This window comes from Pseudarthrobacter sp. LT1, assembly GCF_035621795.1.
In the GTDB taxonomy this organism is placed as follows: domain Bacteria; phylum Actinomycetota; class Actinomycetes; order Actinomycetales; family Micrococcaceae; genus Arthrobacter.
In genome coordinates, this window is the sequence record NZ_CP141830.1 from 841,439 (window position 1) to 898,482 (window position 57,044).

General features: G+C 64.5%; 52 protein-coding genes, 2 tRNA genes and 3 rRNA genes (2 of these 57 running past the window's edge). 28 read left to right on the forward strand and 29 right to left on the reverse strand.

What is annotated here, in order from left to right:
• Positions 1-279, forward strand: partial view of a hypothetical protein gene (locus VIK36_RS04105; protein WP_324644182.1) — the 3' portion only. Its footprint begins 99 nt before the window's first position; only the last 279 of its 378 coding nucleotides appear in the window; its start codon lies beyond the left edge, outside the window; the stop codon is at positions 277-279.
• Positions 280-355: 76 nt separating this feature from the next.
• Here the strand turns inward: VIK36_RS04105 and ssb are convergent, their stop codons facing one another.
• From ssb to VIK36_RS04175, 14 genes are all read right to left on the reverse strand, one after another.
• Positions 356-844 (reverse strand): single-stranded DNA-binding protein, encoded by a 489-nt coding sequence (gene ssb / locus VIK36_RS04110; protein WP_324644183.1) that lies wholly within the window; start codon positions 842-844, stop codon positions 356-358.
• Positions 841-2,076: an AAA family ATPase gene (locus tag VIK36_RS04115; protein WP_324644184.1), complete on the reverse strand. Its 1,236-nt coding sequence runs from the start codon at positions 2,074-2,076 to the stop codon at positions 841-843. Before VIK36_RS04115 ends, ssb begins: the two co-directional genes overlap by 4 nt.
• The gene (gene bet, locus VIK36_RS04120) at positions 2,073-2,909 is read right to left on the reverse strand and encodes a phage recombination protein Bet (protein ID WP_324644186.1); all 837 of its coding nucleotides are present in this window, start codon (positions 2,907-2,909) and stop codon (positions 2,073-2,075) included. The genes VIK36_RS04115 and bet overlap by 4 nt, the downstream gene beginning before the upstream one ends.
• The gene (locus tag VIK36_RS04125) at positions 2,902-3,711 is read right to left on the reverse strand and encodes a PD-(D/E)XK nuclease-like domain-containing protein (RefSeq protein WP_324644187.1); all 810 of its coding nucleotides are present in this window, start codon (positions 3,709-3,711) and stop codon (positions 2,902-2,904) included. The genes bet and VIK36_RS04125 overlap by 8 nt, the downstream gene beginning before the upstream one ends.
• 288 nt (positions 3,712-3,999) lie before the next feature.
• Positions 4,000-4,140 carry a hypothetical protein gene (locus VIK36_RS04130; RefSeq protein ID WP_324644188.1) on the reverse strand — a complete coding sequence of 47 codons (141 nt, stop codon included), beginning with the start codon at positions 4,138-4,140 and terminating at the stop codon, positions 4,000-4,002.
• A complete protein-coding gene (locus tag VIK36_RS04135; RefSeq protein ID WP_324644189.1) occupies positions 4,137-4,508 on the reverse strand; it encodes a hypothetical protein in 372 nt (123 codons plus the stop codon). Before VIK36_RS04135 ends, VIK36_RS04130 begins: the two co-directional genes overlap by 4 nt.
• Before the next feature lie 292 nt (positions 4,509-4,800).
• Complete coding sequence (locus VIK36_RS04140) at positions 4,801-5,007, reverse strand: hypothetical protein (protein ID WP_324644191.1); 207 nt, start codon at positions 5,005-5,007, stop codon at positions 4,801-4,803.
• Positions 5,004-5,144 carry a hypothetical protein gene (locus tag VIK36_RS04145; protein ID WP_324644192.1) on the reverse strand — a complete coding sequence of 47 codons (141 nt, stop codon included), beginning with the start codon at positions 5,142-5,144 and terminating at the stop codon, positions 5,004-5,006. The genes VIK36_RS04140 and VIK36_RS04145 overlap by 4 nt, the downstream gene beginning before the upstream one ends.
• Positions 5,145-5,253: 109 nt before the next feature.
• Entirely contained in the window at positions 5,254-5,415 is a 162-nt protein-coding gene (locus VIK36_RS04150) for a hypothetical protein (protein ID WP_324644193.1), read from the reverse strand.
• Positions 5,412-5,684, reverse strand: a complete 273-nt coding sequence (locus VIK36_RS04155; RefSeq protein ID WP_324644194.1) for a hypothetical protein — start codon at positions 5,682-5,684, stop codon at positions 5,412-5,414. Before VIK36_RS04155 ends, VIK36_RS04150 begins: the two co-directional genes overlap by 4 nt.
• The gene (locus VIK36_RS04160) at positions 5,681-5,866 is read right to left on the reverse strand and encodes a hypothetical protein (RefSeq protein ID WP_324644195.1); all 186 of its coding nucleotides are present in this window, start codon (positions 5,864-5,866) and stop codon (positions 5,681-5,683) included. The genes VIK36_RS04155 and VIK36_RS04160 overlap by 4 nt, the downstream gene beginning before the upstream one ends.
• Before the next feature lie 11 nt (positions 5,867-5,877).
• The gene (locus VIK36_RS04165; RefSeq protein ID WP_324644196.1) at positions 5,878-6,141 is read right to left on the reverse strand and encodes a hypothetical protein; all 264 of its coding nucleotides are present in this window, start codon (positions 6,139-6,141) and stop codon (positions 5,878-5,880) included.
• A gap of 128 nt (positions 6,142-6,269) precedes the next feature.
• Positions 6,270-6,458: a helix-turn-helix domain-containing protein gene (locus VIK36_RS04170; protein ID WP_324644198.1), complete on the reverse strand. Its 189-nt coding sequence runs from the start codon at positions 6,456-6,458 to the stop codon at positions 6,270-6,272.
• Positions 6,455-6,712: a helix-turn-helix transcriptional regulator gene (locus tag VIK36_RS04175; protein WP_324644199.1), complete on the reverse strand. Its 258-nt coding sequence runs from the start codon at positions 6,710-6,712 to the stop codon at positions 6,455-6,457. The genes VIK36_RS04170 and VIK36_RS04175 overlap by 4 nt, the downstream gene beginning before the upstream one ends.
• Positions 6,713-6,853: 141 nt before the next feature.
• Between VIK36_RS04175 and VIK36_RS04180 the strand changes: the two genes are divergently transcribed.
• Together VIK36_RS04180 and VIK36_RS04185 are read left to right on the forward strand one after the other, a co-directional pair.
• Positions 6,854-7,114, forward strand: a complete 261-nt coding sequence (locus tag VIK36_RS04180; RefSeq protein ID WP_324644200.1) for a helix-turn-helix transcriptional regulator — start codon at positions 6,854-6,856, stop codon at positions 7,112-7,114.
• Between the two features lie 318 nt (positions 7,115-7,432).
• Positions 7,433-7,717: a helix-turn-helix transcriptional regulator gene (locus VIK36_RS04185; RefSeq protein WP_324644202.1), complete on the forward strand. Its 285-nt coding sequence runs from the start codon at positions 7,433-7,435 to the stop codon at positions 7,715-7,717.
• Between the two features lie 185 nt (positions 7,718-7,902).
• Here the strand turns inward: VIK36_RS04185 and VIK36_RS04190 are convergent.
• The 4 genes from VIK36_RS04190 to tmk all read right to left on the reverse strand — a co-directional run bounded on the left by VIK36_RS04190 (position 7,903) and on the right by tmk (position 11,532).
• Positions 7,903-7,975, reverse strand: a tRNA-Thr gene (locus VIK36_RS04190).
• A gap of 106 nt (positions 7,976-8,081) precedes the next feature.
• Positions 8,082-9,650, reverse strand: coding sequence for an alpha/beta hydrolase (locus VIK36_RS04195; RefSeq protein ID WP_324644203.1), 1,569 nt, complete (start codon positions 9,648-9,650; stop codon positions 8,082-8,084).
• Entirely contained in the window at positions 9,647-10,810 is a 1,164-nt protein-coding gene (locus tag VIK36_RS04200) for a DNA polymerase III subunit delta' (protein ID WP_255174456.1), read from the reverse strand. The genes VIK36_RS04195 and VIK36_RS04200 overlap by 4 nt, the downstream gene beginning before the upstream one ends.
• Positions 10,807-11,532, reverse strand: a complete 726-nt coding sequence (gene tmk / locus VIK36_RS04205; protein WP_324644204.1) for a dTMP kinase — start codon at positions 11,530-11,532, stop codon at positions 10,807-10,809. Before tmk ends, VIK36_RS04200 begins: the two co-directional genes overlap by 4 nt.
• A gap of 133 nt (positions 11,533-11,665) precedes the next feature.
• On the opposite strand from tmk, the gene VIK36_RS04210 reads away from it, so the two are divergent.
• Positions 11,666-12,856 carry an aminotransferase class I/II-fold pyridoxal phosphate-dependent enzyme gene (locus VIK36_RS04210; RefSeq protein ID WP_324644205.1) on the forward strand — a complete coding sequence of 397 codons (1,191 nt, stop codon included), beginning with the start codon at positions 11,666-11,668 and terminating at the stop codon, positions 12,854-12,856.
• Between the two features lie 9 nt (positions 12,857-12,865).
• The gene (locus VIK36_RS04215; RefSeq protein ID WP_159632915.1) at positions 12,866-13,219 is read left to right on the forward strand and encodes a DUF2516 family protein; all 354 of its coding nucleotides are present in this window, start codon (positions 12,866-12,868) and stop codon (positions 13,217-13,219) included.
• Between the two features lie 16 nt (positions 13,220-13,235).
• Here the strand turns inward: VIK36_RS04215 and VIK36_RS04220 are convergent, their stop codons facing one another.
• Entirely contained in the window at positions 13,236-14,060 is an 825-nt protein-coding gene (locus VIK36_RS04220) for a class I SAM-dependent methyltransferase (protein ID WP_324644206.1), read from the reverse strand.
• Positions 14,061-14,217: 157 nt separating this feature from the next.
• Here VIK36_RS04220 and VIK36_RS04225 point away from each other — a divergent pair, with 157 nt between their 5' ends.
• Complete coding sequence (locus VIK36_RS04225; protein WP_324644207.1) at positions 14,218-14,964, forward strand: phosphoglyceromutase; 747 nt, start codon at positions 14,218-14,220, stop codon at positions 14,962-14,964.
• 73 nt (positions 14,965-15,037) lie between these two features.
• Here the strand turns inward: VIK36_RS04225 and phoU are convergent, their stop codons facing one another.
• The gene (gene phoU, locus VIK36_RS04230; protein ID WP_159632912.1) at positions 15,038-15,700 is read right to left on the reverse strand and encodes a phosphate signaling complex protein PhoU; all 663 of its coding nucleotides are present in this window, start codon (positions 15,698-15,700) and stop codon (positions 15,038-15,040) included.
• 206 nt (positions 15,701-15,906) lie between these two features.
• Here phoU and VIK36_RS04235 point away from each other — a divergent pair, with 206 nt between their 5' ends.
• On the forward strand, positions 15,907-17,160 hold the full coding sequence (locus tag VIK36_RS04235) for a sensor histidine kinase (protein WP_324645217.1): 1,254 nt from the start codon (positions 15,907-15,909) through the stop codon (positions 17,158-17,160).
• The gene (locus tag VIK36_RS04240) at positions 17,157-17,837 is read left to right on the forward strand and encodes a response regulator transcription factor (RefSeq protein ID WP_142119926.1); all 681 of its coding nucleotides are present in this window, start codon (positions 17,157-17,159) and stop codon (positions 17,835-17,837) included. The genes VIK36_RS04235 and VIK36_RS04240 overlap by 4 nt, the downstream gene beginning before the upstream one ends.
• 80 nt (positions 17,838-17,917) lie before the next feature.
• Here the strand turns inward: VIK36_RS04240 and VIK36_RS04245 are convergent, their stop codons facing one another.
• A complete protein-coding gene (locus VIK36_RS04245; RefSeq protein ID WP_255175530.1) occupies positions 17,918-18,505 on the reverse strand; it encodes a hypothetical protein in 588 nt (195 codons plus the stop codon).
• Between the two features lie 271 nt (positions 18,506-18,776).
• On the opposite strand from VIK36_RS04245, the gene VIK36_RS04250 reads away from it, so the two are divergent.
• The 8 genes from VIK36_RS04250 to VIK36_RS04285 all read left to right on the forward strand — a co-directional run bounded on the left by VIK36_RS04250 (position 18,777) and on the right by VIK36_RS04285 (position 26,311).
• On the forward strand, positions 18,777-19,259 hold the full coding sequence (locus tag VIK36_RS04250; RefSeq protein ID WP_011690592.1) for a CarD family transcriptional regulator: 483 nt from the start codon (positions 18,777-18,779) through the stop codon (positions 19,257-19,259).
• Positions 19,260-19,368: 109 nt separating this feature from the next.
• Complete coding sequence (gene ispD, locus VIK36_RS04255) at positions 19,369-20,151, forward strand: 2-C-methyl-D-erythritol 4-phosphate cytidylyltransferase (protein ID WP_324644208.1); 783 nt, start codon at positions 19,369-19,371, stop codon at positions 20,149-20,151.
• The gene (gene ispF, locus VIK36_RS04260) at positions 20,148-20,654 is read left to right on the forward strand and encodes a 2-C-methyl-D-erythritol 2,4-cyclodiphosphate synthase (RefSeq protein WP_255174462.1); all 507 of its coding nucleotides are present in this window, start codon (positions 20,148-20,150) and stop codon (positions 20,652-20,654) included. Before ispD ends, ispF begins: the two co-directional genes overlap by 4 nt.
• 31 nt (positions 20,655-20,685) lie before the next feature.
• On the forward strand, positions 20,686-22,152 hold the full coding sequence (cysS, locus tag VIK36_RS04265; protein WP_324644209.1) for a cysteine--tRNA ligase: 1,467 nt from the start codon (positions 20,686-20,688) through the stop codon (positions 22,150-22,152).
• A gap of 79 nt (positions 22,153-22,231) precedes the next feature.
• The gene (gene rlmB / locus VIK36_RS04270) at positions 22,232-23,221 is read left to right on the forward strand and encodes a 23S rRNA (guanosine(2251)-2'-O)-methyltransferase RlmB (RefSeq protein ID WP_255174464.1); all 990 of its coding nucleotides are present in this window, start codon (positions 22,232-22,234) and stop codon (positions 23,219-23,221) included.
• A gap of 89 nt (positions 23,222-23,310) precedes the next feature.
• Positions 23,311-25,410, forward strand: a complete 2,100-nt coding sequence (gene glgX / locus VIK36_RS04275; protein WP_324645219.1) for a glycogen debranching protein GlgX — start codon at positions 23,311-23,313, stop codon at positions 25,408-25,410.
• 48 nt (positions 25,411-25,458) lie between these two features.
• Complete coding sequence (locus tag VIK36_RS04280; protein WP_255174465.1) at positions 25,459-25,947, forward strand: ribonuclease domain-containing protein; 489 nt, start codon at positions 25,459-25,461, stop codon at positions 25,945-25,947.
• A 7-nt stretch (positions 25,948-25,954) separates the two neighbouring features.
• Entirely contained in the window at positions 25,955-26,311 is a 357-nt protein-coding gene (locus VIK36_RS04285) for a barstar family protein (RefSeq protein ID WP_255174466.1), read from the forward strand.
• A gap of 30 nt (positions 26,312-26,341) precedes the next feature.
• Here VIK36_RS04285 and VIK36_RS04290 read toward each other — a convergent pair whose 3' ends face one another.
• Positions 26,342-28,141 (reverse strand): thiamine pyrophosphate-requiring protein, encoded by a 1,800-nt coding sequence (locus VIK36_RS04290; protein WP_324644210.1) that lies wholly within the window; start codon positions 28,139-28,141, stop codon positions 26,342-26,344.
• Positions 28,142-28,200: 59 nt separating this feature from the next.
• Complete coding sequence (gene glgP / locus VIK36_RS04295) at positions 28,201-30,819, reverse strand: alpha-glucan family phosphorylase (protein WP_324644211.1); 2,619 nt, start codon at positions 30,817-30,819, stop codon at positions 28,201-28,203.
• A 191-nt stretch (positions 30,820-31,010) separates the two neighbouring features.
• Here glgP and VIK36_RS04300 point away from each other — a divergent pair, with 191 nt between their 5' ends.
• From VIK36_RS04300 to VIK36_RS04330, 7 genes are all read left to right on the forward strand, one after another.
• The gene (locus VIK36_RS04300) at positions 31,011-33,053 is read left to right on the forward strand and encodes an alpha-1,4-glucan--maltose-1-phosphate maltosyltransferase (protein ID WP_324645220.1); all 2,043 of its coding nucleotides are present in this window, start codon (positions 31,011-31,013) and stop codon (positions 33,051-33,053) included.
• Positions 33,050-34,843: a maltose alpha-D-glucosyltransferase gene (gene treS / locus VIK36_RS04305; RefSeq protein WP_324644212.1), complete on the forward strand. Its 1,794-nt coding sequence runs from the start codon at positions 33,050-33,052 to the stop codon at positions 34,841-34,843. Before VIK36_RS04300 ends, treS begins: the two co-directional genes overlap by 4 nt.
• A gap of 1 nt (position 34,844) precedes the next feature.
• Positions 34,845-38,543: a 1,4-alpha-glucan branching enzyme gene (locus VIK36_RS04310; protein ID WP_324644213.1), complete on the forward strand. Its 3,699-nt coding sequence runs from the start codon at positions 34,845-34,847 to the stop codon at positions 38,541-38,543.
• A gap of 459 nt (positions 38,544-39,002) precedes the next feature.
• A 16S ribosomal RNA gene (locus VIK36_RS04315) occupies positions 39,003-40,524 on the forward strand.
• 514 nt (positions 40,525-41,038) lie between these two features.
• A 23S ribosomal RNA gene (locus VIK36_RS04320) occupies positions 41,039-44,164 on the forward strand.
• A gap of 166 nt (positions 44,165-44,330) precedes the next feature.
• Positions 44,331-44,447: ribosomal RNA gene (gene rrf / locus VIK36_RS04325) — 5S ribosomal RNA — on the forward strand.
• The 16S, 23S and 5S rRNA genes sit together here, the layout of an rRNA operon.
• A 104-nt stretch (positions 44,448-44,551) precedes the next feature.
• On the forward strand, positions 44,552-45,079 hold the full coding sequence (locus VIK36_RS04330) for a hypothetical protein (protein WP_324644214.1): 528 nt from the start codon (positions 44,552-44,554) through the stop codon (positions 45,077-45,079).
• Here the strand turns inward: VIK36_RS04330 and VIK36_RS04335 are convergent.
• Both VIK36_RS04335 and VIK36_RS04340 read right to left on the reverse strand, forming a co-directional pair.
• On the reverse strand, positions 45,076-46,131 hold the full coding sequence (locus tag VIK36_RS04335; RefSeq protein ID WP_255174472.1) for a LacI family DNA-binding transcriptional regulator: 1,056 nt from the start codon (positions 46,129-46,131) through the stop codon (positions 45,076-45,078). The genes VIK36_RS04330 and VIK36_RS04335 overlap by 4 nt on opposite strands.
• A 2-nt stretch (positions 46,132-46,133) precedes the next feature.
• On the reverse strand, positions 46,134-47,867 hold the full coding sequence (locus VIK36_RS04340) for a glycoside hydrolase family 13 protein (protein WP_255174473.1): 1,734 nt from the start codon (positions 47,865-47,867) through the stop codon (positions 46,134-46,136).
• A gap of 188 nt (positions 47,868-48,055) precedes the next feature.
• Between VIK36_RS04340 and VIK36_RS04345 the strand changes: the two genes are divergently transcribed.
• Entirely contained in the window at positions 48,056-49,426 is a 1,371-nt protein-coding gene (locus VIK36_RS04345) for an FAD-binding oxidoreductase (RefSeq protein WP_324644215.1), read from the forward strand.
• A 3-nt stretch (positions 49,427-49,429) separates the two neighbouring features.
• Here VIK36_RS04345 and VIK36_RS04350 read toward each other — a convergent pair whose 3' ends face one another.
• The 4 genes from VIK36_RS04350 to VIK36_RS04365 all read right to left on the reverse strand — a co-directional run bounded on the left by VIK36_RS04350 (position 49,430) and on the right by VIK36_RS04365 (position 54,630).
• Positions 49,430-50,848 (reverse strand): DUF4032 domain-containing protein, encoded by a 1,419-nt coding sequence (locus VIK36_RS04350; RefSeq protein ID WP_141158077.1) that lies wholly within the window; start codon positions 50,846-50,848, stop codon positions 49,430-49,432.
• A 153-nt stretch (positions 50,849-51,001) separates the two neighbouring features.
• Positions 51,002-52,084, reverse strand: a complete 1,083-nt coding sequence (locus tag VIK36_RS04355; protein ID WP_159632896.1) for an ABC transporter ATP-binding protein — start codon at positions 52,082-52,084, stop codon at positions 51,002-51,004.
• 217 nt (positions 52,085-52,301) lie between these two features.
• Positions 52,302-53,138 (reverse strand): trehalose-phosphatase, encoded by an 837-nt coding sequence (otsB, locus tag VIK36_RS04360; protein WP_324644216.1) that lies wholly within the window; start codon positions 53,136-53,138, stop codon positions 52,302-52,304.
• Entirely contained in the window at positions 53,128-54,630 is a 1,503-nt protein-coding gene (locus VIK36_RS04365; RefSeq protein WP_324644217.1) for a trehalose-6-phosphate synthase, read from the reverse strand. Before VIK36_RS04365 ends, otsB begins: the two co-directional genes overlap by 11 nt.
• Before the next feature lie 178 nt (positions 54,631-54,808).
• Between VIK36_RS04365 and VIK36_RS04370 the strand changes: the two genes are divergently transcribed.
• The 4 genes from VIK36_RS04370 to VIK36_RS04385 all read left to right on the forward strand — a co-directional run.
• Entirely contained in the window at positions 54,809-55,696 is an 888-nt protein-coding gene (locus VIK36_RS04370; protein ID WP_255174475.1) for a DsbA family protein, read from the forward strand.
• 149 nt (positions 55,697-55,845) lie between these two features.
• Positions 55,846-55,922: transfer RNA gene (locus VIK36_RS04375), tRNA-Thr, on the forward strand.
• A gap of 68 nt (positions 55,923-55,990) precedes the next feature.
• Positions 55,991-56,416, forward strand: coding sequence for a ChaB family protein (locus tag VIK36_RS04380; RefSeq protein WP_324644218.1), 426 nt, complete (start codon positions 55,991-55,993; stop codon positions 56,414-56,416).
• A gap of 85 nt (positions 56,417-56,501) precedes the next feature.
• Positions 56,502-57,044, forward strand: the start of a protein-coding gene (locus VIK36_RS04385; RefSeq protein WP_255174477.1) for an elongation factor G-like protein EF-G2. Its footprint extends 1,629 nt past the window's final position; the window shows 543 of its 2,172 coding nt (coding positions 1-543); its start codon is at positions 56,502-56,504; its stop codon lies off the right edge, out of view.

The window sequence follows — 57,044 nt, forward strand, 5'->3', positions numbered from 1 at the left end:
GCGGCCGGGCGCACCGTATACGTGTCATTTTCCAACAGCAACTGCAATGGCGGCGGTTCGGTGACAGCGGTCCAGTTCGGCGCAGTACCGGGCATTAGCTCGGTGCCCAAAGCTAATGGCAGCGGCGCAAACATCAAGCTGCTGAGCGGCAGCCGCAATGTGCAATTTGCTGCCAACATTTACTGCACCAAAGGGTGGGGCTGGTTCAAGAGAACCACCCAGGCGTACGTCATTAAGAATGTGTGGGTTCCGGCTAACGCGACCCGCATTTCACTCTGACTGGATGAGCGAAGTCAGCGGCCTGACGATGTCTGTCAGGCCGCTGCCTTCTTGTCCGCCCTTGAATGCTCCTTGCTTAGTAGGTGGCGCTGGAGCCGTTGCCCCAGCCGCCTTGGTCGGTGGCGGCGGGTGGGTCGTCCCAGCCGCCGGCCTGTTGGCCGCCCCAGCCTTGGTCTGCTGCAGCTGATTGGGTTTCGTTGGCCGCGTACGCCTGGCCGTGGAAGGTGAGGTCTTTGCCGATGGACTCGATGCGGATCTCATCGGCCTTGTGTGTCTGGCCGTCCTTTTGGTATTCCCGGGTGGTCAGTTCGCCGTAGACGATGACGTTGTCAGACTTCTTCAGGAGGTTGGCGATGTTCTGGGCCCGAACGAGTTTGCCTTGGTCCCATGCGGCGCACCGCCAGAACTTAGTTGGCTGGTCTTTCCAATCATTGGTGGTCTTGTCGAACCGCCGGGAGCGGGTGGCGACTGTGAAGTTCGAGACCGCGGATCCGGATGTTCCGTACCGAAGCTCGGGGTCAGCTGTAAGCCGTCCCTTGATAGTGACGTATGTTTCGTCGCTCATTCTTTGATTCCTCCGTCTTCGATGACGATGCCGCGGCCGCCGGCGTCGCCTACCATTTCGATCCAGACTTGGTAGTCGTTCTCTCGGGCGATGGATTCGACCAGCGCCAGGTTGTCGGTGTCGAGCAGCGAGCCGTCCGCGATGCGGATGACGCGGAGTTTGGGGTTGAGCGCGATGGCCATGGCCAGCGAAACGCGCAGCTGCTCGGCGCTAGACGCCTGCTTGAACGGCACGCCGTTGTAGGTCACGCCGGACTCGTCGAAGCCCAGCCCTTCGATCGGGAACTTGGCCGCGGCCAGACCTTCGGCCTTCTGCTTGTCGATCTGTTCGATCCCGGCCGTAAGTTCTGCGGCCTCCTGCTGCGCGAGGGTCAGGGCGGCGCGCACCTTCTCGCCGGCCTTGTGGTGCCGGACCGCGGCGTTCACCTGCTCGGCGCTGTCGATCTGAACCTGGATGGCTTCAAGGTCCGGCGCTTCGTCATGGTCTTCTACGCGGACGGTCAGCCGGGCGACTGACGCTTCGGCTTCTTCGCGTCGCTTGATGAGCTCCGCGATTTGCTCGTTGATCGAGTCGACGACGGACTGCGCTCCGGCGAGGGCGTCCCGGTCAGTTGCCTGCTGGGCATGAATGTTCTGCGCGGCCCGGTATTCGCTCAGCAGCGCGGATACGCTGACCTCTTCGTCGGGGAGGTTGGCGGGCCGGGTGATGTACTCGGCAGCCCGGGTAGTGAGGTCTTTGACCTTTCGGTTCGCTTCTGTGCGCTGGTCGAAGACTTCCTTGCGCTCGGCGGCCAGTTGCGCCGGATCGAAGGGGAGTTCGACGAGATCGAGCAAAGTGGCCAACTGGTCACGATCCGAGAGCTGCGTGAATGCCAGCGGGTCGAGGGAAAGCTTGCCGAGTAAGTCATCGAGTTTGGCCTGGCCCTTGGGGTAGACCGCGCCGTCGGGGGACTTGACGGTAAGCGTGGAGCCGGAGGCTGTGAAGCGCCGGGTGACGACCAGGTCTTCTGTCTCGAGGACGATCTCGGCGCGCTCTTCGCCGTCGCGGATAGGTTTCGGGGTGGTCTTCCCGTTCACCCCGCCAAGGGCCGCCGTGATGCTGTCGAGGATGGACGACTTGCCCTGCCCGTTCTTGCCCGCCACGATGACGAGGCTGCCGTCAGGGTCGGGCAGGATCTCCACCGCTTTCAGGCGCTTGTAGTTGGTGGATTCGAGTCGGACGATCTTGCTCATGCGTTAGCTCCTGCTTTGCTCTTGATGTAGTCGAGGGTTGCCGCATCGGCGCCGGCAGCCTCGGCGGCAGCGTAGATGCGCTGAAGTTCGGGGACGTTACCCACGGCCTGATCTGCTTCGGCACGCAAGTCGCGGCGCTCGCCGAGGTCCTGCACCGTTTCCTCCTGCAGCAGCCGGAGCGTGCTGGAAGCGGGCGCCTCAGGTGCGGGATTGTCTGCTTGGTGCATCTCGGCGTCCACGTAGATGCCGGACAGGTCCTGCGGGAAGGCCTTGCGGAGGGCGGCAGCTTCGGCGCACTTGGAGAGCTGGTTGGCGGCCATCTTCTTCCACATGCTGTTAGGGCCCATCTCGCCTGTCGTGTAATCCTTGGCGAGCTGGACGTACTCGTTGTAGGTGGCGACGGCGGTGAACGTCTCACCGTTGCGGGAGACCGTTACCTTTGCGGCGGCCGGCGGCTGCTTGCCTAGCCAGACGTCGCGCCAGGCGCCGTCTTCGCCGCACCAGAGGGTTTCTTCGATGCCGTACTTGTGTCCGGTGCGGTCGGCGGCGCGGCGGGCGATGAGTCGATAGCCGTCGATGCCGGTCTGGATCGTGTACTTGGTGACGAACTGGCCGTTCTCCTTGGCCTTGCGGCCGATCATGTAGATCTGCTTGGCGAACGGGTCGAGGCCGGTCCTGGTGCATTGGTGGAAGAACAGGCCGAGGTCGGACTCGGTTGCTTCTTGCAGGCCGAGCGACTTCAGGACAGTGATTTGCTGCGGCGTCCAGAAGGTCTGTTCGCCGTGGACCGCGAGGGCGCTGTTGGCGCCGAGTAGGGCGACTTCGTTAGGCATTGAGTAGTTCCATTTCGTCTAGGTTGTTCTGGGCCCAGTGGGGCATGGATACGGTGGTGAATGCCGGGTAGCCGGGCCAGTTGCCGGAGGCCATGCATTCCCGGTAGATCCGCTTGGCGCGGTCGAGTTGGTAGCGGCCGCGGTTCATGTCCGACTCGGTCAGTTCCGTCACGCTGACGAGGTAGGGCGGGGACTTTTCGACGTTCACGAAGGCGAACTTCACTTCCTCGCCGGTCGCCTGCTTGATTCCGTCGATGTAGTGCGGGGCGCTCATGAAGTAGCCGAAGTTGTAGGCGACCTTGCCGAACTCGTTTGGGTCAGCGTCGGCGCTCGTCTTCAGGTCCACGACGAGGCCCTGCTTCCAGGCGTCCGGCCGACACTTGAACATTTGCCCGTCCTCTTCCCAGAAAACGGACTCTTCGGCGCGGTGGTTGGTGAATGCGTTCCGGGCGAGCGGGTGGGCCATTGCCGAGTCGCGCATCGCCTTGACCTGCGCGAGCTCCTTCGGGAGCAGCGCGAACTTCCCCTCGCTGCGGGCCTTGGCCTTCTCGGCTTGGGCGGCCTTGGTCTTCCAGTCGTTCGCTTCCACGAGGACCATTTGCGAGTCGTCGTCCTCGAGGATGAGGCTGTGCGCGGCGGTGCCGATGTCGTAGGCGTCCTTGTGGACGGGGTTCTCGCGCTCCCACTTCCAGTGAGCCGGGGTGCGCAGCGCGAGGGTCTTCAGGGAGGTACTGCCGAGGGCCGGATCCGCGTGGTAGTCCTTGTTGCTGATGTCTTCGTAGACGCCGGGGGAGTAGCTCATTCCTCGTCCTTCTCTGGAGATGAAAAAAGCCGCTCGGTGGCGGCTTTGGATTCTTCCTCGATCTCGTACAGGTCACGGCGCGGTGGTTGCGATGTCTGACTCATTGGGCTCTCCGTGTCTCGGGCATGCTGGGTTGGTGGGTTTGGGGTGGGCGGGGTGGTATCGCCAGGGCTCACACGTGCAGCCCGGGTACCGATTGATCGGCCTGTGCCAGAGCGATTCGTATCCGGTACCGACGTATGGGACTAGTCGGCCTTGGTCGTCTTGGAGCACCATTGCTCCTCTCGGTTAGGTTGTCGCTGCGTTGCGGTCGTGGATGGCTTGGACGAGTGCGCGGCCTTCGGGGTCGTTCACGGCGGCCAGTCGGGGCCGGGTGCACCATGTGTGGTGGGTGCCGCCGACGCTGGTGCAGTACTTGCAGACCTTCACGACACCTCCCCAAGCGCCTTGGCGAGTTCAGCGCGGACCAACCGAGCATTGTGGATGAAGTCTTGCCCCGAATCATCAAGAGATTCCTGCACATCCCAAGGCGCATCCTCCGCTGACTGCATCAGGTGCTTGCCGCGGGCCTCCCATGCGGCAGCCAACGCCTCCACGGCTTCGACGGCGGCCACGAGGCGGGACACGTCAGTGGGAGCGTGAGCGATCAACTCGGCGTCCTGCTTGAATGAGGCCTTCGCTACCTCCGTGTGCGGGTCAGACTGATCCCAGCCAGCACCGACGTAGTAGCGGACCGCGAACCATGGTCCGGGTGTGGCTGCTTGGAGGCGGGCGCGGATGTCGTCCAGGGCGCTCATGGTGTTTCCTTCTCGGGTGTTAGGTGTGCTGGGGTGCGGGTACGTGTTTGTCACCGGGCCCCGCAGTTGTTTTGTTGTGCCGGGGTCTCGGTGGCGTCTGGTGTTATGCAGTTAGCACCTGCGTCCGCCACTTGGCGGGGTTCCCATTCGCGGGGCCGGTAGTTGGGTGCGGGCGGGAGGGGCGCGTCGTATTGGAACGTGGTGCCGGTGTGGGTGTGCTGGTGGGTGAGTGCCCGGTACTCGGCCGCTTGCCTGGCTGCGTCGGTAGCTTCAGTCAGGAGCTCTTCGGCGGTCACTTTCCCGCTCCCGCAAAGTTCGGCGCGTGGCAGACGTTCAGCCGTTTGTCGGCGCGGTCCCGCTCGTCCAGTTCCCGCCATTGGGTGATGGTCAGGTTCCAGGCGAAGGCGTAGGGGATGTCCGCGATGTCGTCACGGTTGAGTTGGGTGATTTGCACGGCGGGCCGGCGCTTCCAGCGCAGGCCGCGGAACCAGCCCCTCACGCCGCTACCCGCGCTTCGGCGACGCCGTCGCGGTATCCGGTCTGCCATTCGAGCATTCGGACGGCTACGGCCAGTTGGTTGGCTTCATCGCGGAGGCACTGTGCCATCCACGCTTCTGCGCTGTTCTTGCTTCTCATTGCTCCCCCTTGCGGTGTGCGTCAGCGTCGTCGCTGGCGCGGGTGTCGGCCAAGTCGGCCAGTTCGTCTAGGTCGATGTCGTCCGGTTCCTCGAGGTACAGGTCCGGGTTCATTTGTCAGCACACTCGATGCAGCCGTCATTCGGGCCGTGGAGCAGGTGCCACTCCGCGAGGTCCTGAGCGTCTCGGCGGCGGGCCCATGGAATGTGAGCCAGGAACCAGCACGCGAGGACGATGCAGAACAGGATTCCGAGACTCTGAAGCTTGATCATGCTTCCTCCTTGACGGCGGCCCAGACGCGCTGGATGCCACCGTTCCGTGATTTCGTTGCTGATGAGTGGATGCCGACGGTCGTGATGTAGCCGCGGGAGCGGGCCACGGAGAATGCGATGCCGGTCCAGTTCTGCTGGGCAGGTGGTCGCATCTCGCGCGCCAGGTCGTCGGCGCTGAAGGTATCCATCTCGTTCGCGAGACAGAGGATGGTGGCGACAGCGTCGGCCAGCCAGTCTTCGCGGTTCTCTTCGAGTACCGCGGCCTTCATGCCGTGCCGCCCTTCCGGTGCGCGTAGTCGCGGATGTCCTGTTGGATCCGGTCGCGTCGCGCCAACTCGACAGCGGTGGCAAGGACGTCGGCCGCGATAGGCTCCTTGCCCTTGCGGTTGCTGCGGCGGGCCGGCTGCCGAACGGCCGTCGTCTTCGCCCTCCCCTTGATGGCTTGGTGCACGGTGCGGTCCATCATGCTGCCAGCCTCCGTGCAGCGGCTTCGCGGTTGCGTTCACGGTCGACGTTCCTGGCAGCTTCCTCGCCTGTGGGGTCGGAGTGCTGAAGAACGCGGCCGATGAGCTCGTCTTCCGTAAGGGTCAAGGCGTTCAGCTGCACGAAGCGTGCGTTGATCGTCTTGGCGGCCCGGCGGACGGTGGTGCGTGGAAGGTCTAGCTCGTTGCGCTCGGCGTAGGAACGGATCTTGTTTTCCCAGCCGGCCAAGGTGTTTTCGGGCATGGCAAATAGCCCTTTCTCCGAGGGACGAACCCATGGGTGAGGTGTAAGAGGGTGTTTCAAGGAAGGGTGCCCGAGTGGGCGGAATGCCTGATTAGGCGAAGTGCCGGCGCTGAGCGCTGCGGCGGGTGCTACTTGGTTGGTGCTTCAGCGGGGAGACTGTCCAGCCATTCGGCCAGGTCGTCGTGGCGGATTACGCCTTTGGTGTTTGCGTAGCGGGCGGCGAGGTTGCCGTCGGCTACTTGCTGCTTGAGGGTTCGGACCGAGTAGCCTGACTGCTCGGCGGCTTCCTCGAAGGTGTAGGCGAGCTTCTGGCTCATGCCGCGTCCTGTTTGGTGGTGAGCTCTTCGGGGAGGATCTCGGAGGGCCAGACTCCGAGTGCGGACGCGATCTTCCGGAGTTCTTTGAGGGTTAGGAGTCCGTCGCCATCAAGCCGTCTGCAGAGCGTCTTGAAGGGGATGTTGGTTTGGTCTGCCAGGGAGTTCTTGCTGACTCCCTTGTCGGCTAGTACCTGGTTGATGAGGTCGATTTCAGTGTGGTTTGGAGGCTGTTTCCCAGCAGTTGTCTTAGCCATGCGACTAAGAGTACTTAGCCACATGACTAAGCGCAAGTCCCTATTCCAAGTACTTCCGTCGGTGTGATTCGAGTACCGTTTGACTTAGTGGCTTAGTCGATCTATTGCAAATAACGTCCAAATGGACATAGGGTTAGCCATATGGATAACGCATTCGAGGGTCTAGAAGCGGCTCTTTCAACTCAGATCAAGGTCGAGCTTGCTGAGAACGGCATGGATCAGAAGACGCTCGCCGAGCGCGTGGGTATTCACCCGGTCACGATGACCAAGTACCTGAAGAACCAGCGCAACATGCCGGTGAATGTTCTTTTCGAAATCGCCGGGGCCCTTGGCCTGAGTCCTCGAGTGCTGATGGAGCGCGCCGAAGCCAGAATCGCCCGTCCAGGAGCTCAGACGGCATAACTCCATGCGCTGCGGCCAGGACGCAAAGATCGCGAACGGTCAAGGTGGAGATGTGGACGTAGTTCTTCTGCACTGCTGATGCCCCCGCATTTATTCGAACATAGTTTCGATTTTTGAAGACCATACCCCACCTCTCGGACATTCCGGGGGTGGGGTTTTTTCTTGCGAATCTCGCGTCAGATTACCCCATATAGACTCGATAGCTTAATCCCATTTCCTACTGGTCGGTAGGGCCGTATCACCTTATATGGACTAGTCAAGCGCATATACGCTATAACTGCTGGTCAAGGGGTAGTTGACCCTATAGGAGTGCTTACAATGACCATCATGCCCGCAGGAAAAGAGCCGGAACCCGGCGCGTTCGCCCGTGCCGTCGCAGAAGAGATCCGCCTGGCTTTGACGCGGCATCGGATCAGCGGCGCCCAGCTCGCCGTGATGATCGGGCGCTCCCAGAGTTATGTATCAAAGCGCCTCCGCAGCGAGTCCAGCTTCACTGCCAACGACGTAGAGGCCATCTGTCGGGAGCTCAATGAAGACCTGCTCAAGCTGATAACCACGGCCATTCGGAGCATGAGGGCTCAGGGCCCCGGCAGCGCCCCATAGAGACGAAAAAAGAGCCCCACTGGACATCCAGTGGGGCTCTTCGTTTTTTGGCGCTATTCGCGCTCGTGCACGGTCAGTCAAAGTGCTGCACGATTAGCGTGTTCGAGTACACCGTCGGGTACACCTGCCCCGCCCTAAACCAGCGAAAAACCCCTAGAAACCTTGATTTCTAGGGGTTTATCCCGAGCTTCCTATCAGAATCGAACTGATGACCTTTTCATTACGAGTGAAACGCTCTACCGACTGAGCTAAGGAAGCACCGCATGAAATCCCCGGCGGAACCGGGCGCTTCATGCAAGAGTCAACTGTAATAGAGTCCCCGCGCCCCGGTCAAAATGGGGCAGGCCAAGGCCTGCCGGGGCCGTCAGCAGACAGTGTTGTCGGCCGGAAGCTTTCCGCTCACCAGGTATTTGTCCACGGAGTCCTCGAGGCAGCTGTTGGCCCGGCCGTACGCGGTGTGCCCCTCACCCTTCCAGGTCAGCAGCGCTGCGTTCCCCAGCTGCTTGCGCAGGGATGCAGCCCAGTCGACGGGGGTTGCGGGATCGCCGGTGGTGCCGATGACAACGATGGGGGAGTCCCCGCTGTATTCCACCGGCGCCGGTGTGCGGACGTTCTTGTACGGCCAGTCCGCGCAGGTGGTCCCGCCGTAGGCAAAGAAGTAGCCAAGGGTGGGGGAGTCCTGTTCCAGCCGCTTCTCTTCGGCCCGCATGCCCGCGGCGTCCGAAACCATGGGGTAGTCAAGGCAGTTGATGGCGTTGAAGGCGAAGGTCGAATTGGAGGTGTAGGAACCGTCGGACGCGCGGTCTGCGCCGAGGTCGGCGAGCCGGAGCATGAGGCTCACATCTCCGGACATGGCGGCCTCAAGTGCCTGGGTGAGGGCGGGCCAGCTTTGGTCGTTGTAGAGCGGGGTGATGAGTCCGCTGACAAACGTGGTTGCGTTGACCAGCCGGCCGTCCTTGGCGGTGCGCGGCGTCTCCCGGATGGAGTTGATCAGGTCCCGGATCTGCTGCACGCCGGAATCGGCGTCGCCGCTGAGCGGGCACTTGCCCTGTTTCTGGCAGCTGGCCACGTAGGTGTGGAGCGCTTTTTCGAAGGCCCGGGCCTGGCCGCTGGTCAGCTCTTCATTGGTGATGGAGGGGTCCAGGGCGCCATCAAGGACCATGCGGCCCACGTTGTCCGGGAACAGCGAGGCGTAGGTGGACCCAAGGAACGTGCCGTAGGAATATCCGAGGTAGTTCAGCTTGGCGTCGTTCACCACGGCCCGGAGCACGTCCAGGTCCCTGGCGGCGCTGACGGTGTCGATGTGGGCCAGGACCGGGCCGGTTTGTGCCGCGCACTGGTCGGCGATGGCCTTGTTGTCCGCCAGTGCCGCCTGCAGCCCGGCGTCGGTGTCGAGGGCGTAGATCTTGGCCCGGGACGCGTCACGTTCCGCGTCTGTCATGCAGGCAACGGGGGCAGAGCGCTTTACGCCCCGCGGATCGAAACCGACAAGGTCATAGGCGTTGCGGACAGCAGCTGAAAAATGGGTGCCGGCAGCATCCTTGACGAAGTCATAGCCGGAGGCACCCGGTCCGCCGGGGTTGACCAGGAGGCTGCCCGTCTTCTTGCCCGTGCTCGGCGCCCGCAGCGCAGCAAGTTGGATGGTGTCGCCGCCCGGATTGGCATAATCCATGGGGACGGTCACTTTGGCACACTGGAATTCCCCCTCGCAGGGCTGCCAGACCACTTCCTGCGAGTAGAACTTTTCCAGCCCGGCAGGAGCGGACGCCACGATCGAAGGATCGGCCTTGGCGGTGGCCGCCTCCGGCTGGTTTTTGCCGCCGCCGTTGAGGAGGCTGCACGAGGCCAGGACCATGGCCAGGACCAAGGCACCCGCGGCGCGGACGGCGACCGTCAGGGACCTGTGGCGTGCGGGCAGGGGGCGGGCAGTCATCGGGTCTCCTTGGAGGGCTGGATCAGGCTGGCCGCCATGGACTCGATGGTCAGCAGCGGGGCAACATTGGTGGTGGTGATGCGGTCACGGGCTTTGTTGATGGCGTCCATCCGGGCCAGCGTGGATTCCGGAGTGCTGCGGGCGGCGAAATCCTCCAGCTCACTCCTCAATTCAACGTTGACCAGTTCCACGGCGTTCCCCAGCTGGATGACCAGTACATCCCGGTAGAAGGACAGCAAATCGGTGAGCGTCCGGTCCAGCGAGTCCGTGATGGATCGCTTGGCACGGCGTTTCTGGTCGTCTTCGAGCTGTTTCAGCTGGCTGCGCATGGCCGGGGGCAGGGTTCCGGATTCCGGCGCCCCCAAAGTGGCAAGGAGGGCGGCCTTCTCCGCGGCGTCCCGCTCCTCGTTGGAGCTGTTGGCCTCTGCCGTGGCAATCTTGACCAGTTTGTCCGCCATCATGACGGCGGCCGTTACGCCCCGCAGTCCCAGCGGAAAACGGACCGTCTCCAGGCGCCGTTCCCTTGCCGCGGGATCCCTGGCCAGCCGGCGGGCAATGCCCACATGGCTCTGCGCTGTGCGGGCTGCCTGCTCCGCCAGGGCGGGGTCCACGCCGTCGCGCCTGACCAGCAAGGCGGCAACGTCCGAGGCGGGCGGCAACCTCAAGGCAACGCTGCGGCAGCGCGAGCGGATAGTGACCAGGACATCTGCAGGCGATGGCGCACAGAGCATCCACACGGTCCGTGGCGTAGGTTCCTCGATGGCCTTGAGCAGCACGTTGGTGGTCCGCTCGGCCATGCGGTCAGCGTCCTCCACCACGATGATCCGCCAACGCCCTGACGACGGCCGGTTCCCCGCCGTCGCTACAAGTTCGCGGGCCTCGTCAATGGTGATGGTGACCTTTTCGGTGCGCACGAACGTCACGTCTGAATGGGTTTCGCCCAAAATCGTGTGGCACGCCTGGCATTGTCCGCAGCCGCGCAGGCTTACGTCCTCCTGGTCGCAGTTCAACGCGGCGGCGAACGCCTTGGCCGCATTGGAGCGGCCGGACCCCGGCGGCCCGGTAAAAAGCCAGGCATGTGTCAGGCCTTCACCGCTGGCGGCCTGGCGCAGTTGTTCGACGACGGCGGGCTGGCCCTGCAGGTCATCCCAGACGGTCACGAGCCAGCGCCGTCTCTTGTGGCGCCCGGCACGGCCTGCTGCGGAACAGCATCCTGCGCTGCTGTATCCCGGGCTGCTGCGAAGGGAACATCAAGCAGGGTGTCGACCCGGGCGAGGATCCGTGCGGCCAGGTCATCGACCGGCAAATTGGCCGGCAGGACCAAATATGAGGCGGGGCGGCGCGCCGCCAGCTCAAGGAAAGCGTCGCGGATGCGGGTATGGAACTCGTCAGCTTCGGATTCCAGGCGGTCCTCGGCTGCCTGGCCCGCTGTGCGGCGGGTGCGCCCCAGCTGCGGGTCAACATCCAGGAGGACAGTCAGGTGCGGCTGGAGGCCCGAAGTAGCCCACTCATTGAGGGAACGCACAGCGTCCTGGCCCAGATCGCGGCCGGCCCCCTGGTAGGCCACGGAGGAGTCGATATACCGGTCCGTCAGCACAATGTCGCCACGGCCAAGCGCGGGGCGGATGACCTGGGTGGCGTGGGCAGCGCGGGAAGCCGCAAAGATCAGGGCCTCCGTGTGGGCGTCGATTTCGCCGTTGCCGTGGTCCAGCACCAGGGAGCGAAGTTTTTCGCCGACGGGGGTGCCGCCGGGTTCACGGGTCCGCAGCACGGTGTAGCCACGGGATTCCAGTGCCGCAGCAAGCCGGGCCGCCTGGGTGGACTTGCCGGCGCCATCGCCACCTTCGAATGCGATGAATACGCCGGCCCTCTGTTTGTTCACTTCTCAAGCCTACCGAGGCGCGGCGACATTCCGGGCCTCCGAATATCCCCTGTGCAGGACGGGTGGATGGACCGGCGTCCACAAAGCGACATTGCTTTTCCGCCCGATTGGGCCGAACAGTACGCTTTTGACCATGAGTCTTTCCGAGCACCAGGCCGCGTCCCTTTCACCCGAAACCGTGGTGGTGGCAGCGGGACGTCCGCCACGGGAAAGGGACCAGCCGGTCAATCCTCCCATCACCCTTTCCTCCACCTATTTCGGGACCGGCCCGCTCGGTGACGGGGACAGGGGCTACGGCCGCTACTCCAACCCCACCTGGGATCCCTTCGAGGAAGCGCTCGGCCAGCTTGAGGGGGCCTCGCTTCCGGGCCTGCTCTACGCATCGGGCCTGGCGGCGGTCAGCTCGGCGCTGTCCCTGATCCCCGCCGGCGGCGTGCTGGTCATGCCCAACCACAGCTACTCCGGTTCCCTGGTGATGGCCACGGAACTCGCGCAGAAAGGCTTCATCGAACTGCGGACCGTGGACATTGCCGATACCGCTGCGGTCAAGGACGCCCTCGCCTCCAAAGGCCCCTCGGAGAAAGCCGCCGCCATGTTGTGGCTGGAGAGCCCCACCAACCCCATGCTCGGCATCGCGGACATGACCGCCGTCGCGGAGGCCGCGCATGAGGCGGGCGCAATCGTTGTCACGGACAACACCTTCTCCACGCCCCTGGTGCAGCAGCCCCTGCTGCTGGGGTCCGACGTCGTCCTGCATTCGGTGACGAAGTACCTTGCCGGGCACTCCGACGTCGTCCTCGGTGCATTGGTGACTTCAAACCCGGAAATCCGCTCCGAACTGCTGCACCACCGCATCATCCACGGCGCCATCGCCGGTCCGTTTGAGGCGTGGCTGGCCCTGCGCGGCCTGCGGACCCTCGCGCTGCGCGTGGAGCGGTCCCAGGAATCGGCCATGATCCTGGCGGAACGCCTTGCCGCGCACCCCGCCATCGAATCCATCCGGTTCCCGGGCCTCGATACCGATCCGGGCCATGCCCGCGCCAAAGCCCAAATGAAGGGGTTCGGTTCCATCATCTGCGTGCAGGTGGCGCCCGCAGCAGGCCTCAGCGGTGCCGACGCTGCGGACAAACTGGTGCAGGCACTGGATCTCTGGCTGCCCGCCACGTCCCTGGGCGGTGTCGAGTCCCTGATTGAACGCCGGCGCCGCCATACGGCCGAACCCGCCAGCGTGCCCGAAAACCTGGTGCGGCTGAGCGTCGGCGTGGAGAGCGTCGAAGACCTTTGGGCTGACCTGAAGCAGGCGCTGGACACGCTGGACGGCTAGGCTGGGCTTGTGGACGGTCGAATAATTATCAGTTACATCGAGCAGGCAGTGTTCTTTATCCTCGGCCTGGTGGCCCTGGGGCTTGAGCTGTGGGCGTTCGTGGACTGTGCCCGGCACCGGCCCAACGCCTTCGAAGCCACCGGCAAGCGGACCAAGACATTCTGGCTCGCCCTCACCGGCGGCTCGGCCCTGATCGGCGTGATTTCGCTGTTCGGCGCCGGCGGAGGCCTCTTCAGCACCCTTGGCCTGTTCGGACTGGCCGCGGTTGTCGCCGCCTCCGTCTACCTGGCCGATGTCCGTCCCGCCGTGAAGGACGCAGGCCGCGGCGGCAGCCGCAACATGGGCCCTTACGGTCCCTGGTGATCCACCCCGGCAGGGCCTAAACCTGGGGGGCCACCGCCTCCCAGTCCACCGTCAGCTCTCCAAGGCGCCATCTGGCGGGCCCGTCCTGGACCGGCCACCCGGCCCCGCGCAGGCTGCGGCACATGCCAACCCAGCGCTGCCTGTTGCCGAATGAGGCCAGCGGTGCGCTCTCAAGCCATGCCCTGTCCATCGCCTGCATGAAGGCATGAACCGGTTCACCGGGGATGTTCCGGTGGATGAGGGCTTTGGGAAGCCGTTCGGCCACTTCCGACGGCAACTCGAAGCTGCCGAAACGGACCGAGATGCTTAGGGACAGCGGCCGGTCCCGGTCCAGCGCCACCCACGTGACGCGGCGTCCGATTTCGTCGCAGGTGCCGTCCACGAACAAACCTCCGGGGGAGAGCCCGTCCTGCACCAGCCGCCAGATGCCCTGGACGTCGGCTTCCTCATACTGCCGCAGGACGTTGAACGCACGGACCAGGACGGGGCGGCCGGGAACGGGCAGTTCAAAGCCGCCCACCTGGAAGGTCAGCCCGGGACGCTGCAACGGAAGGGCCGCCCGCACGCGCCCGGGGTCAATTTCAATCCCGCAGACCCGCACGTCCGGCCGGACGGCGGCGAGCCTTTCGTAAAGTTCGACGGCGGTGGCCGGCGTCGCGCCATAGCCAAGGTCAACCACCAGCGGGTCCGCCGCGGACCGGAGCCGCCAGGCCTGGGGTCCCGTCAGCCAACGGTCCACCCGGCGCATCCGGTTGGGGTTGGTGGTGCCGCGGGTCACGTTGCCAACCGGCCGGCCCTGCCTGGCGGGGGACGTCTTCCCGGAAAGTTGCGGGGCGTTCACCCGTTCAGCCTTTTGAACCACTGCCCAACCCTATCCCTTGCCTCCGGGCCGGTGTCCTGCCGTGACCACCGGGCCTCCTGCCGGTACCCCCCAGGCCCCCGGCAGGAGCCGTGTAACGCTGGGCGGGCGGCAACACTGCTCGGCTAGGATGAAAATCATGACTTACAAGCTGATTCTGCTGCGCCACGGCCACAGCGAATGGAACGCCAAGAACCTGTTCACCGGCTGGGTGGACGTTGACCTGAACGACCAGGGCCGCGAGGAAGCAGCGCGTGGCGGCGAGCTGCTGGTGGAAAACGATATCCTCCCGGATGTGCTCTACACGTCGCTGCTGAAGCGGGCCATCAACACCGCAAACATCGCCCTGGACAAGGCGGACCGCGGCTGGATTTCGGTCAAGCGCGACTGGCGCCTGAACGAACGCCACTACGGTGCGCTGCAGGGCAAGGACAAGGCCCAGACCCTGGCCGAATACGGTGAAGAACAGTTCATGGAGTGGCGCCGCTCCTACGACACCCCGCCGCCGCCCCTGGACGACAACAGCGAATTCAGCCAGGCCCACGACCCCCGCTACGCGGGCCTGGGCGACGCCCTCCCGCGCACCGAGTGCCTGAAGGACGTCCTGGTGCGGCTCCTGCCCTACTGGGAATCGGACATCAAGGAAGACCTCAAGGCCGGCAAGACCGTCCTGGTCACCGCGCACGGCAACTCGCTCCGCGCGCTGGTCAAGCACCTGGACGGCATCAGCGATGAGGCTATCGCCGGCCTGAACATCCCCACGGGCATCCCGCTGGTGTACGACCTCGACGAAAACTTCCAGCCGATCAAGCCCGGCGGCACCTACCTCGATCCCGAGGCCGCCGAGCAGGCCATCCTGGCAGTAGCCAACCAGGGCAAGAAATAAGACGTTAAAGCGTACGACGGCGGGCTGGTCACCTCAGGTGACCAGCCCGCCGTCGTATTCCGCTTCTTTTGTTTTAGCTGTGTTCGGTGGCGTTCGGCTGCCACGCGCCGGTCACCAGGTACGTCACCTTCTGTGCGACGGAAACACCGTGGTCTGCGAAGCGCTCGAAGTAGCGGCTGGCGAGGGCAACGTCCACCGTGGTGGCGGGGGACTCGGACCACTCGGGGGCAGCGATGGCCTTGAAGACGCTCAAGTGCAGATCGTTGATGGCAGTGTTCGCCTTGAGGATGTCCCGGGCGACCTCGAGGTCGCGGCTTTCCAGCAGGACCGTCAGCTTGTCGGCGATCTCCTGGTCCAGCTCGGCCATCCGGTTGAAGGTCTCCGTCATGGATGCCGGAATCACGGTGGAGGGGTACCGGAGGCGGGCCAGCTGTGCAATGTGCCGCGCCAGGTCACCCATCCGCTCCAGGGATGCGCTCATCCGGAGGGAACCTACGATCATGCGCAGGTCGCTGGCGACAGGACCCTGCAGCGCCAGGATGTCGATGGCCCGCTCATCGAGGCTGTTCTGCAGGAAGTCAATGCGCGCATCCGCAGCGATGACGTCCTGGGCGAGGTCCACGTCCGCCACCTGGAATGAGGTGGTGGCTTTGTCCATCGCTTCGCTGACCAGCCGGGAGATCTCCACCAGCTGGTCACCAACCTGGGTGAGTTCTTCCTGAAAAACCTTACGCACTTAGGGCGTCCTTTCCTTGGAACTCCCGCCGGCCGCTCCGGGGCAGCAGGAATCGTGTCGCCGTTGGGCGCTCTGACCTCTAACTTTGTCATCGCCCGGTAAACGATTATGCCCACACAGGTGAACGTTAGTTGAACCGTTCGCCGTAAGTGCCTTGAGCCGGCTGGAGGCGCCAGGCAAGAGCATAAAGTGGAGCTGTGGATCCTATGCTCATTGGTCTGGTTGCCGGCCTTATCGGCCTGGCGCTTGGCACGTTCGGCGTGCTTGCCTACCGGGTCAGCGAGAAGCAGCGCGAACTGCTGGACGTCGACGCCGGGGAGATTGCCCTGCCGTCCGGCGCAGCGGAGGTGCTCGCCGTCGTCGGACGGGCCTTCGTGGTGCTGGACGACGTCGACGGCGTGGTCCGCGCCAGCCCCGCGGCCTACGCCTACGGCCTGGTCCGCGGGCACACCGTGGTGCACAAGGAACTCCTGGACATGACGTCAGGGGTCCGGCGGGACGGCGTCATCCTGGAAAAACAGCTCGAGCTTCCGCGCGGGCCGCTGGGACAAGGCACCATCATCGTCCAGGTCCGGGCCGCCATGCTGGGGGAGGAATACATCCTTCTCCTGGCCGATGACCGGACCGAGATCACCCGGACGGAAGAGATCCGCAACGACTTCGTGGCCAACGTGTCGCACGAACTGAAGACCCCGGTGGGTGCCATCTCCCTGCTGGCGGAGGCCCTGGAGTCCTCCGCCGACGACGAAGAAGCTGTCCGCCGCTTCGCCAAGCGCATGCACAAGGAATCCGCGCGCCTGGCCGCCCTGGTCCAGGACATCATTGAACTTTCCCGCCTGCAGGGCGCCAGCGTAACGCAGCAGGGCGGCCCCGTGGACATCAACGCCGTCATCGCCGAAGCCGTGGACCGGTCCCAGCTGCCCGCCGAAAGCAAGAACATCAGCATCGTGGTGGGCGGCCGCACCGAAGGCAAGGTGTTCGGGGACCAGGACCTCCTGGTCACCGCGCTGCGGAACCTCATCGACAACGCCATTCGCTACTCGCCCCCGAACACCCGCGTCGGCATCGGCGTCCGGTCCAGGGACGGCTTGGTCTCCATTTCCGTGACCGACCAGGGGGACGGGCTGTCGCCGGAGGACCAGGAACGCGTCTTCGAGCGGTTCTACCGGGTGGATGCCGCCCGCTCCCGCCAGACGGGCGGCACGGGCCTCGGCCTGAGCATCGTCAAGCACGTGGCGTCGAACCATGGCGGCGAGGTGACGCTGTGGTCCCAGCCTGGGCAGGGATCCACCTTCACCCTCCGGCTGCCCGAGATGGAAGGGCAGGACGGCGACGCCGGGCTGTCCGTTTCCTCCGCGCCGGCACCGGCGCCGGGGCCGGCGCACGGGGCGCCCGAACAGGCCACTCTGACCCAAGTACCCCGCGCCGCCGGCGCAACAGAACGAGGAGCTAGCGCTTGAGCAGGATCTTGATTGTTGAGGACGAGGAGTCGTTCAGCGATCCCTTGTCCTATTTGCTGGGCAAAGAAGGGTTCGAGGTAGAGGTGGTGGACAACGGGCTGGACGCCATCACCGAATTCGACCGCAACGGCGCCGACCTGGTGCTGCTGGACCTGCAGCTGCCCGGGCTTTCCGGCACGGAGGTGTGCCGCCAGCTCCGGCAGCGTTCCAGCGTCCCCGTGATCATGCTGACCGCCAAGGACTCGGAAATCGACAAAGTGGTGGGCCTGGAACTCGGCGCCGACGACTACGTCACCAAACCCTACTCATCCCGTGAACTGGTGGCCCGTGTCCGGGCTGTCCTGCGGCGCCAGGGCGAACCTGAGGAACTGATTTCCGCCACCGTCCAGGCCGGGCCCGTCCGCATGGACATTGAACGGCACGTGGTGAGCGTGGACGGCGAGCAGGTCCTGCTTCCCCTGAAGGAGTTCGAGCTTCTGGAGATGCTCCTGCGCAACTCGGGCCGGGTGCTCACGCGCGGGCAGCTGATCGACCGCGTGTGGGGCTCTGACTATGTTGGCGACACCAAAACCCTGGACGTGCATGTGAAGCGTCTCCGCGGCAAGATCGAACCGGATCCCTCGGCCCCCCGTTACCTGGTGACTGTCCGTGGCCTGGGCTACAAGTTCGAGCCGTAGGGCAGCATCGCAAAATACCGCAAAAAGGGAGGAGCCGCATGGCTCCTCCCTTTTGGTGTCCGCTGCTTGCAGCGCCCGCTTTAGCGGGTGGTGGCGGTTGCCGTTGCCGTGGCGCTGGAGGTTGCACCGGCGGAGGACGTTGCACCCGCACCTGCGGAAGAAGAGGACGACGGCGTGGGCGTCGCCGAGGGGCTCGGGGTGGGGACGTAGTCCTTGTACTCCTGCAGGGTGGCGTCCAGGACGGGAACCTTGACCGTGCTGCTGACGTTGGTGCCGTTCTCGCTGATCTTGACGTCCACCAGGGAGCCCGGCTTGCCGCCGGTGGTGCTCAGGATGGCCTCGTCCGACTTTTCGTTCAGCAGGGTGTAGCCGTTGGCCTTCACCGAAACTTCGGTCTGTGAGCCCTTCGCACCGTTGACGGTCAGCTTCACGTCCTTGGAGGAGGAGTTGTAGACGGCACCGATCAGGCGGCCGGGTTCGTTCTCGCCGGTGGAGACAATGAGGATGTTCCGCAGCTGCAGCGGACCGAGGTCTGCGCGGATGCCGTCCGAGGCGGAGTACTGATGGCTGGTCTGCTGGGGCGTGATGTAACCGCAGCCCGCGGTCAGCAGGCTGGCGCCAAGGGCAGCAGCCGTCAGTGCCAGTTTGCCGCGCTGGGCCCGGTTCATCGCAGTGGAACGCACGTCACGTACTCCTCGAGAAATTTGAAGTCTTTTTCAGCCATAGCCTATCCGCAAAGAGGGGCAAACGAGGATTCGGCGGTGTCACATCCCCCATGGGAGCGCTCACCTGATGCACTAATCAGCGCATCCGTCAAGGGGGTGGAGGGGGTTGATTGGGCCGTTTTCCCGCGTATTTTCGCGGTTGGGAGCCATTTCTCCGGCCGGTCATATGCCTGAATCGTGATAAACTGGTCTGCGGGAAAGGGGAAATGTCCACATGGTATTTGAGGTCGGCGAGACAGTAGTTTACCCTCACCACGGTGCTGCGAAGATTGAAGAAATCAAGATGCGCACCATCAAGGGCGAAGAGAAGATGTATCTCAAGCTCAAGGTGGCTCAGGGTGATCTGACCATTGAAGTTCCAGCAGAGAACGTTGACCTTGTTGGGGTCCGGGACGTAGTGGGCAAGGAAGGCCTGGAGCACGTGTTCGATGTGCTCCGTGCCGAGTTCACCGAGGAGCCCACCAACTGGTCACGCAGGTACAAGGCAAATCTGGAGAAGCTTGCTTCCGGTGACGTCATCAAGGTGGCAGAGGTTGTTCGCGACCTGTGGCGCCGGGATCACGACCGGGGCCTTTCCGCAGGCGAGAAGCGAATGCTGGCCAAGGCCCGCCAGATTCTGATTTCAGAACTGGCGCTGGCTGAGAAGACCGACGAGGAGAAGGCTGCAAGCGTTCTCGACGAGGTCCTGGCTTCCTAAGAATTTAGCCCCGGCTGCACGCAAGTGCCGCCGGGGCTTCTTTTTTTGGGCCAACCGCGGCGGTGCCTTAAGCACCCATCGGAAGTGGCGGCGTCGTAGGCTTGTCCGCATGAGTGAATCACCCACGCGTCTGGTCACAGCGGTCATCGTGGTTGCCGCAGGTTCCGGGCAGCGCCTCGGCTATGGCATGCCCAAGGCTGCCGTTCCGCTGGGCGGAGAACCAATCCTGATGCATGCCCTGCGCGGCATTGTCGCGTCCGGTGTGGCCACCCAGGTGTGCGTCGCGCTGCCCGCCGGCGACCAGGACCTGCGCCGGCTGTGCGACGACTTCCGGGAGGAACTTGCCGACGGTGGGCCCCTCCTGACGGTTGTTGACGGCGGATCCACCAGGGCGGGGTCCGTGCGTGCCGGAATCGCCGCACTCATGGAGGGTATCGAGGCCGTCCTGGTCCATGACGCCGCGCGGGCCCTCACCCCCGAATCCGTCTTCCACCGCGTCAGCGACTCCCTTGTTGCCGGCGCCGCCGCTGTCATTCCCGTGCTCCCGGTGGTGGACACGGTCAAAACCGTGGCGGCCACGGCCGGCGATGACACTGCGCTTGCCCCCGAGGTCGTCACGGGGACCGCCCGCCGCGAGGAACTGCGGGCGGTGCAGACTCCGCAGGGCTTCACGATCGGCACCCTGCTGAAGGCGCACGAGGCGGCGCAGGCTTTGGACGACCAGCAGGCCGCGGCGGTCACCGATGACGCCATGCTCGTGGAGATGCTGGGTACCCCGGTCCATGCAGTCCGCGGGTCCACACAATCCCTGAAGATCACCACCCCCCTGGACCTCATCTTCGCCGAGGGGCTCCTTGAGGGTCCGCTCGGTGCCCGGTGGGTGGAAGGATGAGCCCGGACGTGGTCCTTCCGCGCACGGGCGTGGGAATCGATGTCCATGCCTACGCCCCGGAGGATTCCCCCCGTCCGCTGTGGCTCGGTGGGCTCCTCTGGCCCGGCGAACGCGGCCTCGCCGGACACTCTGACGGAGACGCCGTAGCCCACGCCGCCGCTGACGCCTTGTTTTCGGCTGCCGGCATCGGCGACCTTGGCACCCACTTCGGTACGGACCGTCCGGAATTCGCCGGAGCGTCCGGTGCCACCCTCCTCGCTGAGGCCGCTCGGATCGTCAGGGCTGCCGGGTTCGAGATCGGCAACGTGGCCGTGCAGTTCGTGGCCAACCGGCCCAAATTCGGGCCCAGGCGGGAAGAGTCTCAAAGGGTCCTGAGCGAGGCGGCAGGCGCCCACGTCGGCGTCACGGCAACCACCAGTGACGGCCTGGGATTCACCGGGCGCGGGGAGGGCATCTCCGCCGTGGCCACCGCCCTGGTGTATCCGCAGCCCCCACGCCCGTGAGGCAGCCGGGCCCATCAGTTACTCTGGAGCGGTGACCCTGCGCTTCTATGACACTGCCTCCGCCGAAGTCCGGAACTTCGTCCCCCTCCTCGAGGGCAAGGTCAGCCTCTACTACTGCGGAGCCACGGTCCAGGGGATGCCGCACGTGGGCCACATCCGGTCAGCCATCGCGTTCGACCAGCTCACCCGCTGGCTTCAGTACCGGGGCCTGCGTGTCACGGTCGTCCGCAACGTGACGGACATTGACGACAAGATCCTGGCCAAGTCCGAGGCTTCCTTCGCCCCCGATTTCAGCCCGGAACCCGGAGAAGTAGCCCGCGAAGAATGGTGGGCTCTGGCGTACCGCTACGAGCAGGAGTTCCTCAAGGCCTACGACACCTTGGGTGTATCGCGCCCCACCTACGAACCCAGGGCCACCGGGCACATTCCTGAGATGCACGCCCTGATCCAGCAGCTGATCGACCGCGGCCACGCGTACCCGGCGCTGGACGACTCGGGCGATGTGTACTTCGACGTCCGCTCCTGGAACAAGTACGGCGCGTTGACCCGGCAGAACATCGACGACATGCAGGCAGCGCCCGACGCCGATCCCCGGGGCAAGAAGGACCCCCGCGACTTTGCGCTGTGGAAGGGTTCCAAAGAAGGAGAGCCGGCCACCGCCAGCTGGTCCTCGCCCTGGGGCGCCGGCCGGCCCGGCTGGCACCTTGAGTGCTCCGCCATGGTCACCAAGTACCTCGGCACCGCGTTCGATATCCACGGCGGCGGACTGGACCTGCGGTTCCCGCACCACGAAAACGAGATGGCGCAGTCGCAGGCGGCGGGACACCCCTTCGCCAACTTCTGGATGCACAACGGCATGGTGACCTACCAGGGCGAAAAGATGTCCAAGTCCATCGGCAACACCATCAGCCCGGCGGAAATGCTGGAACTCGCCCCGCCCCGGGTGGTCCGCTACTACCTGGGCCAGGCGCACTACCGGTCCATCCTGGACTACCGCCCCACGTCCCTGCAGGAGGCCGCCGCCGCCGTCGAACGCATTGACGGATTCCTGGCCAAGGCTGCGGCACGCTTCGACGGTGACCCGGGCCTCGCGGACGGCCACCACGGTTCATCGTCCGCAGCTGTGGAGGCCTTCTGCGAAGCAATGGACGACGACCTCAACGTCCCGCGCGCCCTGGCCGCCCTGCACGAAACTGTCAGGGCGGGCAACACAGCCCTCGCCGAAGGGGACGACGACGCTGCCCGGAACGCGATGCACGCCGTCATCCTCATGACCGGGGTCCTGGGCCTGAACGCCGTGGCAGGCTCCGCGGCGGTGAGCACGCGTGAAGCCGAGGCGCTGGGCGTTCTGGTGGAGGCGCAGCTGTCCGCCCGGGCGGCTGCCCGCGCCGACAAGGACTGGGCAACGTCCGACTCCATCCGGGACACCCTCAACCAGGCCGGGGTCGTCGTAGAGGACGGCCCGGACGGCGCCACCTGGAGCCTCAAGCGAGACTGAACAGGCCGCTGCCCCCGATTTTTTTCGGGTCAGTAGACTGGTATGCAGATTCAGTCAGCACAATCAAGGGTGGAACATCATGGCCAACAATGGTCGCCGATCGGTTAAAGCGAAGAAGGGCCCAACCGTCGGAACCGGTGGCCATGGCCGCAAGGCCCTCGAGGGCAAGGGCCCCACGCCCAAAGCCGAGGACCGCGTGTACCACAAGGCGCACAAGGCACGGCAGCTTTCCGAACGGTCCGCTGCAAAGCGCGGGACCGGTGCCCGCAGCGCCGGTGCCGCCAAGTCCGGCCCCAAGGGCCGTGCCACCGAGGAAGTCGTCACCGGACGCAACTCCGTGGTCGAGGCGCTCCGCGCCGGCATCCCCGCGAAGGCCCTCCACGTTGCCATCCGCATCGAAATGGACGACCGGGTCAAGGAATCCCTGAAGCTCGCCGCCGAACGCGGCATTCCGCTGCTGGAAACGGGCAAACCTGAACTGGACCGGATGACGGATGACGCCGTCCACCAGGGCCTGGTGCTGCAGATCCCGCCCTACGAGTACCTGGACGCCTACGAGCTGGCCGAGGAAACCGTGGACAAGTGGAAGAAGGGGCACATCGCCAACGCGCCGCTCTTTGTGGCCCTGGACGGTATCACCGACCCCCGGAACCTGGGTGCGATCATCCGCTCCGTCTCCGCCTTCAGCGGCCACGGCGTCATCGTGCCCGAGCGCCGTTCCGTGGGCGTTACCGCCTCGGCCTGGAAAACCAGCGCCGGCGCTGCCGTCCGCGTGCCCGTGGCCCGCGCCTCCAACCTGAACAACGCCCTCAAGCAGTTCAAGAACATGGGTATCTACGTCCTGGGGCTCGACGGCGACGGCGACGTTTCACTGCCCGATCTCACCCTGGCCACCGAACCGGTGTGCATCGTGGTGGGCTCGGAAGGGAAGGGCCTGAGCCGCCTGGTCCGGGAAAACTGCGACCAGATCGTCTCCATCCCCATCGATTCCGCCATGGAATCCCTGAACGCATCGATGGCTGTGGGAATCTCGCTGTACGAGGTCTCCCGCCAGCGCGCGGCCGGATAGTTCCACCGGTCCGTAATCCGCGGATGGGTTCCCGGCGCCGCGGGGGCGTATGGGCAGGTCAAGTGCCGCTGACCGCTACTATTTAGATGATGGTCATGCCGCTTTTCGACACCGCTTCCACCATGGACGCCTCCTCGGCTGTTCCCCTCGGTGTCAGCGTCCCGCGCGCTGATTCCGGTGGTACCCGCCACCACGCCGGCGGACGCGCCAACGTTGCCTGCTTCGCCCCCGGAGTCGCCAAGCTGGACATCGCCTACTGCCCTCCCGGCGGCGAATGGCGGACCCAGACCCTGCCCAACGTCACCAAGGGGGTCCACCACGGCATCGTGGAGGACCTGCCGTACGGATCGCGCTACGGCTTCCGTCCGACGTCGGACAGCCAGCCGTTGCCGCCGGAGCTTCCGGCAGGCAACGGTTCCTCCCGCCAGCCCCTGCTGCTGGACCCGTACGGCAGGGGAGTGGACCAGCAGGAGGGCTTCCTCACCAGCGTCCGCACCGCCGTCGACTTCGACTGGGAAACAGACGAACGGCTGCGCCTGCCCTGGCGCAACACGATCGTCTATGAGGCGCATGTCCGCGGCCAGAGCATGCTCCACCCCGACGTACCGGAAGAACTCAGGGGCACCTACGCCGGCCTGGCCCACCCTGCCGTCGTGGAGCACCTCACGGGCCTGGGCATCACCTCCGTCCAGCTCCTGCCCGTCCACTTCCACATTGATGAGCCACACCTGCAGGACCTGGGACTCAGCAACTACTGGGGCTACAACACCGCCGCGTTCTTTGCCCCGCACCCCGGCTACGCCACCCGCGCGGCCCAGGAAGCGGGCCCCCAGGCGGTCCAGGACGAGTTCAAGGCCATGGTGAAGGCACTGCACGGCGCCGGGCTGGAGGTCATCCTCGACGTCGTGTACAACCACACTGCCGAAGGGACGCCGGACGGCCAGGTCCTGAGTTTCCGCGGCCTGGGGGAGGACACTTACTACCGGGTGGACGGCCACGGCAAGTACATCGACACCACCGGCTGCGGCAACTCCCTCAACTTCGGAAACCAGCACGTGGTCCAGCTGGTGACCGACTCCCTCCGGTACTGGGTGGACGAGTTCCACATCGACGGTTTCCGGTTCGACCTGGCAGTCACGCTGTGCCGCAACGCCGCGAACGAGTTCGACCCCCATCACCCTTTCCTCACCGCCGTCGCCGCCGATCCCGTTCTGTCCGGGGTCAAGCTGATTGCCGAACCCTGGGACATTGGCTACGGAGGCTGGCAGACGGGCCGGTTCCCCCGGGGGTGGGTCGACTGGAACGACCACTTCCGCGACGCTGTCCGGACCTTCTGGCTGGCAGACCGCGCAGCCATCGACTCCGGCGGGCACGGCGGGACCATGGCGAAACTCGCCGACGCGCTGTCCGGCTCCGCAGGCCTCTTCCAGGCGTCCGGCCGCTCGCGCCTGGCCTCGGTCAACTTCGTCACCGCCCATGACGGCTTCACCATGAACGATCTCGTGTCCTTCGACCGCAAGCACAACGAGGCCAACGGCGAAGAGAACAGGGACGGGCACGGAGACAACCGCAGCTACAACCACGGCGTGGAGGGCCCCACTGAGAACAGCGCCATCCTGGCACAGCGTGCGCAGTCGCGGCGCAACCTGATGGCCTCGCTGATGGTTTCGCTCGGAGTTCCCATGATTACTGCCGGGGACGAGCTGGCCAGGACCCAGCACGGGAACAACAACGCCTACTGCCAGGACAATGCCATCACGTGGCTGGACTGGACGCTGACACCGGAGGCGCACGAGATGCTGCGCAGCACCAAGCGGTACATCCGGTTGCGCAAGGAGTTCCTCGCCGCCCAGCCGCACGATTTCCCGGTCCGGGATGAACAGTCCTACCTGTACTGGTTCGACCAGCACGGCCAGCCCATGTCCAATGAGCGCTGGAACGATCCGCATCACCGCGTCCTGCAGCTCCTGCTCCGCGACGACGGCGGCGACCTTGCCGGGCTGGTGGTGGTCAATGGCAGCGCGCGGGACGTCCAGGTGACCCTGCCCGACGCCGGAAGGCCGGCTCCGAGCCTGTTCGAGCTCCGGCTGACCACCTCGCCCCGCCACAAGCAGCGGCAGGGCATCCAGGTGGCTGCCGGAGACATCGACCTGGCCGAGGCCAACTCCATCAGCATTTACCGCACGTAGCTACAGCACCACCAGACGCCAGTCCACCCCTCCGGCAGGTAAACCCGAATGCGCAACCGCTCCATCCTCCCGCTGCTCCTCACCACCCTGGTGGTGCTGGCCATGGTGGCGTTCGGCGGTGCCGGGCTGCTGGGCGGGCAGACGGACGGCACGACGCCGGACGCTGGTTCCAGCCGCACGTCCACTCCGGGTGGAACGGCCACGTCCCCGGCAGCGAAGCAGTCAGCGCCCCACCGGGGAGCCAATCCGTCCAGCCTCCCGGTGATCAGGGAATCCGCGCTTCCGGTGGAGGGCCGCCGGGTGCTGGCGCTGATCCGGGCGGGCGGCCCGTTCCAGTACGGGCAGGATGACCAGGTGTTCGGAAACTTCGAGCGGGTCCTCCCAGCCAGGGACCGGGGCTATTACCGCGAGTACACCGTCCCCACTCCCGGGGAACCGGACCGGGGTGCACGGCGCATCGTGGCGGGCAATGGCGGGGAGAAGTACTACACCGGGGACCACTACGCAACGTTCAAGTACATAGCGGAAGGCAGCTAGCACAACCATGAGAATCTTTTCCGGTGACACCTGGACCCTTGAAGAACTGCAGGAGCAGGTGGCCGACGCCGGGCGCCGCAGCGTGGTGGTTCCCCCGGCGGACAGCAAGCGCGCCGTCCTGGAAACCTTCGGCGAGGTTTTGGACTTTCCCGAGCACTACGGCGTGAACCTGGATGCGTTGAACGACTCGCTCCACGACTTTGCGGACAGCATCAGCGAAAACGGCAACCCGCCCGTCACGGTCCTGTGGCAGGTGGCTGCACCGTTCCGCGCCGACAGGTCGTTCGGCATCATGTGCGAGATCCTGCAGGACGCGGAACGGTACGCGGGCAAGGACCTGGCCGTCACCGCAGTGCTGCTCTAAACCCGCAATCACCGGGCAACCAGTCCGCAGCTAGCTCCCCGGGCGTTCCTCGTGCGCCACGTAGGTGTCCAGCAGCGTAGAGGCCCTGCCGCCGTCGTCCTCCGCTGCCAACCCCTCGCGCATGCTTTCAGCCTTTTCGCGCCCGGCCGGGAACGGCGGAAGCAGCGGGATTTCCGGGTCGGTCAGGACCTCGATCACCACCGGGCAGTCGGCCGCGAAGGCCTGGTCCCAGGCCTCGCCCACCAGTTCCGGGTCCTCGACGCGGATGCCTTTGAGCCCGAGCAGGTCCGCGTAGGCGGCGAAGGGAAAATCGGGCAGTTCCTGGCTTGCAGCAAACCGCGGCTCGGCTTCCGATTCACGCTGCTCCCAGGTGACCTCCGTCAGCTCGCGGTTGTTGAAGACGCACACCACGAACCTTGGGTCCTGCCACTGGCGCCAGCGGTGCGCCACGGTGACCAGCTCCGCGATGCCCGCCATTTGCATGGCGCCGTCACCGGCCAGAGCCACCAGCGGGCGGTCCGGGCGGGCGAGTTTGGCAGCAAGCCCGTAGGGGATGGAGCAGCCCATGCTGGCCAGGGTCCCGGACAGGTGTGCGGGGACTCCGGCGGGCAGCACCAGCTGGCGGGCGTACCAGTAGACACAGCTTCCGACGTCGACGCTCACCTGGGCGTTCCCGGGCAGCCGGCCGTTGAGCTCGCGGACCACCCGCTCGGGATTGACGGGGCTGGCGGGCACGGCGGCACGGTCAGCTGCGAGGATACGCCAGCGGCTGACTTCCCCTTCCACATCCGAGCGCCATTGGGTGCGTGGCCGGTGCTCCAGCCTCTGGTTCAAAGCGTCCAGGGCTGACGCTGCGTCGCCGGCCAGGCCCACCTCCACGGGGTAGCGGTTGCCGATCTTCTTTTCGTCGATGTCGATCTGCACCGCACGGGCGGCCCCGGGCGGCGGATAGAACTCGGTCCAGGGATCGTTGGAACCCACGATGAGGAGGGCATCACAGTTGCCCAGCAGGTGCGCACTCGCGGTAGTGCCCAGATGCCCCATGGTTCCCACCGCAAAGGGCAGGTTTTCGTCCACGTACGGCTTGCCGAGCAGACTAGTGGCGATGCCGGCACCCAGCTTTTCCGCCACGGCAACCACTTCCTGTGCGGCGTGCCTGGCGCCCTGTCCCACCAGGAGGGCCACCCGTTCCGCGGAGTTAAGGAGGGCGGCCGCGGCGGCCAGGTCCTCGTCGCGGGGACTCTTGGCCGCCGCGCTCCAGGACGGCGCCGTGACCACGATGCCGTGCTGCTGCTCCAGCCCGGGCGCGGGTGCGGACTGCACATCGTGCGGAATGATGACCAGGCAGGGGGAGGCGGTGGCCTTGGCCGTCCGGAAGGCACGGTCCAGCACCATGGGCACCTGCTCTGCCGTGCTGACCAGCTGCACGAACTGGGACGCGACGTCCTTGAACAACGCGGTCAGGTCGATTTCCTGCATGTAGCCGGACCCCAGCACGGTGCGGCTCTGCTGCCCCACGATGGCCACCACCGGTACGCCGTCCAGCTTTGCGTCATACAGCCCGTTGAGCAGGTGGACGGCCCCGGGGCCCTGGGTGGACGTCACCACTCCCACGCCGCCGGTGTACTTGGCGTGGCCGACGGCCATGAACGCGGCCGCTTCCTCATGCCGGGCCTGGACAAACTCAACCTGCCCCTCGGGCCGGTCCCCGGTCCGGCGGAGGGCACCCATGAAGCCGTTGATGCCGTCCCCGCTGTAGCCGAAGACCCGGTTCACGCCCCAGGTGGTGAGGCGCTCCACGATTACATCGGCCACCGTACGTTCGGTCATCGGACCCTCCTGGTTGGGTATTGCTGCCTGCCAGGAGCCGTACCCAGGAGACCGGCGGGCTATGCGTTGACGATCAGTCCGAGCTCCGCTTTGGAGGCCAGGGCATCATGCCGGGGCAGGACGCGGACCGTGTAACCGAACGGGCCGGAGCGGTCGATGACCAGGGAACCGCTGAACAGGTGCCGCCCGCTGCCCAGGTCTTCCTTCACCTGGAGCTCCATCATGGTGATGTCGGCAAGGGCGTCATTCTCTTCGGCCCGGCCGTAGGCCACCTCGACGCAGACGTCCTCCGGGGTGAGGGCGTTCAGCGCCACGTAGGCGTTGACCTGGAGCGTGTCGCCGATCTGCGGGTCCTCGGATACCCCCACCGAATCAACGTGCTCAACGTGGACCTGTGGCCAGGCGCCGCGTACCTTGGCGGACCAGGATGCCAGCGCACGTGCCTGGGCATAGGAGTTGGCGGTGGCGCTGCGTCCCGCTTCCGCGGCGGGGCGGTACAGGATGTTCACGTAGTCCCGGAGCATGCGCTCAGCGGACACGGCCGGGCCGAGGTGCGAGAGGGTGTGCTTGATCATGGACACCCAGTGCGTGGGCACCTTCTCGCTCCGGCTCGTGGACGGCCCGGCGGAGCCGGCTCCCTCGGACACCGTGCTGCCGTAGAATCGCGGCGCCACCTGTGTTTCCAGCAGCTCATACAGCGCTGCGGCCTCGATGTCGTCCCGTTCCTCGGGTGAAGCATCGTTGTTGGCCGTGGGAATCGCCCAGCCGTTCTCGCCGTCGTACATCTCATCCCACCAGCCGTCCAGGACGGAAAGGTTCAGCGAGCCGTTCAGCGCCGCCTTCATGCCGGACGTCCCGCAGGCCTCCAGCGGACGCAGCGGGTTGTTCAGCCAGACGTCGCAGCCCGGGAACAGGGTCCTGGCCATGGCGATGTCATAGTTGGGCAGGAACGCGATGCGGTGCCGGACCTCGGGATCATCCGTGAACCGAACCAGGTCCTGGATCATTTTCTTTCCCGCGTCATCGGCCGGGTGCGACTTGCCGGCGATGACCAGCTGGATGGGGTGCTCCTTGTGCAGGAGCAGCGCCTTCAGCCGCGCCGGCTCGCGCAACATCAGCGTGAGCCGCTTGTAGGTGGGCACGCGGCGGGCAAAACCGATGGTGAGGACGTCCGGGTCCAGGACGTTGTCGGTCCAGCCCAGTTCTGCGTCGGCCGCGCCGCGCTTCTTCCACGCTGCGCGCAGCCGGCGGCGGACATCTTCCACCAAGGCGGCGCGCATCTCGCGGCGCAGCGCCCATACGTCGGCGTCGCTGACGTTGTAGGCGAGGTCCCATTTGCCCAGCGCTTCGGCCTCGCTGCCAAACTGGTCCCGGGCGAGCTTGGAGATGCGGCTGTCCACCCAGGTGGGCACGTGCACGCCGTTGGTTACTGAAGTGATGGGTACCTCGGAGTGGTCAAAGCCGGGCCAGAGGGCGGAGAACATGCCGCGCGACACCTCGCCGTGGAGCTTGGCCACGCCGTTGGCGCGCTGGGCCAGGCGCAGGCCCATGACCGCCATGTTGAAGACGGCCGGGTTGCCGTCCGCGTAGTTTTCCCTGCCCAGTTCCAGGATCCTGTCCACCGGCACCTCGGGGGCCAGGCCGGCCTGGAAGAAGTGGCTGATCTGGTTGATTTCGAACCTGTCGATGCCGGCCGGCACCGGCGTGTGCGTGGTGAATACGGTGGACGCCCGTCCGGCGGCGAGTGCTTCGTCGAATGTCAGGGCCTGTTCGCCGGACATCAGTTCCTGGATGCGCTCGATGCCAAGGAACCCCGCGTGGCCTTCGTTGGTGTGGAAGACCTCCGGTGCGGCGCAGCCCGTCAGCTTCTGGAAGGCGCGCAGGGCCTTGACCCCGCCCATCCCGAGCAGGAGTTCCTGCTGGAGCCGGTGGTCCCCGCCGCCGCCGTACAGGCGGTCGGTGATGCTGCGGGCGGCGTCGTCATTGCCCGGCACGTTGGAGTCCAGGAGGAGCAGGGGAACGCGTCCGACGTCGGCCCGCCAGATGTGTGCCAGCAGCCGGCGCCCGTTGGGCAGGGGGAGCGAGACCTCCAGGGCCTTGCCGTTGCCGTCGTGGGAGGGTTCCCGGAGCAGGGTCAGCGGCAGGCCGTCCGGATCCAGGACGGGGTAGGTCTCCTGCTGCCACGCGTCGCGGGACAGTGACTGCTTGAAATAGCCCGCCTGGTACAGCAGGCCCACGCCGATCAGGGGAACGCCAAGGTCCGAGGCAGCCTTCAGGTGGTCGCCGGCAAGGATTCCCAGGCCGCCCGAATACTGGGGGAGGACCTCGGTGATGCCGAACTCGGGCGAGAAGTATGCAATGGAGGCGGGCGCATCCGGGCCCAGGCCCTGGTACCAGCGTGGCTCCTGGAGGTACCGGTCAAGGTCCTGCTCTGCGGCGCGCACCCGTTCCACCACCGATTGGTCCGCGGCGAGCTGCTGGAATTCCTCCCGGCTGACCATGCCCAGGAAACCGATGGGGTCCTGCCCGCTTTCCTCCCACAGCCGCGGGTTCAACCCGGCGAAAAGCTCACGGGTTGGACGGTGCCAGGACCACCGCAAATTGCTGGCCAGCCTGGCCAAAGGCCGGATGGGTTCGGGGAGGACTGTACGGACCGTAAACCTGCGGATTGCCTTCACCTGCGTCACACTAACCGACAACATGCGCGGCCGGAACCAGCTTTCGGTTTCTTTTGGGTAAATGACAGGGGCATGAAGAAATTAGGCCGCGGCACGGCGATTTTAGGGAGCAGGCTTAGCAATCCGGGTCATTTCTCGCTAACGTCGAGCCTGTGACGACTAACTCAGGAACCAGTGCCGCATCCACCAAAATGCCCCAGCGCAGTATCACCGAGGACTTGCGGTTTGGGCGTTTTCCCATTACTGCCGTGCAGCCCGTCGTCGAGGGCGGCAGATTCCCGGCCAAGGCCCTGCCCGGCGAAGCCATCGTTGTGGGCGCCACCGCCTTCCGCGAGGGGCATGACCAGCTCGGCGTCAGCGCCGTGCTCCTTGACCCCTCCGGTGCCGAGCGCCAGCGCGTCCGCCTTGCGCCGCCCCGCGGGGAACGTGGCATGGGCACGGACCGCTGGGAAGGGGTGCTCACGCCGTCGGAAACGGGGAACTGGTCCTTTGTGATCGAAGCCTGGCACGACCGCTACGGCACCTGGCACCACAACGCCGAGGTGAAGATCGACGCCGGAGTCGACGTCGAACTCATGCTCGCCGAAGGTGCCAAACTGCTGGGTGAAGCGTCCGCGGAGGACTTCCGGGACGAGGTGGACCGGGCAGCCCTGCGGCATGCCTCAGAGGTCCTGGGCGACCAGTCCCGCAGCACGGAGGAACGGCTCGGGGCCGGGTTCAGCCAGGAAATCGCGGACATCGTGGCCCGCCAGCCCATCCGGGAATTGGTCACCGTTTCTGAAAAATACCCCCTCCTGGTGGAGCGGGACCGGGCCGGGCGGGGCGCCTGGTACGAGTTCTTCCCCCGGTCCGAAGGCGCCGTCAAGGACCACAACACCGGCGCCTGGACGTCAGGTAACTTCCGTACCGCCGCCAAACGGCTGGACGCCGTGGCAGCCATGGGCTTCGACGTCCTCTATATGCCCCCCATCCACCCGATTGGCGTGCAGTTCCGCAAGGGACCCAACAACACCCTGGTGGCCGGCCCCAATGATCCCGGCTCACCATGGGCCATCGGAGCCAAGGAAGGCGGCCACGACGCCATCCATCCCGACCTCGGATCCTTCGAGGACTTCGATGCCTTCGTGGCGCGTGCCAACGAGCTGGGCCTGGAGGTAGCCCTGGACCTCGCGCTCCAGGCCGCCCCGGACCACCCGTGGGTGCAGTCCCATCCCGAATGGTTCACCACCAGGGTGGACGGCAGCATTGCCTACGCCGAAAACCCGCCGAAGAAGTACCAGGACATCTATCCGCTCAATTTCGATAATGATCCGGAAGGACTTTCCCGGGAAATTCTGCGGATCGTGCTGCTGTGGGTCAGCCACGGCGTAAAGATTTTCCGCGTGGATAATCCGCACACCAAACCGGTGTGGTTCTGGGAATGGCTCATTGCGGAAGTGGAAAAAGCCGAACCCGGTGTTGTGTTCCTGGCCGAAGCCTTTACCCGCCCCGCCATGATGCACGCCCTGGGCAGGGCCGGCTTCCAGCAGTCCTACACGTACTTCACGTGGCGCAACACCAAGAAGGAAATCGCGACCTACTTCGAGGAAGTCAGCCACGAATCACCGGCGTTCTTCCGGCCCAACTTCTTCGTTAACACCCCGGACATCCTCACGGAATACCTGCAGTACGGCGGACCGGCGGCGTTCCGGATCAGGGCCGTCCTGGCCTCCACCGGAAGCCCGCTCTGGGGCGTCTACGCCGGGTATGAACTGTTCGAACACGTTGCCCGGCCCGGCGCGGAGGAGTACATCGACAACGAGAAGTTCGAGTACAAGGCCCGCGACTGGGACGCCGCCGCCGAGTCCGGACGCACGCTGGCCCCCTACATCACCAGGCTGAACCACATCCGGCGGGACCACCCCGCGCTGCTGGACCTGCAGAACCTGACGGTCCACCAGAGCACCGATGACTCCACTGTTGTCTACTCGAAGCACAAGACCCTTCCCGACGGCTCCAAGGACACCATCATCGTGGTGGTCAACGTGGACCCGCACGTTACGAAGGAATGCAGCGTCTCCCTGGACCTGGCGGCCCTTGAACTGGACCCCCAGGACATCACCCCGGGCGGCGGCTTCTATGTGGATGACCTCATCTCCGGCCAAAGCTGGGAGTGGGGCGAGTTCAACTACGTACGGCTCGATCCGCACGTGGAGCCCGCCCACATCCTGAGCGTGAGGAGAATGCATCAGTGAGTTTCAACCCGCAAAGTTCCGGCCACTTCACTCCCAAGAGCACGTTCGAGCTAAATGCGCCTGGCCTTCAGCATGACCCTTTGTGGTACCGCAAGGCAGTGTTCTACGAAGTACTGGTCCGGGCGTTTGCGGATGCCAACGGCGATGGGTCCGGGGATTTCTCCGGACTCATCGACCGGTTGGACTACTTGCAGTGGCTGGGGGTTGATTGCCTCTGGCTGCCTCCGTTCTTCCAGTCACCGCTGCGGGACGGCGGCTACGACATCTCCGACTACAACTCAGTCCTGGATGAATTCGGCACCATCAGCGACTTCAAGCGGCTTGTGGCAGAAGCCCATGCCCGCGGCGTCCGGGTGATCATCGACCTCCCGCTGAACCACACCTCTGACCAGCACCCCTGGTTCCAGGAATCCCGGAAGGATCCGGATGGTCCCTTCGGCGACTTCTATGTCTGGAGCGACACGGATGAGAAGTACCAGGACGCACGCATCATCTTCGTTGACACGGAGGAATCGAACTGGACGTTCGATCCCATCCGCCGGCAGTTCTTTTGGCACCGGTTCTTCAGCCACCAGCCGGACCTGAACTTCGAAAATCCCAAGGTGATCGAGGCCGTCTTCGATGTAGTCCGGTTCTGGCTGGACCAGGGGATTGACGGTTTCCGGGCGGACGCCATTCCCTACCTCTTTGAGGAGGAGGGCACCAACTGCGAAAACCTTCCGGCCACCCACGAGTTCCTCCGCCGGCTGCGTGAAATGGTGGATGAACGCTACCCCGGCCGCGTGATCATCGCCGAAGCGAACCAGCCGCCCAACGAGGTGGTGGAATACTTCGGCACCGTCGATGAACCCGAGTGCCACATGGCCTTCCACTTCCCCCTCATGCCCCGGCTGTACTACGCGCTGCGCGACCAAAAGGCAGCGCCCATCATCGAAACCATGCGCGACACCCCGGACATCCCCGAGGGCGCGCAGTGGGGCACGTTCCTCCGCAACCATGACGAGCTGACCCTGGAAATGGTCACCGCCGATGAGCGCGCGGCAATGCTGGGCTGGTATGCCCCGGACCCACGCATGCGCGCCAACATCGGCATCCGCCGCCGGCTGGCACCCCTGCTCGATAACTCGCGGGCCGAAATAGAACTGATCAACGCGCTCCTGCTCTCCCTGCCGGGCAGCCCGTTCCTGTACTACGGAGACGAGATCGGCATGGGGGACAACATCTGGCTCGAGGACCGCGATGCCGTCCGCACCCCCATGCAGTGGAACCCGGACCGGAACGCCGGCTTTTCCCATGCCGACCCCGGCAAGCTGTACCTGCCGCCCATCCAGTCCCTGGTGTACAACTACGCCATGGCCAATGTCGAAGCCGAGGCTGCCCACTCCGGGTCCCTGCTGCGCTGGACCCGGCAGATCCTCAGCGTCCGCAAGAACCATCCCGCGTTCGGACTGGGCGGCTTCAAACATGTGGAAGCAGACCACGACGCCGTCCTGGCGTACCTGCGCGAGCTGCCGGCCAGCAACCCTGACGGTGCCGACGCCGAGACCATCCTGTGCGCCTTCAACCTCTCCCAGCACCCGGTCGCTGCCACGCTCCGGATTCCTGAATATGCCGGCCGGGGGCTCCGCGATGTGTTTGGCGGACAGATCTTCCCCGGCATCGGCGACGACGGCACCCTTACCCTGACCATCGGAAGCCATGATTTCTTCTGGCTTCGGATGCGGTCGGCGGGGTCGAACCCATCGTCGCCCTACACCCAGGCCATGCCCATCCTGTCGATAGAGAACTGAGATGAACCAGCCAATCCTCACTCCCGCCCTCACCGCGCTGCTCAAGGAATGGCTGCCGCAGCAGCGTTGGTTCCCGGTCAAAACCCCCGATTTCGCCATCTCCCAGGCCGGCAGCCTGGGACTGGCGGACCCCAGCGGACACGCGGCGCTTGCCGTGTTCCTCCTCAACATCACCACCCAGGGGCCCGACGGCGGCAAGCGCACCGCCGTCGTCCAGGTTCCCTTGAGCTTCCGGCCGGCACCGGCAGGGGGCATGGAGCGCGCGCTGGTGGGGGAAGCGGCCGGAATGGATCCCACCCGCCCCTGGGTTTACGACGCCGTCCACGACCCCGACTTCGTGGGCGCCTGGCTGGAGCTCATCCGGCAGGAGGGGAAAGCGGACAGCGGCACCGCGACGGGATTCCGCGTCGAGGGACCGTACCGCCTGCCCACTGCGAAGGGTGTCGTGAAGGTGCTCTCCGGCGAGCAGTCCAACAGTTCCGTCATTGTGGACGACGGCGAATCGGCCGCCATGGTGAAATTCTTCCGGGTCCTGTCTGACGGGACCAACCCGGAGATCGAGGTGGGAGCGGCGCTGACGAAGGCAGGAACTTCGGAAGTCCCTGCCACCCTTGGCTGGGTCCGGGGCGAGTGGCTGGGGCACGGCAACCACGCCTCCAGCGGCACCGGCCAGGGTACCCGGTACGTCCAGGGTGAGCTTGCGGTGGCCCACGAATTCCTCGCCGGTGGCCGCGATGCCTGGCGGCTGGCAGTGGACGCAGCCCGCTCCGGCACGGACTTCACGGCAGAAGCAAGGGCCCTGGGCGCCGCCACCGCTACAGTGCACAAACGCTTGGCGGAAGCCCTCGGGACGTCCGCCGGCTCTGCACCCGGCAAGGGAGCAGGACCCGCTGTTGCACAGCGCGTCCGGAACGCCTGGGCGGAAGCGCGGGCCGCCGTCGGGCCTTACGACGATGCCCTGGACGCCCTGCTGGCTGACCTGGACAAGGTTCCCGACGCGCCCCTGCAGCGCATCCACGGCGACCTCCACCTGGGCCAGATCCTCCAGGTCACCGGCCAGTCCGGCGACGAGTCGCGCTGGGCCATCCTGGACTTCGAGGGCGAGCCCCTGCGACCCATCGCCGAACGGAACGTCCCGGACGTGCCCCTGCGCGACGTCGTCGGCATGCTGCGGTCCTTCGACTACGCCGCCGGAGCAGCCCAGCGCGAGCAGGAGGGAGCCCAGGTTCCGGACAGCTGGGTTGACGACTGCTCTGACGCCTTCCTGGCAGGGTATGCCAAGGTCATTCCCGGAACGGTGGACCGAACCTCACCACTGTTTGTGGCATTGTGGCTGGACAAGGCACTGTACGAAGTTGTTTATGAAATGCGAAACAGGCCCGACTGGGTGGCGATTCCCGTAAACGCCTCCAGGCGGCTCCTGGGCAGCAACGGTGCCGGCGACTCCGCCGGTGCAGCATCGGAAGGTAACGAAATGACAGGCTCAGCACGAACTGACCGCCCGGGGGTGCCCCTGCCCGTGGATGAAGGCACCCTGGGCAGGATCGCGAACGGTGAACACCACGCCCCCCACTCCGTCCTGGGCGCGCACCTGGACGACTACGGGCACGTCACCATCCGGACCGTGAAGCACCTCGCCGAAGCAATCTCCGTAGTCACGCAGGCCGGAGAGGTTCCCATGGAGCACGAGGCCCACGGAGTGTGGGTTGCGGTGCTGGATCCGCTGGAGCAGGGCCATGTTCCCGACTACCGGCTCTCGGTCACCTACCCGGGCAAGGACCCGGTGACCGTTGACGAGCCCTACCGCTACCTGCCCACAGTGGGCGAAGTGGACCTGCACCTCATCGGCGAAGGCCGGCACGAGAAACTGTGGCAGGTGCTTGGCGCCCACGTCCAGCACTACAAGTCAACGCTCGGAGACGTCAACGGTGTGTCCTTTGCCGTGTGGGCCCCCAACGCGCAGGCCGTCCGCGTCAAGGGTGACTTCAACGCCTGGGACGGACGGGAACACTCCATGCGCTCGCTGGGTTCCTCCGGCGTTTGGGAGGTGTTCATTCCCGGTGTCACCGCCGGCGCCTGCTACAAATACGAGATCCTGACGCGGGGCGGTTACTGGGTTGAAAAGGCAGACCCACTGGCTTTCGGTACCGAAGTGCCTCCGCTGACTGCCTCCAGGGTGGTGGAACCCTCCTACGCCTTCAAGGATGACGAATGGATGGAAGCGCGGGCCAAGCGCGACCCCCACAACTCCGCCATGAGCGTCTATGAAGTGCACCTCGGGTCGTGGCGCCTGGGCCTTGGCTACCGCGAACTCGCCAAGGAACTGGTGGAGTACGTCAAGTGGCTCGGGTTCACGCACGTGGAATTCATGCCCGTCGCGGAGCACCCGTTCGGCGGTTCCTGGGGCTACCAGGTCACGTCCTATTTCGCGCCCACGTCCAGGTTCGGACATCCGGATGAGTTCCGCTACCTGGTGGATTCCCTCCACCAGGCAGGCATCGGCGTCCTGCTGGACTGGGTACCGGCGCACTTCCCGAAGGACGCCTGGGCGCTGGCCCAGTTCGACGGGGAGCCCCTTTACGAACACGCAGACCCTGCCCTTGGCGAACACCCCGACTGGGGCACCCTGATCTTCGATTTTGGCCGCACCGAGGTCCGTAACTTCCTGGTGGCCAACGCCCTCTACTGGCTGGAGGAATTCCACATCGACGGCCTGCGCGTGGACGCGGTGGCCTCCATGCTCTACCTGGACTACTCACGCCAGGAAGGACAGTGGCGGCCCAACCGCTTCGGCGGCAGGGAAAACCTGGAAGCCATCTCCTTCCTGCAGGAAGTCAACGCCACCGTCTACAAGACGCACCCCGGTGCTGTCATGATCGCGGAAGAATCCACGGCGTTCCCGGGCGTTACCGCCCCCACCAGCCACGGCGGCCTGGGCTTCGGCCTGAAGTGGAACATGGGCTGGATGCACGATTCCCTCAAGTACATCTCCGAGGACCCTTACAACCGCAGGTGGCACCACGGCACGGTGACGTTCTCCCTGGTCTACGCCTTCACGGAGAACTTCCTGCTGCCCATCAGCCACGACGAGGTTGTCCACGGCAAGGGCTCCATGCTCCGCAAGATGCCCGGTGACCGCTGGCAGCAGTTGGCGAACCTCCGCGCCTTCTTTGCCTACCAGTGGGCGCACCCCGGCAAGCAACTCATCTTCATGGGCACCGAGTTCGGCCAGGAAGCCGAGTGGTCTGAACAGCACGGCCTGGATTGGTGGCTCGCGGACATCCCCGCACACAGGGGACTGCAGCTGCTGACCAAGGACCTCAACGAGCTGTACGCGTCCACCCCTGCGCTGTACACGCAGGACAACGTTCCCGCCGGTTTCCAGTGGATCAACGGTGGCGACGCGGACCGCAACGTCCTGTCCTTCATCAGGTGGGACGCCGACGGCAACCCGGTTGTCTGCGCCATCAACTTCTCCGGTGCCCCGCATGTCGGCTACACCCTGGGTGTCCCCACCGCCGGGGCCTGGACCGAGGTCCTGAACACCGACCACACCACGTACGGCGGATCCGGTGTATTGAACGACGGCGAGCTGAAGGCAGTGGACGAAGGACAGGACGGACAGCCGGCGACACTGACTGTCACGCTGCCTCCGCTCGGGGCGTCCTACTTCAAACCAGGAGCATCAACGGCCGGCTGACCCGCCAGGGCGGTCATCCACAAAAGGCCCGGAATCCGCGTGATTCCGGGCCTTTCGGCTGCCTACAGGAGGCCACTTGGGGGCGGACTGGCGATCCGGGAGGAGTGGTGGTAGAGTTTATTTCCGCGCTGCTCCACGGAGTCAGACGGAAAACCGATCCCCCGAGTATATGCTGAGGATGGTCGCGGACGCCGGTTTGACACGCAGGAAGCCAGCGGGTAAGTTTGAAAAGTTGCTCCGGAGCGATCCTGAACGTTGGTTTGGGTGGTGCCGGGTGTGTCTGTTGTTTGAGAACTCAATAGTGTGCCAAGTTTGTTGATACCGATTATGTATGTAATTGGTTGAATTTGCCGAATCGTGCCGCCCCTGTGGTGTGGTTTGGTGTTTTTAGCTGGTTTCAAATTTTGTGCAGCCTTTGTCGCCGTTATTTCCGGTGGTTTTGGTTGTGTCTGTTTGTTTTCAACGGAGAGTTTGATCCTGGCTCAGGATGAACGCTGGCGGCGTGCTTAACACATGCAAGTCGAACGATGATGCCAGCTTGCTGGTGGATTAGTGGCGAACGGGTGAGTAACACGTGAGTAACCTGCCCTTGACTCTGGGATAAGCCTGGGAAACTGGGTCTAATACCGGATATGACTGATCATCGCATGGTGGTTGGTGGAAAGCTTTTGTGGTTTTGGATGGACTCGCGGCCTATCAGCTTGTTGGTGGGGTAATGGCCTACCAAGGCGACGACGGGTAGCCGGCCTGAGAGGGTGACCGGCCACACTGGGACTGAGACACGGCCCAGACTCCTACGGGAGGCAGCAGTGGGGAATATTGCACAATGGGCGCAAGCCTGATGCAGCGACGCCGCGTGAGGGATGACGGCCTTCGGGTTGTAAACCTCTTTCAGTAGGGAAGAAGCGAAAGTGACGGTACCTGCAGAAGAAGCGCCGGCTAACTACGTGCCAGCAGCCGCGGTAATACGTAGGGCGCAAGCGTTATCCGGAATTATTGGGCGTAAAGAGCTCGTAGGCGGTTTGTCGCGTCTGCCGTGAAAGTCCGGGGCTCAACTCCGGATCTGCGGTGGGTACGGGCAGACTAGAGTGATGTAGGGGAGACTGGAATTCCTGGTGTAGCGGTGAAATGCGCAGATATCAGGAGGAACACCGATGGCGAAGGCAGGTCTCTGGGCATTAACTGACGCTGAGGAGCGAAAGCATGGGGAGCGAACAGGATTAGATACCCTGGTAGTCCATGCCGTAAACGTTGGGCACTAGGTGTGGGGGACATTCCACGTTTTCCGCGCCGTAGCTAACGCATTAAGTGCCCCGCCTGGGGAGTACGGCCGCAAGGCTAAAACTCAAAGGAATTGACGGGGGCCCGCACAAGCGGCGGAGCATGCGGATTAATTCGATGCAACGCGAAGAACCTTACCAAGGCTTGACATGAACCGGAAAGACCTGGAAACAGGTCCCCCACTTGTGGTCGGTTTACAGGTGGTGCATGGTTGTCGTCAGCTCGTGTCGTGAGATGTTGGGTTAAGTCCCGCAACGAGCGCAACCCTCGTTCTATGTTGCCAGCACGTGATGGTGGGGACTCATAGGAGACTGCCGGGGTCAACTCGGAGGAAGGTGGGGACGACGTCAAATCATCATGCCCCTTATGTCTTGGGCTTCACGCATGCTACAATGGCCGGTACAAAGGGTTGCGATACTGTGAGGTGGAGCTAATCCCAAAAAGCCGGTCTCAGTTCGGATTGGGGTCTGCAACTCGACCCCATGAAGTCGGAGTCGCTAGTAATCGCAGATCAGCAACGCTGCGGTGAATACGTTCCCGGGCCTTGTACACACCGCCCGTCAAGTCACGAAAGTTGGTAACACCCGAAGCCGGTGGCCTAACCCCTTGTGGGAGGGAGCTGTCGAAGGTGGGACTGGCGATTGGGACTAAGTCGTAACAAGGTAGCCGTACCGGAAGGTGCGGCTGGATCACCTCCTTTCTAAGGAGCGCCTACAACACCTGTCCTGGATGTATGTCCGGGTGTGGGGGTTGTCAGGAAGCAAGCCCGTTGCGCAGGCGATTGTCCTGCGGCGGGTGCTCATGGGTGGAATATCAACAAATAGCGGCCGTTGTGTTGTCGTGTCCTTCTCTAGTACGAATCCCACCTGGTGGTGGTTCTGGAACGGTGGGCGTGGTGATGTGGTGGTTTTCGTGTTTGGCACACTGTTGGGTCCTGAGGCAACAGGACCACGGGTTCGCTGTCTTCGCCTTTCGGGGTGTGGGTGGTGTTCTGGTGGGAGTGTTTGTTTCTGGTTTCCCTGCCATGACGGTCCACGCACGTGTGTGTGGGGTGTGTGGTGTGGGGTTGTTGTTTGAGAACTACATAGTGGACGCGAGCATCTTGTATAAGAAGCAATTTCCAAGATAAATGAACCTGGATCTGGTTCGTGTGCCTTTGGGTGCGCGGGACAGTTTTCATGGTTCTCTCGAGTGAGCTTGTTTTTGATCTTTGTGGTCAAGTTTTTAAGAGCACACGGTGGATGCCTTGGCATTAGGAGCCGAAGAAGGACGTAGGAATCTGCGATAAGCCTGGGGAGTCGATAACCGGACTGTGATCCCAGGGTGTCCGAATGGGGAAACCCCGCCAAGCGCGCGAGTGACTTGGTGACCCGTACCTGAACACATAGGGTGCGTGGGGGGAACGCGGGGAAGTGAAACATCTCAGTACCCGCAGGAAGAGAAAACAATAGTGATTCCGTTAGTAGTGGCGAGCGAACGCGGATCAGGCTAAACCGTTCCATGTGTGATAGCCGGCGGGCGTTGCATGGTCGGGGTTGTGGGACTTTCCATACCAGTTCTGCCGGGCTGGTGGGGTGTGATGTGCGCGCATAGGTGAACGGTTTTGAAAGGCCGGCCAGAGAGGGTGTTAGTCCCGTAACCGTAATGTGTTTGTACCGCCTGTGAGAGTATCCCAAGTAGTACGGGGCCCGAGAAATCCCGTGCGAATCTGTCAGGACCACCTGATAAGCCTAAATACTCCCTAATGACCGATAGCGGACCAGTACCGTGAGGGAAAGGTGAAAAGTACCCCGGGAGGGAGTGAAACAGTACCTGAAACCGTGTGCTTACAATCCGTCGGAGCCAGTCTGATTCTGGTGACGGCGTGCCTTTTGAAGAATGAGCCTGCGAGTTAGTGTTACGTCGCGAGGTTAACCCGTGTGGGGCAGCCGTAGCGAAAGCGAGTCTGAATAGGGCGTGTGAGTGGCGTGATCTAGACCCGAAGCGAAGTGATCTACCCATGGCCAGGTTGAAGCGACGGTAAGACGTCGTGGAGGACCGAACCCACTTCAGTTGAAAATGGAGGGGATGAGCTGTGGGTAGGGGTGAAAGGCCAATCAAACTTCGTGATAGCTGGTTCTCCCCGAAATGCATTTAGGTGCAGCGTTGCGTGTTTCTTGCTGGAGGTAGAGCTACTGGATGGCTAATGGGCCCTACAAGGTTACTGACGTCAGCCAAACTCCGAATGCCGGTAAGTGAGAGCGCAGCAGTGAGACTGTGGGGGATAAGCTTCATAGTCGAGAGGGAAACAGCCCAGACCACCAACTAAGGCCCCTAAGCGTGTGCTAAGTGGGAAAGGATGTGGAGTTGCCCAGACAACCAGGAGGTTGGCTTAGAAGCAGCCACCCTTAAAAGAGTGCGTAATAGCTCACTGGTCAAGTGATTCCGCGCCGACAATGTAGCGGGGCTCAAGTACACCGCCGAAGTTGTGGCATTCAGATATTTAGCTAAGCCCTTGTGGTTCAGGCGTCTGGATGGGTAGGGGAGCGTCGTGTGGGCGGTGAAGTCGCGGTGTAAACCAGCGGTGGAGCCTACACGAGTGAGAATGCAGGCATGAGTAGCGAAAGACGGGTGAGAAACCCGTCCGCCGAATGATCAAGGGTTCCAGGGTCAAGCTAATCTGCCCTGGGTAAGTCGGGACCTAAGGCGAGGCCGACAGGCGTAGTCGATGGACAACGGGTTGATATTCCCGTACCGGCGAAAAACCGTCCATGTTGAACAGGGGATACTAACCGCCCGAGACCTGCCCGACACCCCTTGTGGGTGAAGGGTTTTGGTGGAGCGCGGGACCTGATCCTGGGAGGCAAGCGTATTAACAGGTGTGACGCAGGAAGGTAGCCGAGCCGGGCGATGGTTGTCCCGGTCTAAGGATGTAGGGCGAGTGGTAGGCAAATCCGCCACTCATATGGCCTGAGATCTGATGGGACCCCCGTTTGGGGGATTTGGTGATCCTATGCTGCCGAGAAAAGCATCGACGCGAGGTTTTAGCCGCCCGTACCCCAAACCGACACAGGTGATCAGGTAGAGAATACTAAGGCGATCGAGAGAATTATGGTTAAGGAACTCGGCAAAATGCCCCCGTAACTTCGGGAGAAGGGGGGCCCCAACCTTGATCGGACTTCGCGTCCGGGAGGGGATCGGGGCCGCAGAGACCAGGGGGAAGCGACTGTTTACTAAAAACACAGGTCCGTGCGAAGTCGCAAGACGATGTATACGGACTGACTCCTGCCCGGTGCTGGAAGGTTAAGAGGACCGGTTAGCCTCACGGCGAAGCTGAGAATTTAAGCCCCAGTAAACGGCGGTGGTAACTATAACCATCCTAAGGTAGCGAAATTCCTTGTCGGGTAAGTTCCGACCTGCACGAATGGAGTAACGACTTCCCCGCTGTCTCAACCATAAACTCGGCGAAATTGCAGTACGAGTAAAGATGCTCGTTACGCGCAGCAGGACGGAAAGACCCCGAGACCTTTACTATAGTTTGGTATTGGTGTTCGGAGTGGCTTGTGTAGGATAGGTGGGAGACGTTGAAGCCCGGACGCCAGTTCGGGTGGAGTCATCGTTGAAATACCACTCTGGTCACTTTGGACATCTAACTTCGGCCCGTAATCCGGGTCAGGGACAGTGCCTGATGGGTAGTTTAACTGGGGCGGTTGCCTCCTAAAAAGTAACGGAGGCGCCCAAAGGTTCCCTCAGCCTGGTTGGCAATCAGGTGTCGAGTGTAAGTGCACAAGGGAGCTTGACTGTGAGAGAGACATCTCGAGCAGGGACGAAAGTCGGGACTAGTGATCCGGCGGTACATTGTGGAATGGCCGTCGCTCAACGGATAAAAGGTACCTCGGGGATAACAGGCTGATCTTGCCCAAGAGTCCATATCGACGGCATGGTTTGGCACCTCGATGTCGGCTCGTCGCATCCTGGGGCTGGAGTAGGTCCCAAGGGTTGGGCTGTTCGCCCATTAAAGCGGTACGCGAGCTGGGTTTAGAACGTCGTGAGACAGTTCGGTCCCTATCCGCTGCGCGCGCAGGAAATTTGAGAAGGGCTGTCCTTAGTACGAGAGGACCGGGACGGACGAACCTCTGGTGTGTCAGTTGTACTGCCAAGTGCACCGCTGATTAGCTACGTTCGGATGGGATAACCGCTGAAAGCATCTAAGCGGGAAGCTCGCTTCAAGATGAGATTTCCATACACATTATGTGTGAGAGGCCCCCAGCCAGACCACTGGGTTGATAGGCCGGATGTGGAAGCGAGGACTAACGACTCGTGAAGCTGACCGGTACTAATAGGCCAATAACTTACACCACACAGATACATACAAAATTCTGCTTGCGTCCACTATGTGGTTCCCAACCAACAACCCCCAACACACGGGGCACGGTAGGAACCAACATAACTACATACAACACCACATGTTGTAACCACAGATTTCCCACACCACCCCCCACACGGGTTGGTGACGGGTAGAAGGGTTACGGCGGTCATAGCGTGGGGGAAACGCCCGGTCCCATTCCGAACCCGGAAGCTAAGACCCACAGCGCCGATGGTACTGCACCCGGGAGGGTGTGGGAGAGTAGGTCACCGCCGGACATACATTACGAAGGGCCCTGACAAGGAATGTCAGGGCCCTTCGACTTTAACCTCCAGACCGATGCCGCCGGACGGCCGGATGTCCGCGGGTAGGATTGACCCTCATGAGCAGCATCTTCAGCCACGCACAGGACCCCTCCCAAGACGACGGCCGGCAGGCTTCGGATCCCCTGGAGCCCGTGGTGAACACCGTCCTAGTCCCGGGTCCCGTGGCCCGGGCTTTCGCAGGCTTCACCGACCACGCCCACCTGTGGTGGCCCTTGGAACGGCACGGTGTCTATGGGGCCGGTTCCTATGTGGAGTTCGAGGAGAACCTCATCCTTGAGACGGCTGACGATGGGCGCACCAGCATCTGGGGTACCCTCGATGACTGGCAGCCGCCGCTGTCCTTCCATGCCTCCTGGCACCCCGGAACCACGGCGCTGTGGTCCACTGAGCTCCTGGTGGTGTTCCGCGCCGTTGAGGCGGAAACGGAGGTCCGTGTCTTCCACGAAGGGTGGGAAGGGGCTGAGGACCCCGTTGCCGCGCGCGATGCCTATGTGGAAGCGTGGCCGTTGATCCTGGAACGGTTTGCCCGGTTCATGGGTGCCGGCGACTCAACGGACGCCGCACCTTCCGAAGTCCTGTCCTAGGCCGTCCGCGCGGCCGGGTCCCCAGGCACGGCGGTGCTGTGCCGGATCACGAATTCCGTCGGGTATTCCTGGTCCTGTGCTGCCGTAGCTGCCGGACCGCCGTCGGGATTCCTGCCGGCGCCATCCAGCAGGGCCAAAGCAGTGGCGGCCGCCAGCTTTCCCTGGCCCCGCGGATCCTGGCTCACGGTGGTCAGCCCGAAGGTCTCTGCCAGCTCGTGCCCGTCAATGCCCACCACGGAGAGATCCTCCGGAATCCGAAGACCAAAGTCGCGCGCGGCAAGTATGACGCCCACCGCCATCTCATCGGAGGCGGCAAAAACTGCCGTGGGCCGTTCCGTGGGTGTTCCCAGCAGCCGGCGGCCTGCCGCGTAAGCGCCCTGGATGGTGAAGTCGGCAGTGGCATGCCACTCCGGCCGCAGTCCCAGCCCTGCTGCGGCCATTGCCGCCGAAAAGCCCTTTTGCCGGAGCTGCGGAAGCTTGAAGTCCCGGTTCAGCCCCGCATCCCCGGTGATATGCGCAATCCGGGTATGTCCCAGCCCAATCAGGTGGCTGGTGGCCATCATCGCCAGGCCCTCGTCGTCGATCCTGATGGTCGAGGCCCCGGGCAGGGCACCTCCGATCCCCACGATGGGACGGTGCACGGCCAGCAGCTGCCGGATCTCTTCCTCGCTGAGCACCAGCGCCACGGCGATTACAGCATCCAGGCGTTTCCGCAGCAGGAAGTCGGTCAGGATGCTGTTGCGCCGCTCCGGCTGTTCACCCACGTTGTAAAGCGTCAGGTCATAGCCGGCATCGAGCAGGGTTTCGGAAACGCCTTCCAGTACCGAGGAGAAGTACCAGCGCTGGACGCTGGGCACCACCAGCCCGATGTTGTGGTTCCGCCCTGATGCGAGGCTTGACGCGTGGTAGGACGGAACGAACCCGAGTTCCCGGGCCGCTTCCTGGGCCAGGCGGCGGCTCTTGGAGGAGACGTTGGACTTGCCGCTCAGTGCCCGCGAGACGGTGGCCACGGACAGGCCGGCCCGGCTGGCAACTTCTTTGATGCCTGCCACGGTCAGAGGGCTGCTGCGGCGTCCGGTCCAAGCTGTATCCACGCGGTCTCACCGGAGGCAAGGGCGCGTCCCGCACCTGCGGGCAGGCTGCGGATCAGGACATGTCCCGCAGGCATTTCCAGCGGCTCGTGGTTCAGGTTCATAACCACCAGCGTAGTGCCGTTCAGGTAGCCCAGTGAGTAGCCGGTGCACCAGTCCTCGGCCCAGGACAAGGACCCCCTGCCCAGGTCCAGTTCCCGCCGGCAGGCCAGGGCGTCGCGGTACAGGGACAGGTGCGACGACGGTGATTCCGCCTGCAGGTCCCTCGCCAGCGCCTTGAACGAGGCAGGAATAGGCAGCCAGGGGTGGCTGCCTGAGCCAAACCCCAGATGCGGGTCCTCGCCACGCCAGGGCAGCGGCACACGGCAGCCGTCACGGCCCAGCCGCTGGCCGCCGGTGCGGGCGAACGTGGGGTCCTGGCGGAGGTGGTCAGGAATGTCGGTGCCGTCCGGCAACCCGAGCTCTTCGCCCTGGTACAGGTACGCGGCGCCCGGGAGTCCCAGCATGAACATCGAAGCAGCGGCCGCGCGGCGGCGGCCAAGATCATGGTCCGGCTGGTGATCTGCCGGGCCAATGCCGTCGCCGTCCCGCGGACCGAGCCCGTTGTACCCGAAACGGCTGGCGTGGCGGACCACGTCATGGTTCGAAAGTACCCAGGTGCTGGGGGCACCTACTCCGTCAAGGACTGTCAGGGAATCGGTGATGACGGAGCGGAGGCGGTAGACGTCCAGGCCCGCGTGGAGGTACGGGAAGTTGAACGCCTGGTGCATTTCGTCGGGCCGGACCCAGTGAGCCAGCCGGTGCAGGTCCACGCTGGCCTCGGCGCACAGGATCCGGTCGGGTCCGTATTCGTCCAGGATCAGCCGCCATCTGCGGTATATGTCGTGGACAGCGGGCTGGCCGAACATGGGTGCTTCATGGCCCGGATACCCGTCGCTGCTGCCACCGTCGGCGCGGCCGCCCCATTCGGGCAGCCCCGGGGCCTTGACCAGGGCATGGGCAACGTCCACCCGGAAACCTGACACACCGCGGTCCAGCCAGAAACGGAGCACGCGTTCGAACTCCGCGTGAACGGCGGGGTTGTCCCAGTTGAAGTCCGGCTGCGAGGAATCGAAGAGGTGCAGGTACCACTGACCGGGCCGGCCGTCCGTTCCTGCTACCCGGGTCCAGGCTGGTCCGCCGAAGTGGGACTGCCAGTTGTTGGGCGGTTCCTGCCCGTCGGGGCCGGTCCCGTCCCGGAAGATGAACATGTCCCGCTCCGGGCTTCCGGCCGGCGCCGCAAGGGCTGCCTGGAACGCCGGGTGCTGGTCCGAGCAGTGGTTGGGCACCAGGTCCACGATGACCCGCAGGCCCAGGCGGTGGGATTCGGCCATCATGACGTCGAAGTCGGCCAGCGTACCGAAGACCGGGTCCACGTCGCAGTAGTCGCTGACGTCATAGCCGGCGTCACGCTGGGGGGAACGGTAGAAGGGCGAGAGCCAGACTGCATCGACCCCCAGATCTGCGAGATGCGGCAGTTCCTCCGTGATTCCCGCCAGGTCGCCAATGCCGTCGCCATTCAGGTCACGGAAGGACCGGGGGTAGACCTGGTAGATCACTGCGGACCGCCACCAGCCCGGAGCGGTGTCAGCAGCATGGATGAGCGTCAGGGGACCGGCACAAACGGAAGTGTCCTGGGTCACAGTTTCGACAGACATGGAAGCCAGCATAGCTGCGGCGCACCGATTAACTGAAAACGCTTCCATATTGTTTCGCTGTGGCCAGGAGACAGTGCCCAAGCGTCCGCCGCCATGGAACTGGAAACGATTGCACCGTCGGGGAACCGGGCTTCCGCCGGCAGCGCACCTAAACTGGGAAGGTATGTCCGACGACGGGTGGAGGCTTTGTGGGAAGCATCGTTGACGAGCTGGAAGCCATCCTGGCGCCGGGCCAGGTGGACACGGGCGAGGTCGCGCTCCGCCGGTACGCCGTAGACCAGGCGCCCGTGATCGACTTCCAGCTTCCGCTGGCCGTGGTGTTTCCCGAATCAGTGGCGGACGTGCAGGCAGTGGTGAAGGCCTGCCTGGGCAGCGGGGTGGCGATCGTACCCCGGGGCGCAGGCACGGGTGTATCCGGCGGTGCCCACGCCACCACCAACTGCATCATCCTCTCCCTGGAGCGGATGGACCGGATCCTCGCCCTGAATCCGGACGATGAAACAGCCATGGTGGAGCCCGGAGTGGTCAACGCCGTCCTGAACGAAGCCGCCGCGGAGCATGGCCTCATGTACGCGCCGGACCCTGCCAGCTTCCGGAGCTCCACGATCGGTGGCAACGTTGCCACCAACGCCGGGGGTCTGCGATGTGCCAAGTACGGGGTCACCAGGGACTCAATCCTGGCACTGGACGTCGTCCTGGCCGACGGCTCCCTGATCCACGCCGGCCACCAAACCTTCAAGGGCGTGGCGGGCTATGACCTCACCGGCCTCTTCGTGGGATCCGAGGGCACCCTGGGCATCGTCGTCGGAATCACCGTGCGGCTGAAGTACCTGCCCCGGGAAGTGCACACCGTTGCTGCGTTCTACCCGGACTTCAGGCGTGCCGCCGCAGGCGTCCTGGCGGTGGGAAGGGCCCGCGTCCAGCCCGCCATCATGGAACTGCTCGACGGCGGTACGCTGGCCCAGCTCGACGACATTCATGGCTCAGACCTCACCGCACGCGGCAGATCCCTGCTGCTGATCCAGACAGACGGGTTTGGGGCTGCCGCGGAAGCCGACGTGGTGCGGGAGGTCCTGCGCGAAGGCGGGGCCACCGTCACCACCGAGGCCAGCGCAGAAGCCGAGCGGCTGGTGGAGCTGAGGCGGCACAGCAGGGGCACCGAGGTGGACGACGAGTACCGGGTGGGCGAAGACGTTGCCGTTCCGCGGTCCCGCCTGGTGGACTACGTTGCAGCGCTCGAGGCCATGGCCGCCGCCCAGCAGGTGCATCTCAAAGTGGTGGCCCATGCCGGCGACGGCAACCTGCACCCCACATTCTGGATCGACCGGCAGGGGCCGGACGTGGAAGCCGGCGCCATGGAGCGGCTCCAGGTGGCCCTGGACGAGTCCATCACCGCCGCCCTGGCAATGGGCGGCACCATTACTGGCGAGCACGGCGTGGGCCAGTACAAGCTGCGGTGGCTTGGCCAGGAACAGCCGGAGCCCATCCGGGAGCTCCAGCGCAGGATCAAGGAGCTGTTCGATCCTGCCGGCATCCTCAACCCTGGCAAGGCGATCTAGGCCTTAGTCGTCCGAATCCGGATATTCGTCGTCAGATTCATCTGCACCATAGCGGGACTCCTCGTTTTCCACCTCGAGGATCTTCAGCAGTTCGGTGTCCGGGTTGAGCATGATCGCGGCCTCGTCCCGCCGGTGCCGGAGGATCGAGTCGATGTAGGACTGCACGGCTTCTGCCAGCGGAATGTGGCGCTCCTGCTTCTCGGACATGTACCACCGGTGCTCCAGGACCTCGTGCACCACCTCGGCGTGCTCGAGCTTGCCGGAGAGGTCCCGGGGGATGGATCGCACGATCGGCTCGAAAATCTGGCTGACCCAGAGGTGGGCGCTGTATTCCTCGTCCATTTCCGGGTTGTTGTCCGCCCGGAATGAGTCCATGTCATTGAGGAGGCGGCGGGCCTGGTTCTCCTGCGCATCCAGGCCGGTGAGCCGCAGCAGCCGCCGCTGGTGGTGTCCCGCGTCCACCACCTTGGGCTGCAGCTGGATGGTGGAGCCGTTCTGGGTGGTCTTGATGGCATATTCCTCGACGTCGAAGCCGAGTTCGTTCAGGCGCCGGATGCGGGCGCCCACCCGCCAGCGTTCGCCCAGCTCAAAGGATTCCTTCTCGGTCAGCTCAGCCCACAGCCGCCGGTAGCTGTCCATGATCAGCTCGCTGGTGGCCACGGGGTCCACCTTCTCCTCGATGAGGCCGCCGTCCAGCAGGTCCATCAGCTCGCCGGCGATGTTGACCCGGGCAATTTCAAGGTCGTATTCGCGCTGCCCCGTGGAGAGGTCGGGGTAGAGCTCGCCTGTTTCGGCGTCCACCAGGTACGCGGCGAAGGCGCCGGCGTCGCGGCGGAACAGTGTGTTGGACAGTGAGACGTCGCCCCAGTAGAAGCCGATGAGGTGCAGCCGCACCAGCAGCAGGGCCTGCGCGTCGATGAGGCGGGTGAGGGTGTCCTTGCGCAGCATCTGGGAAAAGAGGGCGCGGTAGGGCATGGAGAATTTCAGGTGCCGCGTCACAAGGACAGGGTTGAGCGGGCGTCCGTCGGGGGTGGTGCGCCCGGTGATCACCGCAACCGGCTCCACGCACGGCACATCGAAGCGGGCAAGCTTGCGGAGCATGTGGTATTCATGCCGGGCCACGTGCTCGGAGGTTTCCTTGATGGCGATGACCGAGCCGCCCAGGTGGGCAAAGCGCACAATGTGCCGGGAGATGCCGCGGGGGAGTGCCGCGAGGTATTGCGCGGGCCACTCCTCGAGGGCGATATGCCACGGCAGGTCCAGCAGTTCGGGATCTGCCGCGGCCGCGGTGATATTCAGCGACGAGGCTACCGAGGCTGCCTTGTTGTCATCGGCGCTCGCTGCCACGAACCGCGGCAGTTTGCCGATCTGCGCGTAGTCGGTGGGTTCGTCGTGCCACTGGGCGCTGTATTCCTCGGTCATGGGTCAATTCTTCCGTACTCGGGGCAGGGCGGCTAAATTTCGCGCAGGCATCGGGTTAAAGGCCGACGGCGGCCCGCACCGTTTGCGAAAAGGGTGCGGACCGCCGCCGGTCAAGCGGAGGTTGGGCCAGGCCGAACCTCCGGAGCCAAGGAATCAGTCGCCGAGGCGCAGGCCGGTTTTGGTGTCGAACAGGTGAACGTGGCCCGACTGGGGACGGACGTAGATGACCTCGCCCTTCATCGGAGGACGGCGGCCATCGACGCGGGCCACGATGTCGTGGTCCTTGCCGTCAAGGTTGGTGTGGCCGTAGACGTAGGCGTCGGCGCCGAGTTCTTCGACCACGTCCACCTCCACCTTCAGGCCCTCGCCCTGCGGCGCGGTTTCCAGGTCCTCCGGACGGCTGCCCAGCGTGACCGTGGAGCCGTGCGCCTCTTCGAGGACGTCGCGCGGCACGGGGTAAACAGTGCCGCCGAACTGGACGCCGCCGTCGACCACGGGAAGCTCCAGCAGGTTCATGGCGGGGGAGCCGATGAAGCCGGCAACGAAGACGTTCTTGGGGCGGTCGTAGAGGTTGCGCGGGGTGTCGACCTGCTGCAGCAGGCCGTCCTTCAGCACGGCGACGCGGTCGCCCATGGTCATGGCCTCAACCTGGTCGTGCGTCACGTAGACGGTGGTGACGCCGAGGCGGCGGGTCAGGGACGCGATCTGGGTGCGGGTCTGGACGCGAAGCTTGGCGTCCAGGTTGGACAGCGGCTCGTCCATGAGGAAGACCTGAGGGTTACGGACGATGGCGCGGCCCATGGCAACGCGCTGGCGCTGGCCGCCGGAGAGTGCCTTCGGCTTGCGGTCCAGGTACTGCTCAAGGTCAAGGAGCTTTGCGGCTTCACGGACGCGCTCGGCGCGCTCTTCCTTGGAGACGCCGGCGATCTTCAGGGCAAAGCCCATGTTGTCGGCCACAGTCATGTGCGGGTACAGCGCGTAGTTCTGGAAAACCATCGCGATGTCGCGGTCCTTCGGCGGAACATCGGTAACGTCACGGTCACCGATCAGGATGCGGCCGGCGTTGACGTCCTCAAGGCCTGCGAGCATGCGCAGGGAGGTGGACTTGCCGCAACCGGAGGGTCCCACGAGGACCAGGAATTCGCCATCGGCGATGTCGATGTTGAGCTTATCGACGGCGGGCTTATCTGTGCCCGGGTACAGACGCGTAGCGTTATCAAAAGTAACTGTAGCCACAGTTATCAATCCCTTCACCGGCAGGTACGTGCCGGACGATCCGTTGTGAATGGTTCATGTTTATTCAGTTTTGTTCCTGCAAAGTGCTCCGAGCCTGAGCCCGGAGCACAAAATGACGCCGCACGCTGGTTGTGCGCCACATCACACACAGAGTATGCCAGAGGTTGCGCTTCCTTGCGAAAATGTTACGAACGTCACATGTGCCGCTGGCCACGTCCTACCCGGACGCGGCCTGCGGATCCTCCTCGGCAACCGCGATGCTCCGCTCCTGGAGCAGGGCCTCCAGCAGTTCCGCAATGTGGACGGGAGCCTCCACCCGGTATTGGGCCTGGGTGAAATCAAGACCTACCTTGACCCCCACGTCGCCCGGTTCGAGCCGGCCAAAAGCGTCCTCGTCCGTGACGTCGTCGCCGGCGAACAACACGGCAGTGGCCCCCGTTGCCTGCCGCAGGAAGGTCACACCTTCGCCCTTGGAAGCATTGACAACCGAAGTCTCCAGGACGCGTTTGCCTTCCTTCAAGAAGACTCCCTTGCGGTCCTGGAGCACCGACCGTGCTGCCGCCACTGCATCTTCTGCCACGTCGTCCTCCGCCTGGCGGGTATGCAGGACGACGCCGGCAGGCTTGTCCTCCAGGGAGGTGCCGGGCGCCTCGGCGACGATGCCGGCCAACTCGGCGCGGACCTCTTCAAGGAGCGCCTTCTGGTCCTCTTCAAGGGCCAGTTCGGTGGAGCCCGGCCCCAGCCATGCCTCGGCGCCGTGGCTGCCGATCAGCAGCGTGTCGACCGGCGGGGAGGCGACCTCCCGCAGGCTGGCGAGGGCACGTCCGGAGATGAGGGCCGTCGTCGTCCGTGGCAGCACGGCGAGCCCCGCGAACGCTGCGACCGACCGCGGAAGCGGCCGCGCATCCTGTGCCCGGCCCACGATGGGCGCCATGGTGCCATCAAAATCCATGGCCACGAGCAGGTGCTCGGTGCCGGCGATCCGGCGCAGGGCCTCCCGCAGTTCAGGGGAGAGCGCCAGCGGCGCCTTGGTGCGGCGGCCTTCAGGAGTCATCGCGGACCACCTTTTCATTCAGCGCGCGCAGGAAGTCCGCGGACCAGTGGTCCACGTCGTGGTCCAGGATCTGCTTGCGCATGGCCCTCATTCGGCGCGATGCTTCCCGCGGGGTCAGCTCGACGGCAGTCATGATGGTGTTCTTCAGGCCGGCGATGTCGTGCGGATTGATCAGCAGCGCCTGCTTCAGCTGGTCGGCCGCCCCGGCGAACTCGCTCAGGACCAGGGCGCCGTCATTGTTGTTGCGCGCGGTGACATATTCCTTGGCCACGAGATTCATCCCGTCCCGCAGGGCGGTGACCAGCATGACGTCCGCGGCCAGGTACAGCGCCACCATCTCCTCGACGGGGTAGCTGTGGTGCAGATAGCGGACGGCGGTGTTTTCGAGGGTGTCGTAGGTGCCGTTGATGTGTCCAACGGTTCCTTCCACCTCTTCGCGCAGGAGCCGGTACTGTTCCACGCGTTCCCGGCTGGGGGAGGCAACCTGGATGAGGGTCGCGTCGCCCACCGTGAGCCTGCCGTCCGCCAGGAGTTCCTCGAAGGCCTTCAGCCGGTGGCGGATGCCCTTGGTGTAATCCAGCCGGTCCACGCCGAGCAGGATGGTCTTGGGGTTGCCAAGGTCCTGCCGGATCTGCCGGGCGCGTTCAATGATGTCCGGCCTGGCAGCGAGCTCGGTGATCTGCTTGACGTCGATGGAGATGGGGAAGGCCTGCGCCCGCGCGATGTGGGTCAGCTGACCGTTGTGGTCCTTGACGTGCACCTGCTGCTGCTTGACGCTGGCACCCAGGAAACGGCGCGCGGAGCGCATGAAGTTTCCGGCGTCGCTGGGCCGCTGGAAGCCCACCAGGTCGGCGCCCAGCAGGCCGTCGATGATGGCCTGGCGCCAGGGAAGCTGGGCAAAGATTTCAGGCGGCGGGAACGGGATGTGGTTAAAGAAGCCGATCCTGAGGTCCGGCCGTGCTTCACGGAGCAGCCGGGGCACCAGCTGCAGCTGGTAGTCCTGCACCCACACGGTGGCCCCCTGGTCCGCATGGCGCACCACGGCGTCGGCGAACCTGCGGTTGACCCGACGGTAGGCGTCCCACCAGGTGCGGTGGAACTCCGGCGGGGCGATGACGTCGTGGTACAGCGGCCAAAGGCTGGCGTTGGAAAACCCTTCGTAGTACAGCTCCACGTCATCGGTGCTGAGCTGTACTGGAACGAGGTCCATGCCGCCGTGGCTGAAGGGCTCGACCGTTTCGTCGGGGGCTCCGTGCCAGCCAACCCAGGCGCCGTCGGTCTTGGTCATCATCGGCGCGAGGGCGGTCACCAGCCCTCCGGGCGACCGGCGCCAGCCGGAGCCGTCATCGCTGTCGTCCCCCGGCGCCACGCGGTCGACGGGCAGCCTGTTGGAGACCACCATGAAGTCGTACTTGGTATGGCCGGCGTGGCCGGAACCGGAACTGCCGGCCGTAGCTGTTCCGGCTGTTTTTTCCTGGACGGGTGTTTGCATTGCGGCCCCCTGGGGTTGCTTGTGCCTCTAAGCCACCCTAGCCGGACGGAATCATCGGGGCTATTCGTCCGTTGGTCAACCCGAAAGAATGGTTGAAACCGCAAGCTCTCAGCTTTCTCCCCTAAAATGTTGGGGTGCCACCAAGTGGTCCCCCTACGTCGACCGACCCAAGGAACTCATGAGCCCCGCAAACGAAGTACGTAAGTCCAAGGCTGAGCGAACCGCCGAGGCGCGGGAAAAGGCGCGCCTGATCCGCGAAGCGCAGGTAAAGAAGGACAAGCGCAACAAGCTGCTGATCGGCTGGGGCATCGTGGCAGCGGTCGTGGCCATCCTGGTGGTGGTGGCCCTGGTGGTCACCAACAGCCTCAAGCAAAACGCGCCGGTTGCGGACCAGGGACCCGTTCCGGCCAATGCCAACGCCCACGGCGGCGTGACCCTGCTGGCCAACACGGGCGTGGCCAAGACTGAAGCGGCAACTGTTGACGCGGCTTCCCTGGGGGATGCCCCGAAGACTCCGCCCGCCGAGGTTGTGGCTCCGGGCGCCGGGGCGGAGGCCGGCAAGCCGGTGAAGGTTGTCCTCTACATCGACTTCATCTGCCCCGTCTGCAAGAACTTCGAGGCCCAGTACAACGACCAGCTCACCTCGCTGCGCAATGACGGCAAGATCACGGTGGAATACCGTGCCCTCGGCTTCCTGGACAGCCGGTCAACCACCAACTACTCGTCCCGCGCCGCCAACGCCGCGGCCTGCGTGGTCAACGCGTCACCGGAGAAGTACTCCGACTTCGTCAACGCGCTGTTTGCCAAGCAGCCGGCGGAGGGCAGCGCAGGCCTCTCGGACAACGACCTGAAGAAGATGGCATCCGACATGGGCGTCAACATCGACTCCTGCGTGGATGACAAGACCTACCGCCCGTTCGTGAAGTTCACCACCAAGGAAGCAGCGGCCATCGGCGTGACCGGTACGCCCACGGTGTTCGTGGACGGCAAGCAGTGGGGCAAGGGGGACAGCGCCCAGACGCCGTTCCCGGACTTCCTGCAGGCAGCCATCACGGCTAAGGGCTAAGGACCAGCAGCCCGGGCAGGGGCCCGCTCCGGATCGTCTCCGGGGCGGGCCCCTGCCGCGTCCAGCGGCGGTTCCGGCGCGTTTTTACGCCCGGCGGGAGTTGGGCTAACCTTATCTAGCGCCTTCCCGGCGCACGCCCCCAGGGGCGCGCCTCCTTAGCTCAGTTGGCCAGAGCACCGCTCTTGTAAAGCGGGGGTCGTCGGTTCGAATCCGACAGGGGGCTCCACACCACCTCCGGGTCTAAGCTGGATCCATCCGAATAATCAGCCTGCTGACTAAAGGAGGATGGGTGCCATGCCCAAGACCGGCAAGAACGACCATGCCCGCAAGGACGAGCTTCCCTCGACCCTGCAGCGTTCTGACCAGAAGGCCCAGGACACGTTCGCGAAGACCTATGATTCCGCCCTCGAGTCCTACGACCAGGACGAAGAGCGCGCCGCCCGCGCAGCCTACGCCTCACTGAAGCACAGCTATGAGAAGGTGGGCGACCACTGGGAGCCCAAGGAAAAGCGCGGCCCCTCTGACAAGCGCGCGGAGCAGGGCATCCGATCGTCCGAACCCACCGCCGGCGGCGTCGATGCCAACGCCTCAAAGGAGCACCTCTACAAGCTCGCCAAGGAATTGGACGTCAAGGGCCGCTCGAAGATGGACAAGGACCAGCTGGTCCACGCTCTCCAGAAGGCCAACGACGCCGCTACCCGCAAAGCCCGCAGCAAATAGCCTGTGCTCTTGCCGTCCCGCCGTCCCAAGGTGTCGAATCAGAGGACACGTCCGGTCCGGTCGGCAATGATGCCAGGAGGTTCCAATGTCGGTGAAGAGCACCAGGGAGTCAGCGCGGGCGGCGGGCGGCAGGAACGGGCCTGATTCGAAGCGGGCCGACCAGGCCGCCGGCATCGCGGCGCAGGACCCGGCCCGGATCCGGAACGTGGCCTTGGTGGGGCACTCCGGTGCCGGGAAGACCATGCTGATCGAGGCCCTGCTCGCAGCCAACGGCATGATCACCCGCAAGGGCTCCATTGCGGACGGGTCCACGGTCAGCGACTCGGATCCGGCCGCGGTCCACCAGCAACGCTCGGTCACGGTCTCCTTGGTGCCGCTGATGGTCGACGACGTCAAAGTGAACCTCCTGGACACCCCCGGCTACCCGGACTTCATCGGCGAGCTGAGGGCCGGGCTTAGGGCCTCGGATGCCGCCCTTTTTGTGGTCTCCGCCGTGGACGGCATCGACGCAACCACCACCGCGCTCTGGGCCGAGTGCGGGCACATGATGCTGCCGCGCGCCGTCGTGATCACCCGGCTGGACCATCCGCGGGCAAATTACGACGGCGCCCTGGCCGCCTGCCGTAAG

Coding starts and splice junctions, on each gene's coding strand:
- VIK36_RS04300 (WP_324645220.1), top strand. CDS start 31,011: ATGCCCCAGCGCAGTATCACCGAGGACTTGCGGTTTGGGCGTTTTCCC.
- VIK36_RS04145 (WP_324644192.1), bottom strand. CDS start 5,144: ATGAGAAGCAAGAACAGCGCAGAAGCGTGGATGGCACAGTGCCTCCGC.
- VIK36_RS04285 (WP_255174466.1), top strand. CDS start 25,955: ATGAGAATCTTTTCCGGTGACACCTGGACCCTTGAAGAACTGCAGGAG.
- VIK36_RS04245 (WP_255175530.1), bottom strand. CDS start 18,505: ATGAACCGGGCCCAGCGCGGCAAACTGGCACTGACGGCTGCTGCCCTT.
- VIK36_RS04225 (WP_324644207.1), top strand. CDS start 14,218: ATGACTTACAAGCTGATTCTGCTGCGCCACGGCCACAGCGAATGGAAC.
- ispD (WP_324644208.1), top strand. CDS start 19,369: ATGAGTGAATCACCCACGCGTCTGGTCACAGCGGTCATCGTGGTTGCC.
- VIK36_RS04350 (WP_141158077.1), bottom strand. CDS start 50,848: ATGACCGAGGAATACAGCGCCCAGTGGCACGACGAACCCACCGACTAC.
- VIK36_RS04180 (WP_324644200.1), top strand. CDS start 6,854: ATGGATAACGCATTCGAGGGTCTAGAAGCGGCTCTTTCAACTCAGATC.
- VIK36_RS04165 (WP_324644196.1), bottom strand. CDS start 6,141: ATGCCCGAAAACACCTTGGCCGGCTGGGAAAACAAGATCCGTTCCTAC.
- VIK36_RS04170 (WP_324644198.1), bottom strand. CDS start 6,458: ATGAGCCAGAAGCTCGCCTACACCTTCGAGGAAGCCGCCGAGCAGTCA.
- VIK36_RS04330 (WP_324644214.1), top strand. CDS start 44,552: ATGAGCAGCATCTTCAGCCACGCACAGGACCCCTCCCAAGACGACGGC.
- VIK36_RS04115 (WP_324644184.1), bottom strand. CDS start 2,076: ATGAGCAAGATCGTCCGACTCGAATCCACCAACTACAAGCGCCTGAAA.
- VIK36_RS04290 (WP_324644210.1), bottom strand. CDS start 28,141: ATGACCGAACGTACGGTGGCCGATGTAATCGTGGAGCGCCTCACCACC.
- VIK36_RS04250 (WP_011690592.1), top strand. CDS start 18,777: ATGGTATTTGAGGTCGGCGAGACAGTAGTTTACCCTCACCACGGTGCT.
- VIK36_RS04365 (WP_324644217.1), bottom strand. CDS start 54,630: ATGCAAACACCCGTCCAGGAAAAAACAGCCGGAACAGCTACGGCCGGC.
- VIK36_RS04370 (WP_255174475.1), top strand. CDS start 54,809: ATGAGCCCCGCAAACGAAGTACGTAAGTCCAAGGCTGAGCGAACCGCC.
- VIK36_RS04380 (WP_324644218.1), top strand. CDS start 55,991: ATGCCCAAGACCGGCAAGAACGACCATGCCCGCAAGGACGAGCTTCCC.
- VIK36_RS04125 (WP_324644187.1), bottom strand. CDS start 3,711: ATGAGCTACTCCCCCGGCGTCTACGAAGACATCAGCAACAAGGACTAC.
- VIK36_RS04310 (WP_324644213.1), top strand. CDS start 34,845: ATGAACCAGCCAATCCTCACTCCCGCCCTCACCGCGCTGCTCAAGGAA.
- VIK36_RS04185 (WP_324644202.1), top strand. CDS start 7,433: ATGACCATCATGCCCGCAGGAAAAGAGCCGGAACCCGGCGCGTTCGCC.
- VIK36_RS04135 (WP_324644189.1), bottom strand. CDS start 4,508: ATGAGCGCCCTGGACGACATCCGCGCCCGCCTCCAAGCAGCCACACCC.
- VIK36_RS04340 (WP_255174473.1), bottom strand. CDS start 47,867: ATGTCTGTCGAAACTGTGACCCAGGACACTTCCGTTTGTGCCGGTCCC.
- VIK36_RS04150 (WP_324644193.1), bottom strand. CDS start 5,415: ATGATCAAGCTTCAGAGTCTCGGAATCCTGTTCTGCATCGTCCTCGCG.
- VIK36_RS04210 (WP_324644205.1), top strand. CDS start 11,666: ATGAGTCTTTCCGAGCACCAGGCCGCGTCCCTTTCACCCGAAACCGTG.
- VIK36_RS04235 (WP_324645217.1), top strand. CDS start 15,907: ATGCTCATTGGTCTGGTTGCCGGCCTTATCGGCCTGGCGCTTGGCACG.
- VIK36_RS04155 (WP_324644194.1), bottom strand. CDS start 5,684: ATGAAGGCCGCGGTACTCGAAGAGAACCGCGAAGACTGGCTGGCCGAC.
- VIK36_RS04175 (WP_324644199.1), bottom strand. CDS start 6,712: ATGGCTAAGACAACTGCTGGGAAACAGCCTCCAAACCACACTGAAATC.
- glgX (WP_324645219.1), top strand. CDS start 23,311: ATGGTCATGCCGCTTTTCGACACCGCTTCCACCATGGACGCCTCCTCG.
- rlmB (WP_255174464.1), top strand. CDS start 22,232: ATGGCCAACAATGGTCGCCGATCGGTTAAAGCGAAGAAGGGCCCAACC.
- otsB (WP_324644216.1), bottom strand. CDS start 53,138: ATGACTCCTGAAGGCCGCCGCACCAAGGCGCCGCTGGCGCTCTCCCCT.
- ssb (WP_324644183.1), bottom strand. CDS start 844: ATGAGCGACGAAACATACGTCACTATCAAGGGACGGCTTACAGCTGAC.
- ispF (WP_255174462.1), top strand. CDS start 20,148: ATGAGCCCGGACGTGGTCCTTCCGCGCACGGGCGTGGGAATCGATGTC.
- VIK36_RS04280 (WP_255174465.1), top strand. CDS start 25,459: ATGCGCAACCGCTCCATCCTCCCGCTGCTCCTCACCACCCTGGTGGTG.
- VIK36_RS04195 (WP_324644203.1), bottom strand. CDS start 9,650: ATGACTGCCCGCCCCCTGCCCGCACGCCACAGGTCCCTGACGGTCGCC.
- bet (WP_324644186.1), bottom strand. CDS start 2,909: ATGCCTAACGAAGTCGCCCTACTCGGCGCCAACAGCGCCCTCGCGGTC.